The sequence below is a fragment of the Paenibacillus rhizoplanae genome, assembly GCF_042684125.1.
GTDB lineage: Bacteria > Bacillota > Bacilli > Paenibacillales > Paenibacillaceae > Paenibacillus_AQ > Paenibacillus_AQ rhizoplanae.
On record NZ_JBHUKY010000023.1, the window covers coordinates 225,102 to 281,083 of the forward strand.

At 53.7% G+C, this 55,982-nt stretch carries 55 protein-coding genes (2 of these 55 cut by a window edge); 33 read left to right on the forward strand and 22 right to left on the reverse strand.

The window, feature by feature from the left end:
• The 4 genes in view from ACFSX3_RS13995 to fucU are tightly spaced (at most 31 nt apart) and all read left to right on the forward strand, a layout consistent with a single transcriptional unit that may run on beyond the window.
• On the forward strand, positions 1 to 1,146 hold the 3' portion of the coding sequence (locus ACFSX3_RS13995; protein WP_209984623.1) for an L-fucose isomerase. 621 nt of this gene lie to the left of the window's left edge; only the last 1,146 of its 1,767 coding nucleotides appear in the window; its start codon lies off the left edge, out of view; it ends in the stop codon at positions 1,144 to 1,146.
• A 24-nt stretch (positions 1,147 to 1,170) separates the two neighbouring features.
• Positions 1,171 to 2,718: a rhamnulokinase gene (locus ACFSX3_RS14000; RefSeq protein WP_209984621.1), complete on the forward strand. Its 1,548-nt coding sequence runs from the start codon at positions 1,171 to 1,173 to the stop codon at positions 2,716 to 2,718.
• Between the two features lie 31 nt (positions 2,719 to 2,749).
• Positions 2,750 to 3,400, forward strand: coding sequence for a class II aldolase/adducin family protein (locus ACFSX3_RS14005; RefSeq protein WP_036731751.1), 651 nt, complete (start codon positions 2,750 to 2,752; stop codon positions 3,398 to 3,400).
• Between the two features lie 23 nt (positions 3,401 to 3,423).
• The gene (gene fucU, locus ACFSX3_RS14010; protein ID WP_209984619.1) at positions 3,424 to 3,864 is read left to right on the forward strand and encodes an L-fucose mutarotase; all 441 of its coding nucleotides are present in this window, start codon (positions 3,424 to 3,426) and stop codon (positions 3,862 to 3,864) included.
• 987 nt (positions 3,865 to 4,851) lie between these two features.
• Here fucU and ACFSX3_RS14015 read toward each other — a convergent pair.
• The 7 genes from ACFSX3_RS14015 to ACFSX3_RS14045 all read right to left on the reverse strand — a co-directional run bounded on the left by ACFSX3_RS14015 (position 4,852) and on the right by ACFSX3_RS14045 (position 12,725).
• Positions 4,852 to 5,694 carry a sugar phosphate isomerase/epimerase family protein gene (locus ACFSX3_RS14015; protein ID WP_209984617.1) on the reverse strand — a complete coding sequence of 281 codons (843 nt, stop codon included), beginning with the start codon at positions 5,692 to 5,694 and terminating at the stop codon, positions 4,852 to 4,854.
• A gap of 309 nt (positions 5,695 to 6,003) precedes the next feature.
• Positions 6,004 to 6,690 carry a rhamnogalacturonan acetylesterase gene (locus tag ACFSX3_RS14020; RefSeq protein ID WP_209984615.1) on the reverse strand — a complete coding sequence of 229 codons (687 nt, stop codon included), beginning with the start codon at positions 6,688 to 6,690 and terminating at the stop codon, positions 6,004 to 6,006.
• 17 nt (positions 6,691 to 6,707) lie between these two features.
• Complete coding sequence (gene uxaC, locus ACFSX3_RS14025) at positions 6,708 to 8,129, reverse strand: glucuronate isomerase (RefSeq protein ID WP_209984613.1); 1,422 nt, start codon at positions 8,127 to 8,129, stop codon at positions 6,708 to 6,710.
• Between the two features lie 39 nt (positions 8,130 to 8,168).
• Positions 8,169 to 9,656 carry a UxaA family hydrolase gene (locus ACFSX3_RS14030; protein WP_209984610.1) on the reverse strand — a complete coding sequence of 496 codons (1,488 nt, stop codon included), beginning with the start codon at positions 9,654 to 9,656 and terminating at the stop codon, positions 8,169 to 8,171.
• A gap of 63 nt (positions 9,657 to 9,719) precedes the next feature.
• Positions 9,720 to 11,141, reverse strand: a complete 1,422-nt coding sequence (locus ACFSX3_RS14035; protein WP_209984606.1) for a tagaturonate reductase — start codon at positions 11,139 to 11,141, stop codon at positions 9,720 to 9,722.
• Positions 11,142 to 11,277: 136 nt separating this feature from the next.
• Positions 11,278 to 12,273 carry a LacI family DNA-binding transcriptional regulator gene (locus ACFSX3_RS14040; protein ID WP_209984603.1) on the reverse strand — a complete coding sequence of 332 codons (996 nt, stop codon included), beginning with the start codon at positions 12,271 to 12,273 and terminating at the stop codon, positions 11,278 to 11,280.
• Positions 12,274 to 12,488: 215 nt separating this feature from the next.
• Positions 12,489 to 12,725: a hypothetical protein gene (locus ACFSX3_RS14045; RefSeq protein ID WP_076079962.1), complete on the reverse strand. Its 237-nt coding sequence runs from the start codon at positions 12,723 to 12,725 to the stop codon at positions 12,489 to 12,491.
• A gap of 189 nt (positions 12,726 to 12,914) precedes the next feature.
• Here ACFSX3_RS14045 and ACFSX3_RS14050 point away from each other — a divergent pair, with 189 nt between their 5' ends.
• Positions 12,915 to 14,024 (forward strand): hypothetical protein, encoded by a 1,110-nt coding sequence (locus ACFSX3_RS14050; protein WP_209984599.1) that lies wholly within the window; start codon positions 12,915 to 12,917, stop codon positions 14,022 to 14,024.
• Positions 14,025 to 14,145: 121 nt separating this feature from the next.
• Here ACFSX3_RS14050 and ACFSX3_RS14055 read toward each other — a convergent pair whose 3' ends face one another.
• The 3 genes from ACFSX3_RS14055 to ACFSX3_RS14065 all read right to left on the reverse strand — a co-directional run bounded on the left by ACFSX3_RS14055 (position 14,146) and on the right by ACFSX3_RS14065 (position 17,131).
• Positions 14,146 to 15,048 carry a manganese catalase family protein gene (locus ACFSX3_RS14055; protein WP_209984596.1) on the reverse strand — a complete coding sequence of 301 codons (903 nt, stop codon included), beginning with the start codon at positions 15,046 to 15,048 and terminating at the stop codon, positions 14,146 to 14,148.
• A 72-nt stretch (positions 15,049 to 15,120) separates the two neighbouring features.
• Positions 15,121 to 16,482, reverse strand: a complete 1,362-nt coding sequence (locus ACFSX3_RS14060; protein ID WP_209984594.1) for a metallophosphoesterase — start codon at positions 16,480 to 16,482, stop codon at positions 15,121 to 15,123.
• Between the two features lie 94 nt (positions 16,483 to 16,576).
• Positions 16,577 to 17,131 carry a hypothetical protein gene (locus tag ACFSX3_RS14065; protein WP_209984592.1) on the reverse strand — a complete coding sequence of 185 codons (555 nt, stop codon included), beginning with the start codon at positions 17,129 to 17,131 and terminating at the stop codon, positions 16,577 to 16,579.
• A gap of 87 nt (positions 17,132 to 17,218) precedes the next feature.
• Here ACFSX3_RS14065 and ACFSX3_RS14070 point away from each other — a divergent pair, with 87 nt between their 5' ends.
• From ACFSX3_RS14070 to ACFSX3_RS14085, 4 genes are all read left to right on the forward strand, one after another.
• Positions 17,219 to 17,794, forward strand: a complete 576-nt coding sequence (locus ACFSX3_RS14070; RefSeq protein WP_209984589.1) for a TetR/AcrR family transcriptional regulator — start codon at positions 17,219 to 17,221, stop codon at positions 17,792 to 17,794.
• Between the two features lie 157 nt (positions 17,795 to 17,951).
• Complete coding sequence (gene rnhA / locus ACFSX3_RS14075; protein WP_209984586.1) at positions 17,952 to 18,617, forward strand: ribonuclease H; 666 nt, start codon at positions 17,952 to 17,954, stop codon at positions 18,615 to 18,617.
• 71 nt (positions 18,618 to 18,688) lie between these two features.
• Complete coding sequence (gene ung, locus ACFSX3_RS14080; protein WP_209984584.1) at positions 18,689 to 19,357, forward strand: uracil-DNA glycosylase; 669 nt, start codon at positions 18,689 to 18,691, stop codon at positions 19,355 to 19,357.
• 31 nt (positions 19,358 to 19,388) lie between these two features.
• Positions 19,389 to 19,793, forward strand: a complete 405-nt coding sequence (locus ACFSX3_RS14085) for a hypothetical protein (RefSeq protein ID WP_209984581.1) — start codon at positions 19,389 to 19,391, stop codon at positions 19,791 to 19,793.
• Positions 19,794 to 19,957: 164 nt separating this feature from the next.
• Here the strand turns inward: ACFSX3_RS14085 and ACFSX3_RS14090 are convergent, their stop codons facing one another.
• A complete protein-coding gene (locus tag ACFSX3_RS14090) occupies positions 19,958 to 21,094 on the reverse strand; it encodes an AI-2E family transporter (protein ID WP_209984579.1) in 1,137 nt (378 codons plus the stop codon).
• 178 nt (positions 21,095 to 21,272) lie between these two features.
• Between ACFSX3_RS14090 and ACFSX3_RS14095 the strand changes: the two genes are divergently transcribed.
• Positions 21,273 to 21,740, forward strand: a complete 468-nt coding sequence (locus ACFSX3_RS14095; protein WP_209984577.1) for a general stress protein — start codon at positions 21,273 to 21,275, stop codon at positions 21,738 to 21,740.
• A 26-nt stretch (positions 21,741 to 21,766) separates the two neighbouring features.
• On the opposite strand, the gene ACFSX3_RS14100 is transcribed toward ACFSX3_RS14095, so the two are convergent.
• Positions 21,767 to 22,084: a hypothetical protein gene (locus ACFSX3_RS14100; RefSeq protein ID WP_209985220.1), complete on the reverse strand. Its 318-nt coding sequence runs from the start codon at positions 22,082 to 22,084 to the stop codon at positions 21,767 to 21,769.
• 304 nt (positions 22,085 to 22,388) lie between these two features.
• Between ACFSX3_RS14100 and ACFSX3_RS14105 the strand changes: the two genes are divergently transcribed.
• The 5 genes from ACFSX3_RS14105 (at position 22,389) to ACFSX3_RS14125 (ending at position 27,786) form a co-directional block, all read left to right on the forward strand.
• Positions 22,389 to 23,150 carry a DeoR/GlpR family DNA-binding transcription regulator gene (locus ACFSX3_RS14105; protein WP_209984573.1) on the forward strand — a complete coding sequence of 254 codons (762 nt, stop codon included), beginning with the start codon at positions 22,389 to 22,391 and terminating at the stop codon, positions 23,148 to 23,150.
• A 39-nt stretch (positions 23,151 to 23,189) separates the two neighbouring features.
• Complete coding sequence (pfkB, locus tag ACFSX3_RS14110; RefSeq protein WP_209985143.1) at positions 23,190 to 24,101, forward strand: 1-phosphofructokinase; 912 nt, start codon at positions 23,190 to 23,192, stop codon at positions 24,099 to 24,101.
• A 47-nt stretch (positions 24,102 to 24,148) separates the two neighbouring features.
• Positions 24,149 to 26,101 carry a PTS fructose transporter subunit IIABC gene (locus tag ACFSX3_RS14115; protein ID WP_209984571.1) on the forward strand — a complete coding sequence of 651 codons (1,953 nt, stop codon included), beginning with the start codon at positions 24,149 to 24,151 and terminating at the stop codon, positions 26,099 to 26,101.
• Between the two features lie 176 nt (positions 26,102 to 26,277).
• Positions 26,278 to 26,778 carry a Crp/Fnr family transcriptional regulator gene (locus ACFSX3_RS14120; RefSeq protein ID WP_209984568.1) on the forward strand — a complete coding sequence of 167 codons (501 nt, stop codon included), beginning with the start codon at positions 26,278 to 26,280 and terminating at the stop codon, positions 26,776 to 26,778.
• 321 nt (positions 26,779 to 27,099) lie between these two features.
• Entirely contained in the window at positions 27,100 to 27,786 is a 687-nt protein-coding gene (locus ACFSX3_RS14125) for a YitT family protein (protein ID WP_209984565.1), read from the forward strand.
• Between the two features lie 69 nt (positions 27,787 to 27,855).
• Here ACFSX3_RS14125 and ACFSX3_RS14130 read toward each other — a convergent pair whose 3' ends face one another.
• The 4 genes from ACFSX3_RS14130 to ACFSX3_RS14145 form a co-directional block, all read right to left on the reverse strand.
• A complete protein-coding gene (locus ACFSX3_RS14130; protein WP_209984562.1) occupies positions 27,856 to 28,611 on the reverse strand; it encodes a class I SAM-dependent methyltransferase in 756 nt (251 codons plus the stop codon).
• 78 nt (positions 28,612 to 28,689) lie between these two features.
• Positions 28,690 to 28,962, reverse strand: coding sequence for a PQ-loop domain-containing transporter (locus ACFSX3_RS14135; RefSeq protein WP_209984559.1), 273 nt, complete (start codon positions 28,960 to 28,962; stop codon positions 28,690 to 28,692).
• A gap of 129 nt (positions 28,963 to 29,091) precedes the next feature.
• Entirely contained in the window at positions 29,092 to 29,526 is a 435-nt protein-coding gene (locus ACFSX3_RS14140; RefSeq protein WP_209984556.1) for a MarR family winged helix-turn-helix transcriptional regulator, read from the reverse strand.
• 89 nt (positions 29,527 to 29,615) lie between these two features.
• The gene (locus ACFSX3_RS14145) at positions 29,616 to 30,647 is read right to left on the reverse strand and encodes an NADH:flavin oxidoreductase/NADH oxidase (protein ID WP_209984554.1); all 1,032 of its coding nucleotides are present in this window, start codon (positions 30,645 to 30,647) and stop codon (positions 29,616 to 29,618) included.
• A 197-nt stretch (positions 30,648 to 30,844) separates the two neighbouring features.
• Between ACFSX3_RS14145 and ACFSX3_RS14150 the strand changes: the two genes are divergently transcribed.
• Together ACFSX3_RS14150 and metE are read left to right on the forward strand one after the other, a co-directional pair.
• Positions 30,845 to 31,705 (forward strand): undecaprenyl-diphosphate phosphatase, encoded by an 861-nt coding sequence (locus ACFSX3_RS14150; RefSeq protein WP_209984549.1) that lies wholly within the window; start codon positions 30,845 to 30,847, stop codon positions 31,703 to 31,705.
• Positions 31,706 to 31,900: 195 nt separating this feature from the next.
• Positions 31,901 to 34,201 carry a 5-methyltetrahydropteroyltriglutamate--homocysteine S-methyltransferase gene (gene metE, locus ACFSX3_RS14155; RefSeq protein ID WP_209984547.1) on the forward strand — a complete coding sequence of 767 codons (2,301 nt, stop codon included), beginning with the start codon at positions 31,901 to 31,903 and terminating at the stop codon, positions 34,199 to 34,201.
• 290 nt (positions 34,202 to 34,491) lie between these two features.
• Here the strand turns inward: metE and ACFSX3_RS14160 are convergent, their stop codons facing one another.
• A complete protein-coding gene (locus tag ACFSX3_RS14160) occupies positions 34,492 to 34,644 on the reverse strand; it encodes a DUF1540 domain-containing protein (RefSeq protein ID WP_076079942.1) in 153 nt (50 codons plus the stop codon).
• 358 nt (positions 34,645 to 35,002) lie between these two features.
• Here ACFSX3_RS14160 and ACFSX3_RS14165 point away from each other — a divergent pair, with 358 nt between their 5' ends.
• On the forward strand, positions 35,003 to 36,139 hold the full coding sequence (locus ACFSX3_RS14165) for a DUF4349 domain-containing protein (RefSeq protein ID WP_209984543.1): 1,137 nt from the start codon (positions 35,003 to 35,005) through the stop codon (positions 36,137 to 36,139).
• 261 nt (positions 36,140 to 36,400) lie between these two features.
• Here ACFSX3_RS14165 and msrA read toward each other — a convergent pair whose 3' ends face one another.
• Together msrA and ACFSX3_RS14175 are read right to left on the reverse strand one after the other, a co-directional pair.
• The gene (gene msrA / locus ACFSX3_RS14170; RefSeq protein ID WP_209984540.1) at positions 36,401 to 37,387 is read right to left on the reverse strand and encodes a peptide-methionine (S)-S-oxide reductase MsrA; all 987 of its coding nucleotides are present in this window, start codon (positions 37,385 to 37,387) and stop codon (positions 36,401 to 36,403) included.
• Positions 37,388 to 37,495: 108 nt separating this feature from the next.
• On the reverse strand, positions 37,496 to 38,107 hold the full coding sequence (locus ACFSX3_RS14175) for a TVP38/TMEM64 family protein (RefSeq protein ID WP_209984537.1): 612 nt from the start codon (positions 38,105 to 38,107) through the stop codon (positions 37,496 to 37,498).
• Between the two features lie 159 nt (positions 38,108 to 38,266).
• On the opposite strand from ACFSX3_RS14175, the gene ACFSX3_RS14180 reads away from it, so the two are divergent.
• The 4 genes from ACFSX3_RS14180 (at position 38,267) to ACFSX3_RS14195 (ending at position 41,002) form a co-directional block, all read left to right on the forward strand.
• The gene (locus ACFSX3_RS14180) at positions 38,267 to 39,202 is read left to right on the forward strand and encodes a Gfo/Idh/MocA family protein (RefSeq protein ID WP_209984535.1); all 936 of its coding nucleotides are present in this window, start codon (positions 38,267 to 38,269) and stop codon (positions 39,200 to 39,202) included.
• A 34-nt stretch (positions 39,203 to 39,236) separates the two neighbouring features.
• Positions 39,237 to 39,563 (forward strand): hypothetical protein, encoded by a 327-nt coding sequence (locus ACFSX3_RS14185; RefSeq protein ID WP_209984532.1) that lies wholly within the window; start codon positions 39,237 to 39,239, stop codon positions 39,561 to 39,563.
• Between the two features lie 125 nt (positions 39,564 to 39,688).
• Complete coding sequence (locus tag ACFSX3_RS14190; protein ID WP_209984529.1) at positions 39,689 to 40,006, forward strand: winged helix-turn-helix transcriptional regulator; 318 nt, start codon at positions 39,689 to 39,691, stop codon at positions 40,004 to 40,006.
• Positions 40,007 to 40,279: 273 nt separating this feature from the next.
• Positions 40,280 to 41,002: a hypothetical protein gene (locus ACFSX3_RS14195; protein ID WP_209984526.1), complete on the forward strand. Its 723-nt coding sequence runs from the start codon at positions 40,280 to 40,282 to the stop codon at positions 41,000 to 41,002.
• A 240-nt stretch (positions 41,003 to 41,242) separates the two neighbouring features.
• On the opposite strand, the gene ACFSX3_RS14200 is transcribed toward ACFSX3_RS14195, so the two are convergent.
• Together ACFSX3_RS14200 and ACFSX3_RS14205 are read right to left on the reverse strand one after the other, a co-directional pair.
• A complete protein-coding gene (locus ACFSX3_RS14200) occupies positions 41,243 to 41,689 on the reverse strand; it encodes a DUF6773 family protein (RefSeq protein ID WP_209984523.1) in 447 nt (148 codons plus the stop codon).
• Positions 41,667 to 41,891, reverse strand: a complete 225-nt coding sequence (locus tag ACFSX3_RS14205; protein WP_036698494.1) for a helix-turn-helix transcriptional regulator — start codon at positions 41,889 to 41,891, stop codon at positions 41,667 to 41,669. The genes ACFSX3_RS14200 and ACFSX3_RS14205 overlap by 23 nt, the downstream gene beginning before the upstream one ends.
• A gap of 226 nt (positions 41,892 to 42,117) precedes the next feature.
• Here ACFSX3_RS14205 and ric point away from each other — a divergent pair, with 226 nt between their 5' ends.
• The 7 genes from ric to ACFSX3_RS14240 all read left to right on the forward strand — a co-directional run bounded on the left by ric (position 42,118) and on the right by ACFSX3_RS14240 (position 48,767).
• Positions 42,118 to 42,813: an iron-sulfur cluster repair di-iron protein gene (gene ric / locus ACFSX3_RS14210; RefSeq protein ID WP_209985140.1), complete on the forward strand. Its 696-nt coding sequence runs from the start codon at positions 42,118 to 42,120 to the stop codon at positions 42,811 to 42,813.
• Between the two features lie 132 nt (positions 42,814 to 42,945).
• On the forward strand, positions 42,946 to 43,632 hold the full coding sequence (locus tag ACFSX3_RS14215; protein ID WP_209984519.1) for a hypothetical protein: 687 nt from the start codon (positions 42,946 to 42,948) through the stop codon (positions 43,630 to 43,632).
• A gap of 247 nt (positions 43,633 to 43,879) precedes the next feature.
• Positions 43,880 to 46,306, forward strand: a complete 2,427-nt coding sequence (nirB, locus tag ACFSX3_RS14220) for a nitrite reductase large subunit NirB (protein ID WP_209984516.1) — start codon at positions 43,880 to 43,882, stop codon at positions 46,304 to 46,306.
• A gap of 26 nt (positions 46,307 to 46,332) precedes the next feature.
• Entirely contained in the window at positions 46,333 to 46,674 is a 342-nt protein-coding gene (gene nirD, locus ACFSX3_RS14225; RefSeq protein ID WP_209984514.1) for a nitrite reductase small subunit NirD, read from the forward strand.
• 24 nt (positions 46,675 to 46,698) lie between these two features.
• A complete protein-coding gene (locus ACFSX3_RS14230; RefSeq protein ID WP_036731856.1) occupies positions 46,699 to 47,517 on the forward strand; it encodes a formate/nitrite transporter family protein in 819 nt (272 codons plus the stop codon).
• A 103-nt stretch (positions 47,518 to 47,620) separates the two neighbouring features.
• Positions 47,621 to 48,241, forward strand: a complete 621-nt coding sequence (locus ACFSX3_RS14235; protein ID WP_209984510.1) for an NAD(P)-dependent oxidoreductase — start codon at positions 47,621 to 47,623, stop codon at positions 48,239 to 48,241.
• A 43-nt stretch (positions 48,242 to 48,284) separates the two neighbouring features.
• Positions 48,285 to 48,767 (forward strand): NUDIX hydrolase, encoded by a 483-nt coding sequence (locus ACFSX3_RS14240; RefSeq protein ID WP_209984506.1) that lies wholly within the window; start codon positions 48,285 to 48,287, stop codon positions 48,765 to 48,767.
• Between the two features lie 143 nt (positions 48,768 to 48,910).
• On the opposite strand, the gene ACFSX3_RS14245 is transcribed toward ACFSX3_RS14240, so the two are convergent.
• A complete protein-coding gene (locus tag ACFSX3_RS14245) occupies positions 48,911 to 49,630 on the reverse strand; it encodes a Crp/Fnr family transcriptional regulator (RefSeq protein ID WP_379255983.1) in 720 nt (239 codons plus the stop codon).
• A 412-nt stretch (positions 49,631 to 50,042) separates the two neighbouring features.
• On the opposite strand from ACFSX3_RS14245, the gene ACFSX3_RS14250 reads away from it, so the two are divergent.
• The 4 genes from ACFSX3_RS14250 to ACFSX3_RS14265 all read left to right on the forward strand — a co-directional run.
• Positions 50,043 to 52,346, forward strand: a complete 2,304-nt coding sequence (locus ACFSX3_RS14250) for a glycoside hydrolase family 65 protein (RefSeq protein WP_209984503.1) — start codon at positions 50,043 to 50,045, stop codon at positions 52,344 to 52,346.
• The gene (locus ACFSX3_RS14255) at positions 52,346 to 54,655 is read left to right on the forward strand and encodes a glycoside hydrolase family 65 protein (RefSeq protein WP_209984500.1); all 2,310 of its coding nucleotides are present in this window, start codon (positions 52,346 to 52,348) and stop codon (positions 54,653 to 54,655) included. The genes ACFSX3_RS14250 and ACFSX3_RS14255 overlap by 1 nt, the downstream gene beginning before the upstream one ends.
• 48 nt (positions 54,656 to 54,703) lie before the next feature.
• A complete protein-coding gene (gene pgmB, locus ACFSX3_RS14260; RefSeq protein ID WP_209985133.1) occupies positions 54,704 to 55,333 on the forward strand; it encodes a beta-phosphoglucomutase in 630 nt (209 codons plus the stop codon).
• Positions 55,334 to 55,413: 80 nt separating this feature from the next.
• On the forward strand, positions 55,414 to 55,982 hold the 5' portion of the coding sequence (locus ACFSX3_RS14265; protein WP_209985131.1) for an alpha/beta hydrolase. It continues 232 nt past the right edge of the window; only the first 569 of its 801 coding nucleotides appear in the window; it begins with the start codon at positions 55,414 to 55,416; its stop codon lies off the right edge, out of view.

Genomic DNA, 55,982 nt, shown 5'->3' on the forward strand with positions numbered 1-55,982 from the left:
GATATGTCTGAATTTGTACGCAGATTTGAGGAAGGGATCTATGATCCTGAGGAGTTCGCGCGTGCGCTGGCCTGGGTGAAGGACAACTGCCGTGTGGGAGCGGATAATAACCCGCAGCATCTGCAGCTCAGTGAAGAGGTGAAGGAAGAGCAATGGGAGACGGTTGTCAAAATGACGCTGATTGCCCGTGATCTCATGACCGGCAATCCGCAGCTTGCAAAGCTCGGCTTCGAGGAGGAAGCCAGCGGTCACAATGCCCTGCTGGGCGGCTTCCAGGGTCAGCGGCAATGGACCGACCATTTCCCGAACGGTGACTTCATGGAGACGATTCTGAACTCCTCGTTCGACTGGAATGGCAGACGGGCGCCTTATATCGTCGCCACCGAGAATGACAGCCTGAACGGGGTGACGATGCTGTTCAATTATCTGCTGACGAATACGGCGCAGATTTTTGCCGATGTGCGCACCTTCTGGAGTCCGGCTGCTGTGAAGCGCGTGACCGGGTATGAGCTGGAGGGAGCAGCGGCAGGTGGTCTGCTGCATCTGATTAATTCGGGCTCGGCAGCGCTGGACGGCACCGGCGAGCAGAGTATTGACGGCAAGCCGGCGATCAAGCCGTTTTGGGACATTACGGATGAAGAGGCGGCTGCCTGTATCGCGCAGGCCCAGTTCCGCCCGGCTTCCCAGGAATATTTCCGGGGAGGCGGCTTCTCTACGGACTACCTGACCCGAGGCGGGATGCCGGTCACCATGGCCCGGCTCAATCTGGTCAAGGGTCTGGGACCGGTACTGCAGCTGGTGGAAGGCTATACGGTGGAGCTGCCGGGAGAAGTGCATGACACGTTAGATCAGAGAACGGACCCTACTTGGCCGACAACCTGGTTCGCTCCGAAGCTGACCGGATATGGCTCTTTCCAGTCTGTCTACGATGTGATGAACAATTGGGGCGCGAATCACGGGGCAATCAGCTACGGGCATATTGGTGCGGATCTCATTACGCTGGCCTCGATCCTGCGGATTCCGGTCAGTATGCATAACGTGGAAGAAGCGCGGATTTTCCGCCCGCGCGTCTGGTCGCTGTTCGGCACCGAGAATCTGGAGAGTGCCGATTACAGAGCCTGCCGCAACTTTGGCCCGCTCTACTAATCCTCCACGTGAAGAGGTGGGAAGATGACAGAGGCCAAGACAGTTGAAGAGATAACAGATGCAGAATTAACTGCAAACCAAGGAATCCGGCTGCTGGCTATCGACCTGGGAGCCAGCTCCGGCAGAGTAATGCTGGGAAGCTACAGGGACGGGAAGGTGACGGTGGAGGAGATTCACCGCTTCCCTAACGGGCCGGTAGAGGTGAACGGACATTTGCACTGGGATGTGCAGCGGCTGCTTCAGGAGATCAAGCACGGCATTGCGGCGGCTGTGGCAAGCTACGGACCGCTGCACTCGCTGAGCGTTGATACCTGGGGAGTCGACTATGGCCTGCTGGATGAGCAGGGCGGGCTGCTGTATGCTCCGCACCATTACAGGGATCAGCGGATGGCGGACATCGCTTTGGCACTGGAGGCTGCATTGCCTCCAGCCGAGCAATTCAAGCTGACGGGCAACCAGCCCAGCCCGATCAATACGGTCTATCAATTGTTTGCCGATCTTAAGGCGAAGCAGGAGCTGCGGGCAACCGCCAGGCAGCTCCTGCTGATGCCGGATCTGTTCAATTATATGCTCAGCGGTGTGGCCGTGGCCGAGCAGACCATCTGGAGCACCAGCGGCCTGCTGAACCCGCAGTCCACAGCGCCCTCAGCCGAAGTGCTGCGCAGGCTGGAGCTGCCGGTGACGCTGATACCCCGGCTGGTTCCGGCAGGCACGGTGCTGGGGGAACTCCGGCCCGCGCTCCAGGAAGAGCTGTGCAGCGGCCCGCTCCAGATCATCGCCGGAGCTTCGCATGATACGGCCTCGGCCGTGGCGTCCATTCCTTACGGCGAGCCCGGTTCTAGCTCCTCTGGTCCTGATCAGACTGGAGGAGTTGGCCCCGCGCTGCGGGAAGCTGCATTCATCAGCTGCGGGACCTGGTCGCTGGTAGGCCTGGAGACAGCGGAGCCTGTATTAAGCGATGCCGCCCGGGCCAGCGGCTTCACCAATGAGAGCTGCTTCGGCGGCACGAACCGGCTGCTGAAGAATATCACTGGCCTCTGGCTGCTCCAGGAGACCCAGCGGAGCTGGGCCGAAGCGGGGGAACCGCTCAGCCATCAGGAAGCCGCCGAGCTTGCCGGGCAGCTGGACCGGCCAAGTGCGTGCATAGCGGAGCTGGACCCGAATGATCCGCTTTTCAGCACACCGGGCGATATGCCGCTGCGGATCGAATCCTACTGCATCCGTACCGGGCAGCCGGTGCCGCAGACCCGGGCGGAGATCATCCGCTCGATTCTGGAGAGCCTGGCCCGGTCTTACGCGGATACGATCCGCGAGCTGGAGGTGCTCACTGGCTGTCCGGTGCGCTGCATTCACATGGTCGGCGGCGGTATTCAGAACAAGCTGCTATGTCAGCTGACGGCAGATGCCACCGGCAAAGACGTTATTGCCGGACCGGTAGAAGCGAGCGCGATCGGCAACATTTTGGTGCAATTGACGGCGCTTGGTGCTGTCGATCCCGCAGAGGTCCGCAGGGTGGCAGCCCGGTCCTGCTCAACGCTCCGGTACCAGCCGTCTTTAACACATCAGAGCTGACATGCTTCATATAGCAATCAAGGAGGCAATTATGAATAATCATGAAGAAGAATTACGGCGCCTAATCTGCGATATCGGCCGAAATCTGTTCAACAAGGATTTCATCGCGGCCAATGACGGCAATATCTCAGCCCGCCTGTCGGCCACAGAGGTCATTACTTCGCCCACAGGAGTCAGCAAAGGCTATCTGCAGCCGCATATGCTGGTCAAAGTCAATCTGCAGGGAGAGATCCTGGATGCAGCGGAGGGCTACCGGCCGTCCACGGAAGTGAAGATGCACCTGAAGATCTATAACGAGCTGCCGGAGATGGGCGGGGTGGTTCATGCGCATCCGCCATATGCTACCGCTTTTGCCATCAAGGGCGAAGCTCTGGACAAAATGATGATGCCGGAATCCGTCATAGCCATGGGGGACATTCCACTGGCGGTATACGGGACGCCTTCGACCGAAGAGATCCCGGATTCGCTGACTCCCTTCCTGGGCAAGAAGACCGCAGTGCTGCTGGAGAGCCACGGGGCGCTGACCTGGGGCAAGGATGTAATGGCTGCTTATATGAACATGGAGCGGCTTGAGTATACGGCGAAGCTAACCTTCCTGACGCGCATGATCGGGGGAGAGCGTGAGCTGCCGCCGCACCGGATTGAGGAGCTGGTAGCGCTGAGATCATTCTACGGGATGTAATGAAGCCGAGAGGAGACCTAGTTATGCTCAAAAAAATACCCAAATCGCTCTCCCCCGAGCTCGTCCGCACCCTGATGGAGATGGGCCACGGGGATGAGCTGGTGCTGGCGGATGCCAATTATCCGGGACATGCGCTGCATTCCCGGGTGCTGCGGGCTGACGGGATTGGTATCCCCCGGCTGCTTGACGCGATCATGGAGCTGCTTCCGCTGGATCATTATGCTCCGGCTCAGGCGGCCTTCATGGCCGTAGTGAAGGGGGACCCCACCGTTCCGGTGATATGGGACACGTACAAGGAGATTCTCACCCGGCATGATCCTGCAGTGCAGGTGGAGTATGAAGAGCGTTTTGACTTCTATGCCCGCTCCAATCACAGCTATGCCATTCTAATTACAGGGGAAGAAGCGCTCTACGGGAATATTATTCTCAAAAAAGGTGTAATTCCCCCCGAGGCCGGGGAATAGCGGCACCAAGCAACGGACCGCCCGGTTAACTATGGGCGGTCTGTTTACTATGCCTATAACGCGCCATTTACGGGACCACTCGTTTAGAGCAAATGCCCTCAAATAACTCAAATGTTGCAGGTTATGCAACCTGGCTACCCCGAAATCGGGGCCTGCCTAAGGATTGTTGCAGGAAATGCAGGAATATGCAGGTAGTCTGCTTTGTTAGAGAAGGATTCCTGCTTTTTGTACAACAAATTCCAGCTATGAGTGTATAAGTTAGGGGTGAAGCTGCAGTTTGTGCAAGATTATTGGTGTTAGTTTGTAAGGTATAAGTCTAAGGTTATATAGCTATAAGTCTATTGCTCAACAACTCTATCACTCTATTACTCTATTACTCATACGTACAATGTATCTGTCCCCATTTACATTGCAGCACAGAAATGCAGCACAAGAATGCAGTACGAGTTCCGCATACGTCGATACGGGCACTATTTGTACTTTACAGTAATTGTAATATCCGTCTGTTGTGGATAAGGGGAGTATAACGTTGGGATGCAATGGGCGGCCGCGAAGGTGGGTGGAATAATAGTGTGTGAAAAACCGAATACAATGGGCGGCAGTGAGGCAGGTGGACCCAATGTATGTGAAAAACCGGATACAATGGGCGGCAGTGAGGCACGTGGACCCAATGTATGTGAAAAACCGAATACATTGGGCAGTCATAGGTGTGCGTAAATCGGATAAAGCCCAAATGAGCAAATGAAGGGCACAAGTGCCACTGAATTCAGCAGACGCCATCCAAATGAGTAGACGAAGGGCACTAATGCCCCTGAGTTCGCCGAATGCCGCGAATGTCCCAAAAATGGGCGGATGGGTAAGGCATAGTTAGTGACACAAGCTGTGCAGACCCTCTAAGTCCTTACCTCATCCCGCATTCATTATCTCTCATTCATCATTTAACATCTCTCACCCAGCCTCCCGACATCCATCCGCAGAGCACTTTTGTTAAACCTCGTTATACATTTTCCGCAGGAATTGTGCGCTGAGCTGGAGATGCTCCTCAGGAGTGCTCTCCAGCAGGCCCTGGATATGCGGGCGCTTATGCTTCATGTAGCGGAGCAGCGGGGCGAAGTTCAGCATGCCTTGTCCGGCAGGAACGATGTCGATGGCTCCGTCCTTAATGGTGAAATCCTTCAGATGCAGAACCGCGATCCGGTCTCCGAGGAGCTCCAGCGCTTCTGCCACAATCTGCTCCTGCTGAAGGTAATTGTCCGGAGTCATCAGATTCGCAGCATCCAATATAATTTGCAGATTATTGGACGGCACGGTATCCAGCAGACGCCGGGCTAGCTGAGCCGTGTAGAGCGGGTGATTGACGCCTGCCTCGATGCCCACAGTTACCCCGAACCGTTCGGCCTCAGCAACCATGGCGCTAACCGAGGCGACGACCTCCAGAAAGGCCTCCTCCGTGAAATTATCCGGCGTATATCCCTGACCTACACTGCCGGTCTCCGTACCCACCAGACTCGCGCCGAAGTCTCGGGCCAGCCGCAGATGAGTGTTGAAGTCGCTCAGCGCCTGCGCGCGCTTGGCAGGGTCAGCATCAATAATGTTCACATAACAGCCAAGGACAGCAATCTTGATATCCGCTTGTCTGAAGGAATCGCCATAGTACGCAGCAGCACCCGGACTTAGTGCGCCAAGCTCAGCCACACTCTCCGGAAAAGATTTATGTAACGCCAACTGAATCGCCGGGAAACCATGCTCCTTCAGCTTATCTATTAATTGCGGCAGCGGACACCGCTTGAAGTCATGGGCGCGGACGCCCAAATGAAATGGAACGGTCATAGGTTTAGACTCCTTTGTATTCAGATATAAGAGTTCGCATGGAGCGCCGCAGGGCCGGTTCTGCCAAGAAGGCCGCCTGTGTCCGAAAGTGGTCACAGGCGGCCTGATCTTGCTGACTGAGGATTGAAGCAACTTGTAAGGATGGCGAATAATGTGCGCTACATTTGCGATGCCCCACAGGCTGATGCACAACTTAATCCGCACGACACACTTGTCTGCATCCCCCAGCTACACCCGCAAATACGGGTGCAGCAGCTTCAGTTCCGCAGACTGTCCGAGCGCTTCGGCCACCTTGCCTGCTTCCCCCGCCTACACCCGCAGATACGGATGCAGCAGCTTCAGCTCCGCACACTGTGCGAGCGCTTCGGCCACGAGCGATGCGATCTGCTGCGCCCCGGATCTGGAGAAATGTGTGTCATCCGTGATGCCGTCCGGGTAGTTGGGGCGGGCGCCCGGCGGCAGGTGCATGAACAGCCCGGCTGATGCTTCGGTCCCCAGTCTGCGGTAGAGCTGCTGGGAGGCGGCAAAAATATCCAGCAGAGGCGTTCCAGTCTCCCCGGCAACCTCCCGCATAACCTGCGGATAGAGTCCGACGGCTTGGGGGTCCGGTTCCCCGTCCGTAGTGAAGCGGCGGCGGCTCACGGAAGTCAGCAGCACTGGGAAGCTGCCCCGGCTGCGGGCGGAATCGATGAATACCTTCAGATTCTCGCGGTAATCGGTATGCGGCTCCGTGTAACGGAGAGGGTCCTCCAGCTTCTGGTCATTATGGCCAAACTGGATCAGGAGGAAGTCTCCGGGGAGGAAGTCCCGCTCCATGTCAGCCAGTCTGCCCTCAGCCAGGAAGGAGCGTGTGCTCCGTCCATTGATGGCCCGGTTCTCAATCCGCACCTTCCGGCTGACATACTGCTGCAGGTATTCGCCCCATCCGGCCATCGGCCATTCCCCGCCGCCCTTCTGGGCGGCGGTAGAGTCTCCGGCGATATAGATTGTCGGCATCTTCAGTATGCCTCCATCTAGGCGGTGACTCCGGCTTCGCTGCCGGCAGTCTGGAAGCCGAAATACCCGGCTGCGTTATTGTAGGAGATATCCCGGGCCATAGCCCCCAGAACTTCTAGGTCATCCGGCGCTTCCCCGCGTTCGGCAAGTTCACCGAGCAGTCCGCACAGGACCCGGCGGAAATATTCATGCCGGGTATAGGAGAGGAAGCTGCGCGAATCGGTCAGCATGCCGACGAAGTTGCCGAGCAGACTGCCTTCGGCCAGCAGGGTCAATTGCTGGCGCATGCCGCTGCGCGTATCGTTGTACCACCAGCCGGAGCCGAGCTGGAGCTTGCCGGGAGTGTCCTTCTGGTAGCAGCCCAGCAGAGCCAGCAGGGCAGGGTAGTCGCCGGGATTCAGCGAGTAGAGGATCGTCTTCGGCAGGCCGCTGCCGCTCTCGGCCCGGTCAAGCAGCTGCGACAGCGCTGTGGTCAGCGGCAGATCATTGATGCCGTCATAGCCGGTATCCGGTCCAAGCCGCTGGAACATCGGCGTGTTATTGTTACGGTAAGCATGCAGGTGAAGCTGCATAGTCCAGTCCTTGTCATGGTAGAAGCCGATCAGCGCGGTCAGCAGTTCTGTGCGGTAGCGGGTGATTTCCTCCGGTGACAGCGCAGCACCCTGCATTCTTTTGGCAAAAATAGCCTCCACCGCCTCAGCTTCACCCGCTTCATAACGCAGGACATCCAGCGCATGATCCGAGAGGCGGCAGCCCTGCTCGTGGAAGAAGGCAACCCGGTTACGCAGGGCATCCAGCAGCCCGGCATAGCTCTTGACCGGCAGGCCGGAGGCCGACTCCAGCTTAAGGGTCCAGGCGGCGAAGCCTTCTGCATCGATGTTCAGCGCCTTGTCAGGACGGAAGGTCGGGAACACCTGGAAGGCGGTCTCACTCCCGCTCAGCAGCTTGTGATACTCCAGGGAATCTGCCGGATCATCGGTGGTGCAGATCACCTTGACACCGCTGCTGCGGATCAGACCGCGCCGGGTGAAGCCCGGTTCAGCCAGCTTACGGTTGACCTTCTCCCAGATGGCCGGCGCCGTGGCTTCATTCAGCATCTCCTCTACACCGAAGAAACGGCGGAGCTCCAGATGCGTCCAGCTGTACAGCGGGTTGCCTACTGCCTTAGGCAGTGTACGGGCCCAGGCCAGAAATTTATCATAATCAGAGGCGTCACCGGTAATATGCGATTCAGGCACGCCGTTCGCGCGCATCAGCCGCCACTTGTAATGATCGCCATACAGCCAAGCTGCGGTCAGATTCTCAAATGGCTGGTCCTCATAGATTTCGCGCGGGTCCAGATGGCAGTGGTAATCGATAATGGGCATGGTTTTGGCGTGATTATGAAAGAGTAGCCGTGCTGTTTCGCCGGACAACATGAAGTCCTCGTTTAGGAACATGAATAGGATCTCCCTTTGGGTGGATTGGAATAAGTACTACTACAAGGTAACGCCAGTTTTGAAAATAGCCAGCTCACGCACTTCATTCTGCTCGTTCCGTGTTTTTTGGCCGCTGGCGACATCAATGATATACGTGATGAATTCCTCCAGCACATCGGCCATCGGCGTCTCCAGCAGCGGACCCGCGTTGAAGTCCATCCAGTGGCCTTTTTTGGCAAAAAGGTCGTTGTTCGTTGCTACCTTAACCGTAGGCACAAAGCTGCCGAACGGCGTGCCGCGGCCGGTTGTGAACAGCACGAGCTGGCAATCCGAAGCGGCAAGTGCGGAGGCAGCGACCAGATCGTTGCCGGGAGCCTGCAAGAGGCTCAGCCCTTTTTTGCGCAGCTTCACGCCATACTGCAATACATCTACCACTGGCGACGAACCGGCCTTCTGGGTGCAGCCGAGCGATTTGTCCTCCAGCGTGCTGATGCCGCCGGCCTTGTTACCGGGAGAAGGGTTCTCATAGACAGGCTCGCCGTAAGAGAGGAAATACTGCTTGAAGTTATTGATCAGCGAGACGATATCTTCATAGACTTCCTTGCTCTCTGCGCGGGCCATCAGCACCTTCTCCGCACCGAACATTTCCGGCACCTCCGTCAGTACCGAGGTTCCGCCCTGAGAGATAATGAAGTCGGAGAATGCGCCCAACAGCGGGTTGGCCGTGATGCCGGAGAACCCGTCAGAGCCGCCGCATTTCAGCCCGATGTTCAGCTCGCTCAGCGGAACCGGCTCACGAACGTCGTTCGCAGCGGCTTCATACAGCTCCTCCAGCAGCACAAGACCGGCTTCCACCTCATTGCCTACCTCCTGGGCCACCAGGAATTTAACCCGGGATTCGTCATGATCGCCCAGCATGCTGCGGAACTCGGAGACGATATTATTCTCGCAGCCAAGGCCGAAGACGAGTACACCGCCTGCATTAGGATGATTGACGGCATCGAGCAGAATGCTGCGGGTCATGCGGTGGTCATCGCCCAGCTGGGAGCAGCCGTAAGGGTGCTTCAGCACGGTCAGGTTGTCGAATCCGCCAAGATCGGGATGCTCGGCCTTGAATTCCTTCAGCATCTGCTCGGCCACGCCGTTCACACAACCCACGGTCGGAATAATGAACAGATCATTACGGATGCCCACCTTGCCGTTGCTCCGCCGGTACCCCTGGAAGGTCAGATCACGGCGCGGATAGATTACCGGATGGACATCAGGCACATACTCGTATTCTTCCTCGCCGGACAGATTGGTTTTGATGTTATGCGTGTGAATCCAGTCGCCTGCGGCAATCGGAGCCGTGGCATGACCGATTGGGGAACCGTATTTGGTAATGATGTCTTCGCTGCTGAAATCAGTCAGGGCAATCTTATGACCCTGCGGAATATCCTGCGCTGCCTGCACCGTCAGTCCGTCTATCGTCAGTTCTTCTCCGGCCGCAATCGGCCGCAAGGCTACAGCTACCGTATCTCTCGGGTTCATTTTCATTAAGTTCTTCATGTTGGCCCTCCTAAAAGTTTGTAAGCTATACTTCCCTGAGCTTCTTCGTACAAACGCGCGGGTTCAGCTGACGAGTTCCTGTAATGCTGCGCGGGAATCTTCATGCTCCAGCTGCTGCAAGTGGGCGGAAACGGCATCAGCCAATCCCGGAAGCTGGGCCAGATCCTGTCCCCATAGGCTGGTGTCCGCAAGAATAGTGTTCACAAAGCTGGCCGGCTGGCTCCAGGCCTGATCGAACACTGCCAGTACCTCTGCGCCGTCCTGCCGGGGAATACGGTCGCCCCGGTAGCTGAGCAGCAGGGCGGCGAAGGCGAGAGTCATCCGCTCCGGAAGCTTGCCGCGTTCCTGCTGGTAGCGAAGCAGGACCGGGAGCAGGCGGGCCTTGAATTTGGAAATGCTGTTGAGCGAGATGGAGGTCAGCTCATGGCGGATGAACGGATTGCGGAAGCGCTCTTGTACGGCATCGGCGTAGGACAATAGCTGCTCAGCAGGCAGATCCAGCATCGGGATCAGCTCCTCTTCGATCAACTGCTTCACGAAGTGGGAGAAGGTACTGTCATTCATGACGTCTTCAACTGTCTCAAGACCGGCGAGCAGGCCCAGTGGGACCATAGCGGTATGCGGTCCGTTCAGCAGATGAACCTTGCGTTCGCGGTAAGGGGTCATATCCGGTGTCACCACGACATTCAGTCCGGCCTTAGCCAGTGGCAGGCGCTCTGCCAGAGACTCCGGCCCTTCAATAACCCAGAAGAGGAACGGTTCTGCGGTCACCATCACGTTATCGAGATAGCCGAGCTCAGCTTCGAGGACAGCAGCCTGGTCACGCGGATAACCAGGAACAATCCGGTCCACCAGACTGCAGCAGAAAGTGTTCTCGGACTTCAGCCATTGCAGGAATTCCGCACCAAGATTCCAGTCAGCTGCATAACGTTCTACGATCTCCTGTAATTTCTCGCCGTTGCGGTCAATCAGCTCGCAGGGGATAATGACGAAGCCTTTCTTACCAAGCTCGAAGCGGCGGTGGAGCAGTGCAGTCAGCTTGCCCGGGAAGCTCTTAGGGGGAGCATCGTCTGCGCGGTCGCCTGGAAGATAGGCAATGCCGGCTTCGGTAGTATTAGAGGTAATGAACTCCAGATCATCATTCTCGGCGAGCGCGAGATAAGCTTCATAATCCATGTATGGGTTAATCACCCGGCTGACCGAGCTGATAATTTCGCGGGAATTGACAGTCTCGTTGTCCATGATGCCATTAAGAAGCACGGTGTAGAGGTTGTCCTGAGCGGCCATCAGATCAGCTACTCCGCCGGTTCCCTGCGCAATGGGCTGAATGAGGACAGCGCTTCCGTTGAACAGACCCTGATTGTTCATTTGCTGCAGCTGCCAGTCTACGAACGCACGCATGAAGTTGCCTTCGCCGAACTGAATCATCCGTTCCGGATGGAGGGTTAGCCCCGGGTAAGTGCTTCTGGATAAACGGTTTGTCATAGTGGTCATGATCTCCTTTAGAATACAGTGATAAATTGCACACGTTAACATTTTATTTTAAGCAAGATCCGGAATTCCTTCTCTTATCCAGGAAGGCTCCGTATCTGCAGAAAATAGCGGGTGGGTTGAATTAGAGTTATACTCCTGCAACCGTATCCCGCACAACGAGCGAAGTCTTAACGAACAGCTGCTGCGGCGGGGTCTCCGGCTGCTGAAGCAGCTGGATCAGCATGGTGATGCCCAGCTCACTGATCTCGGCAATCGGCTTGCGTACGGTGGTTAGGGCAGGATTCGTATAGCGGGCGAACATTATATCATCGAAGCCGATCAGCGAGATCTGCTCAGGCACCCGGACCTTGTGGGCATAGCAGGCATTCATGGCGCCAATCGCCATATCATCATTGGAGCAGAACACAGCCGTAGGCCGGTCCTCCAGGCTAAGCAGCTTGCTCATCGCCGCATATCCGCTCTCAATGCTGTAATCTCCTGAGGCAAAATAATCAGGATTCAGTGGAAGCCGGCCTGCAATCAGACTGTCCAGAAAGCCCTGCTTACGTTCGCTTGAGGACTTGAAGCCGGGCTTGCCTTCAATAATAGCCAGCTTGCGGTGACCCTGCTGCACAGCATAATCAATCGCTTCCTTCACGCCTTCGCGGTCATTGGCCACCACGTTCATGATGCCGGGGTCCTCCAGCTGGCGGTTCAGCACCACTAGCGGAATGCCCATCTTCTTCACATGATAGATGAAGGCATTATCTTCATCGCTCTGGCTCATGACCAGAATGCCGTCGAAGCGCTGTGGCTGAATATTGCTGAAATGCTGCACACCATCGATCCCGTTCACCGTCAGATTATAGTTCTCATCGAGGCTATGCGTAATGCCTTTGATCGCATCCACCAGGAAGCTTGCGGAAGTCCCCTGCTCAATACTGGAGAAGAACAGGCCGATGATGAACGATCTCTTGGTGACCAGGCTCTTGGCACTGTAATTCGGCACATAATTCATTTCAGCGGCGATCCGTTCAATTTTATCCCGGGTGGCCTTCTTGATCAGCGGGTTGCCGTTCAGCGCCCTGGATACGGTCGTATGAGACACACCGGCAACACGGGCAATATCTTTGATGGTAATCATAGGTTCTCCCCGGGTACATGGAATTGTTAACGATTTCAGTTTAGTTCTCCAGCAGCGTCAAGTCAATAGTTTATTGAAATGCACACGTTAATATTTTGTGAAAAATGAACGCAAAAACAGACCCGGATCAGGGCCCAGGGTCTACGTTTGAAGAGGGGAGGGAGAATAACAGGCGAGCGCTGCTTCTCCTCTGATAAAGAGACCCCGTAGCCTTCTCAGGCATGGTTGTGCTGGAATTTCGTAATGTCGCGGGCGTAGTGCGAGGTGGTGCCATCGAATCTTTTCAGCCGGACATATTCGTCAGAGAATTTCTCAACGACTCCGCTGCCTACCTGGGAGTACATTCCGTCAGGGTCAAGCTGGAGGGCAGATACGAAGGTCTGTGACAGTGCAGCTACGAAAAAATCAATATTTTTAACAAGTGTCTGTGGCAAAAGTCCCAGTCCTTTCATCGAAATATAATTCATCCTCAGCGGGAAAAAACTTAAATCTTATTGTACGACAGGCTGCCGGATTTGAACATAGGCTATACTTGGTGTATATATATCCAGCCAGCCGAAAGTTGACACAGGGATGTCCGGTTCGTATGTTATGCTCTCATTATAAGTGAATCCAATTACATCAGCAGGAGGAATTCAAGAATGGCCGAACCCCTGAAAGCAATGTACAACCAAGAATTCCTGCACAGCCTGGGTATGAAAATTCAAGCCGTCTACGGTTCGTTCGAGCCGGACCGCTTCATTGCTGAGGCGATGAAGGAGCCGTGGGAGGAGCTGGAGCTGAAGGCGCGGATGCGGCGGATTACAGAGACGCTGGGCGGCTGCCTGCCACCGGCCTATGAGGAAGCGCTGAAGATATTGTATGCGATAGATAAGGACTGTGTCGGCTTCCCGTATCTGATTTTTCCCGATTTCGTTGAGGTATATGGCCGAAGTGAGGAGCACTGGGAGCTGTCGATGGAGGCGCTGGAGCGGTTCACCCAGAGGTCCTCGGCGGAATTTGCCGTCAGGCCGTTTCTGCTGCATGATCCGCAAGCGATGATGGACCAGATGCTGGTCTGGGCGGAGCATCCGGGGGAGCATGTGCGGCGGCTCGCCAGCGAGGGCAGCCGTCCCCGCCTGCCGTGGGGCCAGGCGCTGCCGATGTTCAAGCGCGATCCGTCTCCGCTATTGCCGCTGCTGGAGAAGCTGAAGGCTGACCCGTCACTCTATGTGCGCAAAAGTGTAGCCAATAACCTGAACGATATCGCGAAGGATCACCCCGATATCGTGATAGCCACCGCCCGCCGCTGGCTGGGCAGTGACGCGAACACGAACTGGATTGTGCGGCATGGCTGCCGTTCTCTGATCCGCAAAGCTGACCCTGAGATCATGGAGCTGTTCGGATATGCTCCGGAGGAGAGCGGCACCCCGCTGGTCAGCTCGGCTGTCCTTACGGCAGACCCGGCTGTACTGCGGATCGGAGAGCACTGTGAGCTGCAATACGCTCTGACCATCCGGGAAGGTGGACCAGTACGCATCCGTATCGAATACGGGATCAACTTCGTCAAGGCCAGCGGTAAGACCTCACGCAAGCTGTTTCTGTTATCCGACAAAACCGTGCCCGGCAGCACCAGACTCTCCGGTACCCGGACCCACCGCTGGGCCAACCTGACCACACGCAAGCACTATCCCGGAGAGCATACCCTTGTGCTGCTTGTGAATGGACGGGCGGTTGCCGATACCTCACTGCTGCTTGAGCCGGAGCTGTAATTGCGGAGATCCTAGAAGTGTCCATACCCAAATAAAGCGGATGTTCCGGCAGCCTGTTCATGGCTTTCGGGACATCCGCTTTGTTATAGGTGCTATTATTCGCTAGGGTTGGCTCTGGCTGCTAGTCATGAATATTCCCGGCCATTTTGAGCCGTTTGGCAATCTCCTTGAATTCCTCGGCAGAGATGCCCGGTGCGAATTCTTCCTTCGATTCCGGGGCTTCGGGGATAGGGAAGCCTTTCGGTACGCCCTGAATGACCTCAAGCGGAAGCCCGTCCTCGGGGTGAGTACCCTTCCAGATCTGGTCAATGGAGCTGAAATCCTTATCGCTCCAGGTGTACAGCTTCGTATGGACGCCTTTTTCCTCGTACTTCCTGGCTTCATTGAACGCTTTGTTGTCCAGGGAAGGAATCGGCACCAGCTTGGTAACATTAACGCCTGTGGCAATCTCCAGGGCCTTGGCGTAAGCAACCACGTGAACGCCTCCACGGACAAGCAGGAAGCCGACTACCGCCCGGGCCGCAGGGTGGTCGGTCATTTCGTAGACCTTCATTTTGTGGGTTCTGGCTCCGCATTCCAGGAAGAAGTTATGCAGCAGATCCTCCACCAGGTTGCCGCTGTTGAACACATTGGCTCCGGTCCATGGATTGCCCATGGAATCGAACGGCATGGCTCCCTGTGCACCTGCCAGGAAGTGATAAGACAGCCGTGCATCTTTGACATCCGCAAGCGGCGTAGAATCCGGCTTCTTATAGGCCGTGGAACCTCTTAGACATTTATTCACGGCGTGGGAGACCAGCTCAACATGGCCCAGCTCCTCGGCGGTAATACTCATCACCAGGTCGTAGAAGGGCTTCAGCTTGTCCTTGGAGCGGAAGTTGAAGGACTGGTACAAGTAGTTATTGAGTGTTGACATTTCACCGAATTTGCCTCCGAGCAGCTCTTGAACGGCTGCTGCGGCATTAGGATCTGGTTTCTCGACGTCCGGGATTTCAATCATAATCTCATCCATACGTGTGAACATGGTGATCATCCTCCTCAGCAATAGGTGTAAGCATACTTGTCTATCTTACACCTATTTCCAGTTCTTCAAACATCACCGCTGAGGAAGCTGGACATGCAGCTCATGATTGTTCTTGGGCTGCTGCGAGGCCATCTCCAGAACATAGCTTCTCGTTCCGCTTGCCGGGGCATCCTGCCAGAGCCGGTAGCCTTCTGTGGCGGTCACGGCAGCATTGCCCGTACTGGCCGAGCCGGCGAAGTAATTCTCGTTCAGCCTTCCGACAACGTCAGCCATTTGCTTCAGCTCAGCCTCCGTATAACGGGCGTAGGCGGGGTCTTCAGCCAGACGGGAATAACTCCGGGTGGCAGACCGCTTGCGGAAATTGGCCTCACTGTAGGCCCTGAAGCCCAGCAGGTTAGGATCGGTATTACCGGTGGCTGCCGCCCACTGATCCATCCCTAATCTTGCAGTGCTGTAATCCAGAGACTGACGGGCGGAGGAATAGGTTAAGAGTCCATATTGATGGGGAAAAACAGATAAGGCACTGCTGGCGATGTCATAGATGCGCTGCCCGTCATGACTATATTCACTGATATCCTGGATGTGTATATGTCCGCTGAGAACCGTCCGCACGCCGGTCTTCATCAAGGCATTTGTAACCTTGGCATGATCCTCTACAGTGAAGCCCTCCTGAATGAATTCACTGTGATTCAGCAGGCTGTGATGCATGACCGTCACGAGCTGCGCGCCTGCGGCAGCGGCCTTCGCGCCGCAGGCGGCGATCCATTCCAGAGTCCGGTCGCTGACCCGGCCCTCCAGCTGGGGATGGCCCAGCTTTTTATTGTCCCCGTACTGTGCAGTATCCAGCATGAGCAGCCATAGCTCCTCCGACGGGGCAGCCAGATAGCTGAGCGAATCCTCATCTCTGAGCAGGGCTTCATCATAACCGAAGCCGCCATAGATTTTGCGGAATGCTGTGGCGCTCACGGAATCAGTAGTGTATTGGCGCTTATCGCGGAAGCTCCGGGCCCAGGGATTCTGGATATCATGATTGCCCGGAATCACATAGATCCGGGTTCCGGTGTCTTGCTCAATGCGCTTCAGATGTCCGGCCAGCTCCTTATGGCTGGCTTCTTCACCGTTGTTGCTGAGATCCCCGCTGATAATCAAGACATCCGGCTTGCGGATTCCGATATCATAGCCCAGCGCCTCCATCATCTCCTTGCTGTAGCCGAGCTGCTTACCGTCACCGGCAGCCAGAAACTGCTGGAAGGCAGGCCCGAGATCCCTTAGCTCCTGCGCTAAATAATGGGTATCGCTCGTTGTCAGAATACTCAGATCATGGCCGGACTGAATCCGGTATTGCGGCTCCGTCTCCGCTACATCCTGTCCGCCGCACGAGGAGAGCATCAGGAGCAGAAGAGGAAGGATAGCGTACTTGCGGATGAACTTCATTAGGCCAGCACCTCTTTTCGCGGGTAACAACAGGAAAAAAGGGGTGTTCTCCCCGGCCGCTTGCCCGAAGAGGAACACCCCGCACCTTGCCGCATTATTTTTTCACTTCAGTGACGCCGGTTACCTTCCCCTGGTCTGCTGCGGAATAGGTAGCCTGGTATTTGTCATCAGAGAAATAGACATTACCTTCAATGGTGGCATTCACGACGGCGAAGCCGTCAGCCTCTACATAGACATCACCCACAAAGGTCCCTCCCTGAATCCGGGCATTCTCGCTGCGGATCGTCAATTTCGGGGCGGTGAGCTTGAAGGAGTTCGTGATGTTGTGATCAGCATCCTGGGTATAGAGCGCGATTTTGCGGGCAGGCTCTTCCTTATGGATGAATTGTCCGTCGAGCACAAGCTCCTCAGTGAAGCTCAAGTCGTTCAGCGTAGCTGCAATCCAGGTGCCGTCTTTGCTGATTGCTTTCTTGAAGGCTTCCCCGTTATCGACTACTGAAGCTGAAGTGACTGCATCCGGTGCAGCGGTCGCCGCCGTATTGCCCGTGTTCGCTGCTGTGCCAGTGTTGCCTGCATTTTTGTTTGCGTTGCCGCAGCCGATGAGCAGGGTCAGGGTGAATGCCGCAAGTATTACTGCGATCTTTCTCATGTGAATAACCTCCTTGGGGTGTGTAAGGGTGAGATGTTTACCGATCGTTCTATTAATGGTAAAATAGACCACGAAAGGAGCATGATCATGGCGCGAAGCAAAGAGTTTGACATTGATGATGTATTGCTCAAGGCAATGACGATTTTCTGGCAGCAGGGCTATGAGAAGACTTCAATGCAGGATCTTGTAGCCGGCATGGGAATTCACAAGCGCAGCATGTATGACACCTTTGGAGACAAGCATACCTTATATATAAAAGCGCTGGAGCGCTTTGCATCGATCCAAAGCTCCAGGCTGGAGAGCCGCATTGAAGGCATTACCTCGGCCAAGGCAGCTATCCGCCTTTTATTCGAAGCCACCATCCATAGAAGTGAAGCGGAGCCGAAAGGCTGTATGCTGGTGAATACGGCAGTGGAGCTGTCGGTTCATGATCCGGAAGCTGCTGAACGGGCGAATGAGGCTTTTTTGAATACCGAGAGATTAATTGAACAGCTGATTCTGCATGGACAGGAGACCGGAGAACTATCCTCCCGGCATCCGGCCCCGGCGCTTGCTGCTTATCTGCACAATGCCCTGGTGGGACTGCGGGTTATGGTCAAGGCAACGCAGGATACGGGCAAGCTCCAGACCATTGCCGATACTACGCTTGCTGTGCTGGAGTGAGCTGCCGTATTAGTATGAACGCGCCTGCCGGTAATTATCCAATATATATTTGGGCTGGCAGCAGGCGTGCGAGCGTATTCAGGCTTCAATATGAACGCGGTATGAATTACAATATGATTCTGGATTAAGGTTACACCGGCAGGAGGGAGCAAGAGGAATGGCTAAGCAGAAATACTACGTAGTATGGGAAGGAAAGCAGCCCGGAGTCTACAATACATGGGCGGAATGCCAGGCGCAGACGGATCATTACACCGGAGCGAAATATAAGTCCTATGAGAGCAAGGCGGCTGCTGAGACAGCCTTCAAGGCAGGCTGGAAGGGCAACTGGGGAACGGGTACGGCAGCTTCAGGAGCGTCTAGTACAAGCAAGTCAGGCAAATCGTGGGGACGGAGTGCCGGCGTGGAGACGTCTGAGGAGATCGATTATGACAGCATCTCTGTGGATGTGGGCACCCGGGGGAATCCCGGACCGGTAGAATACAAAGGCGTGGATACCCAGACCGGGGATGTGATTTTCTCCTGCGGTCCGATTAGTAAAGGGACTAATAACATCGGAGAGTTCCTGGCGATTGTGCATGCGCTGGCTCTGCTGGGCCATGAAGGCAGCCGCAAGACGGTCTATAGTGATTCTGTCAATGCAATGAAATGGGTCAAGCAGAAAAAGGTAGCTACGACCTTGCCCCGGGATGCCTCCACGGAGGAGATCTGGCAACTGATTGACCGGGCGGAGAGCTGGCTGCGGAGCCATACCTATGACAACAAGGTGCTGAAATGGCAGACGAAGTCATGGGGCGAGATCAAGGCGGACTATGGCCGCAAATAAGTTCCTGTTATTCTGGTTAATAACAGGTAATGAAACAATACTAATAGCAGGGTAATTGGGAGGAGAACAGGATGTTCGGCAACGATTGGGATGAAGTGCTGCAGGAAGAGACGCAGAAGCCTTACTTTGAGGAATTGCGCTATGCCCTGGCACGCGAGTACAAGCAGTATACAGTCTATCCCCCGAAGGACAAGCTGTTCTCGGCGCTGAAGCTGACGCCCTACAGCAAGACCCGGGTAGTCATTCTCGGACAGGACCCGTATCATGGCGCAGGACAGGCCCATGGCCTTAGCTTCTCGGTCGAGCCGGGTGTACGGATTCCGCCGTCACTGCGCAATATCTATGCTGAGCTGCATAATGATCTCGGTGTTGAGGTGCCGGGCCACGGATCGCTTCTGCACTGGGCGGAAGAAGGCGTGCTGATGCTGAATGCCGTGCTGACAGTACGCGAGGGCCAGCCGAATTCGCATAAGGGTCTGGGCTGGGAGACCTTCACGGATGCCATCATGGAGAAACTGAATGAGCGGACAGAACCGATGGTCTTCATCTTGTGGGGCAGCCATGCCCAGCTGAAGGGCGCGGTAGTGGACCGCAGCAGACATAAGGTGATCCAGTCCCCGCACCCGAGCCCGTTCTCTGCACACCGCGGATTTCTCGGCAGCCGCCCGTTCTCGCAGGCCAACCAGTATCTGGAGCAGCATGGGCTTAAGGGCATAGACTGGTCCATACCGAAGGTATAAGTAGTTCAGGCACAGCGGAGGGGGTGGAGCCATGAAGCATTGGGTAGGCAGACCGGTCATTATGTACTGCGGCGAGCAGCCATATACGATCATGAAAGGCGTTCTGCGCAGATGGGATCTTGCAGCTTCGGTAGCCGTCATCGGACATCAGGAGATTGCCGTCCCTTTTCGCGATATTGTGTACATCAAAGCACTGGCTCCCAAAGAGAGAGCATTGCCCCCGATTCTTCATTCGGTCGGCTATATCATGAGAGAACGTCTGCAGTTTGATAATGCCGTCTATTTCAAATCAGCAGTTACCGTCTGGAAAGGGGACCAGCTGGTTGCGTTCAATGCGACGATCATCGCACATACCAAAGGCTCCGTGACGCTGCGCGATGGTCAGAATTTGCCTAAGGGCAACCACACTTTCGTGGTCCGCTCGCTGCGGGGCTGAAGTCTAGATACATCCAACTGTGTACATTGAAAAGCCCTCCGGCGCGGAGATCATCTGCGCCGGAGGGCTTTTTATTAAAAGATAAGAATTTATATGTTTTGGGGCCCCCGCAAAGTACCTGAGTTATCACCTACGCTAAAGCCCCACTTTGTGGGGTTGTTTTACTATACCTTATCGTCCTTGACGATCTCAATCTCAATTCCCGGGGGAGCACTTTGCTCGGGTACGGGTTGATCCACCCGTTCGGCGACAATGATCTCGTAAATGCGCAGGAAGATGATTTTGATAATCATATAGACCGGAAGCGCAATGAGGACGCCGATCAGGCCGTAGAAGTCGCCCCCCACAAGTACAAGCAGCACCGTGGTCAGCGGATGCACATCCAGTGACTTGCCGTAGATGACCGGGGACAGCACGTTATCCTGAATCTGCTGCGCGATCAGAACGACGACCGCTGACCAGATCGCTAGTGAAGGCGATTCGATGAATCCCACTATAACAACGGGAACCGCCGCCAGCAGCGAACCCACGTAGGGAATGAAATTCAGCGGGATGGAGATCACGGCGAGCAGCAGAGAGTAAGGCAGGCCGATCAGCAAAAAACCAATGTATAGCAAGATGCCCAGCACCACATTAAGCAGGACACGTGTAACGATGAAGCCGCTGAGTGCAGAGTCAATATCCTTGAACATCTCCTGGCCTTCCTTGCGGTATTTCTTCGGGATCAGGCCCTGAAGAATCGGGGACAGCTTGTGCCCGTCCTTCAGCATGTAATAGAGAATAATCGGCAGGGTAGCGATAACCACGACAATACTGGAGATCACTGTGATCAGGTTGGACATCGAATTGGTCACCCAGTTAATGGCACTGTTCAAATACTCCGTCAGGCGTGTGGTCACATCCGTGTCCCCCTTGAAGAAGCGGGAGAAGGACGGATCATTCTGGAGCTTGTTGAACTGATTCTGTATACCCTCGACCAGATAAGGCGTATTGTCAATGAAGTTCTGGATTTGCTCGCGCAGTGTAGGCCAGACCAGCACCCAGAATAAGACGAACAGTCCGGTGAACAGAAGATAAATCAGCAGGACGGACAGCCCGGGCTTAACATTTTTGGTCCCCAGATAGTTGACAATCGGCCGCAGAAGATAATACATAAAGCCCGACAGCATCATGGGTACGAGCAGCAGTTGAATGATAGATACCAGCGGCGTGAACAGAAAAATGACCTTCGAGCCCAGGTACAGAATCGTCAAAAAGGCGATAATGGCCAGGCAGGTCCGAAAATACTTGCTTTGAAGCACAGCAGCCCCCCCTATCTCTTAAGTTATGTTTATGTATACATATCTTTATAACCCAAATAGAAGAGATTGATTCAGGCCTGACCGGGAGCCGCCGCCACATGCGGGATTCAAGCCACAGGCAGAGTGGTAATATTGCAGAGTGGTAATATTGCAGTAGGAGTAATAGGAGGGATGCCGCATGCCAACATTGGTATTGGGTATTTTTGGACACCGGAGTGATGCGGTGCTGGCGATCGAAGAATTGAAGAAGAATGGGATCAAGGTGAAGCATATCTCAGCTGTCACGAAGCAGAAGAACACGCTGGAGATCATCAGCAAGGATGCCGCGATTGGAGATGTGGAGACGGGGCAGGGGAATAATGGCTTGTACGGTACAGCCCGCGGGCTTGGGGTAGGCCTGGATATGGTCGCGGATTCTGCGGTCGCAGCAGGTCCGGCAGCCCGCAAGCTCGCTGGGGCGGATCTGGAGACAGACGGCCTTGCGGTCAGCCTGATCGGAATGGGGATTCCGCAAGATGACGCGGAGGCGTATGCGGAGCATGCTGATCTGGAGCATATCATTGTCATTGTTCTTCTGCCCGAAGAGGAGCTGCGGGAGAAGGTACAGGCAATATTTACGAAGCATGAGGTCATACCTTTGAAGTAAGCGATGGGTTCGGAAAATATAAGGGATCAACGCAGCCTGCGGGACTTTCGTCTGGCTGCTTTTTTTTTGCGGTTCTGCACGAACAGCACCGGGTCGATGCCGGCACCTACCTGTCCGCCTGTTTCCTTGGTCACCTGCTTGGCTTTTACCAGAGAGAAAAAAGCAAACAGTTCCCCGAGCACGCCGAAGCCGGCGGCAATAATCGCATAATCCTCTGCACTGAGCTCCTCGGTTTCTACTGGGCCATCACTGCCGCTCCCTCCGTGGCCTTTAATGCCGCCGTTGCTGCCATTGCCGCCGTTACCGCCCGCGCTGCCATATCCGTTGTTATTGTAATAGGCCATCTCCTGTTCACCCGCTTTTCCCCATATGTATTATAAATATGTCGCTCGCCGCCATTGTGAAATAGGCGATCGGGAGGTAATTTTCCACAGCCGGATGAACGAATATCGGGACGAAATGAGCAAAAATAAGCTGGGGAACCCTCTTTACAGTTAATGAAAACGCTGTTACAATCATAAATGAGCACAAATGGTCAATATCAGTCACGAGTGATTTGAAACCAGTCATCTTATTTTCCAATTCAGTAGTTACTGTATATATAGGAATCCGGCAGCGGGTAGCTGCACATCCTAAGGAGTGAGCTGCATGTTTGAAGAAGAACGTAAACGGATGATTCTGCTGTTTGTCGAGAAGCATACAAGAGCGTCGGTTCAGGAGCTGGGTCAGGAGCTATCCGTCTCTGAATCCACCATCCGCCGGGACCTCAAGGAGCTGGAGGAAGCACGGCTGCTGAAGCGTACGCATGGCGGGGCGGTGTCGCTCCAGAGTGTCAACTTTGAAGCGGCGGTTCCGGACAAAGAAGAACGGTTCCTGGAGGAGAAGCTGCGGATTGCCGGGAAGGCTGTGGAGATGATTGAGGAAGGCGATGCGATTCTCCTTGACGGGGGTACCACTACGCTGCAGATTGCCCGGGCGCTGAAATCGTTCCGTAACCTCAAGGTCATTACCAACTCGATCATGGCGCTGAATGAGCTGAAGGATTGCCGCCATATTGAGGTGTCCATTACAGGCGGGATGCTAAGGCCGGACACCATGGCTTTTGTCGGGCCGATGACCGAACGCTCGCTGGATATGGTGCGGGTGGATAAGGCCTTCCTCGGCACCAACGGGCTGGATATCCGCGAAGGGATCACGACGCCGAATATGCTGGAAGCGGCCACCAAGCGCAAAATGATCGCTGTAGCGAAGCAGACGATCCTGCTGGCCGACCATAGCAAGATCGGGCAGATCTCCTTCTGTAAGGTTGCAGATCTGCAGGAGATGGATCATTGCATTCTGGATACGGGGATACCGGATAGCTTCCGGAGGCAGCTTGAGAAGCTGGAGGTAGACTATACACTGGTGTGATGGGCTGGAAAGACAAACATTATAAATGAGGGATGAATGATGATCTATACTGTGACACTTAATCCTTCCGTCGATTATATCGTGGAGGTAGAAGAGTTAACACTAGGCGGACTCAACCGGATGAAGCGGGATATGAAGCTGCCTGGCGGAAAGGGCATTAACGTATCCCGAGTTCTGAAGCAGCTTGGGGTTGAGAATACGGCCACCGGATTTCTTGGCGGCTTCACAGGCGGCTACATTGACACCTGGCTGGGCCAGGAGGGGATATCCGGCGACTTCGTTCCTATTGCAGACGATACCCGGATCAATATCAAGCTTAAGGCCGGGCAGGAGACAGAGATTAACGGAGCCGGACCTGTAATTACAGAGACCGAGACGGCTTCTCTGCTGCACAAGCTGGATGCTCTGAAGCCGGGTGATATTGTGATCCTGTCAGGGAGCACGCCACCTTCGCTCGGCGGAGATTTCTATAGCAGACTGATTACGGTATGCAAGCAGAAAGGCGCGGAGTTTGTTATTGATACAACCGGGCAGGCTTTGCAGGACGCTTTATCCCAGGGACCGCTGCTGGTCAAGCCGAATCACCATGAGCTGGCAGAGCTGTTCGGTGTTCAGATTAGTACCAGAGAAGAGATTATCACTTACGGACGCAAGCTGCTGGAGGGTGGTGCCAAGCACGTGCTGGTCTCGATGGCTGGCGAAGGCGCATTGTTTATTTCGGGTCAAGAAGTCTACCATGCCAGCGCCCCTAAGGGCCAGGTGAGGAATTCAGTAGGTGCGGGAGATTCGATGATTGCCGGATTCGTGGGCACCTTGTCGCTGACAGGGAATGTGCTGGAAGCGTTCCGCGCCGGTGTCGCATCAGGAAGTGCCACAGCGTTCTCCGATGATCTGGCAGACCGGGCATTGATTGAAGAGCTTCGTCCGCTTATTGCCATATCTCAGCTATGAATAACAGAGGTTAGCAGGTTCAAGTACATTCGGGGAGTTGAGAATTGATGAAAATTACAGATTTGATGATACAGGAAACGATGATTATGGAGCTGCAGGCTACCACGAAGGAAGGGGCCATTGACGAGCTGATTGCCAGTCTCGCGGCTAGCGGGCGCATCACGGATGCAAAGCTGTTCAAGGAGAAGATTCTGGAGCGTGAAGCCCAGTCCAGCACCGGCATCGGCGGAGGCATTGCTATGCCTCATGCCAAGACCAAGGCCGTTAGCGAAGCAACGGTAGTATTTGCGAAGAGCAGCGCCGGAATTGATTTTGCCTCCCTGGATGAAGCGCCGGCCCACATATTCTTCATGATCGCCGCGCCGGACGGAGCTGGAAATATGCACCTGCGAACACTCGCTGCACTGTCCAGGCTGCTCATTGAAAGCGAGTTCATCGAACAACTCATGAATGCCAAGACACCTGCCGAGGTGTCCGCCTTATTCGATGCCAAGCAAGCGGAGGCGGAAGCCCAGGCAGAAGCGGAAGCGAAGGCAGCGGCGGTGAAGGATGCTGCACCGAAGGCAGCTGCGCCGCAAGCTGAACCTGCACGGATGATTACCGGGAACCCCGATTCACAGAGCTTCGTTGTTGCTGTAACAGCGTGTCCTACAGGAATCGCCCATACCTATATGGCAGAGGATGCCCTCAAGAAGAAGGCCAAGGAGATGGGCGTCAATATCCGAGTCGAAACCAACGGCTCAGAGGGTGCGCAGAACGTGCTGACTGCAGATGAAATCGCCCGGGCCAGCGGCGTCATTATCGCTGCCGACAAGAACGTGGAGATGGAACGCTTCAGCGGCAAGCCTGTACTCCAGCGTCCGGTTAGCGACGGTATCCGCAAGTCAGAGGAGCTAATCCGGATTGCAGTTGCAGGAGATGCGCCTATCTATCGCGGCTCTGGTCGCAATGAAGAAGGTGCAGCATCGGTGAAGTCAGGTTCTATTGGAAGCAAAATCTACAAAGACCTGATGAACGGCATCTCGCATATGCTGCCGTTCGTAGTCGGCGGAGGTATTCTGCTGGCGATCTCCTTCCTGATTGAACAGGTGGCCAGTCCCGACAATGCGCTGGTCAAGCTGCTGCAGAGCATCGGCGGCGGTGACGGAGCCTTCCACTTCCTGATTCCGATCCTTGCCGGATTTATCGCGATGAGCATCGGTGACCGGCCTGCGCTGATGCCGGGTATGGTCGGCGGTCTGATGGCCCTTAACTCCAATTCGGGCTTCCTCGGCGGTCTGGCTGCCGGGTTCCTGGCTGGTTATGTAGTGGTAATGCTCCGCAAAGCCTTCTCCGGCCTGCCGCGCACACTGGACGGTCTGAAGCCGATTCTGCTCTATCCCGTATTCAGTTTGCTAATTACCGGCGCGGTTATGTTCTTCCTGTTCGATCCGTTATTCAGCTGGATTAACGGAGGACTGACCGATGCGCTTAACAATCTGGGTACCGGCAACAAGATTCTGCTGGGCCTGGTGCTTGGCGGGATGATGGCCATTGATATGGGCGGTCCATTCAACAAGGCAGCCTACACCTTTGCCATCGGCGTGTTTACGTCCAGCGGCAATACGAACGGAATGATGATGGCCGCAGTTATGGCCGGAGGGATGGTGCCTCCGCTGGCGATTGCCCTGGCAACCTCGTTCTTCAAGAATAAATTCACGGAGACCGAACGCAAATCCGGTGTAACCAACTATGTGCTGGGCTTGTCGTTCATCACCGAAGGGGCCATCCCATTCGCTGCGGCCGATCCGCTGCGGGTGCTTACCTCCTGTATCCTGGGCTCTGCCGTAGCTGGCGGGCTTACCCAGCTATGGAACATCAACGTTCCTGCACCGCATGGCGGTGTGTTCGTAGCCTTCCTGTCCAGCAATGCCGCGCTGTTCCTGTTATCTGTGCTGATCGGTTCCGTGATTTCCGGTCTGATCCTGGGGCTCTGGAAGAAGCCGATCACAGTAAAATAACGTATCTTGCCTTTCCCTGAAACCGCTTGGGAGCAGAGACAGTCCTCTGCCCCCAGGCGGTTTCTTTGTCATTTAACTCTTGAAAAATGGCTGTTTTACGCTTGCCCCTCCATTTTAGTGTCTTATTTCGTTATAATTAACAATAGATATACAGAGAAGGCAAAGGAGAATGCGAAATGATTCTGCACAGAGGTGAAGTCTTATTCCGCCAGGGAGACGGCGGCCAGAACCTGTTCAAGGTGAAGAGCGGACTGTTCAAGGTCACGAGACTACATGAGAACGGGAACATGGTACTGTTCAACCTGTTATATCCGGGTGAGACTGTTCCGCATCATTCCCTCATTTCGCCGAAGGAGGCGCATGGAACCGCAGTGGCAATGATGAAGAGTGAGGTTGAGCTTATTCCGGCTGCAGAATGGTACCGGGAGCTGAGGGAGAATCCTGAGAAAGTGATGGAGATCGCCCTCTTGCTCCAGGAGAAGGTGCGGTTCATGCAGACGAGGCTCGATCATCTCACCGTTGGAACGCCGGGGGAACGGATGGCTCTGCTGACCCGCTGGCTGACCGAATACACTCATGGCGCACAGCTTACAGATCTGCTGACACAGGAAGAGATCGGACAATTGATCGGTGTCCGCCGCGAGACGGTCAACCGTCTGCTGCGGAATCAGGGCTGATTGCTTATTTTTAATGGAAACTGTTTAGAGTGGCCCCTCAGCGTGGTATAATCTATTCAGAACATATCAAACTAAAGAAAGGATCAGGATACCATGTGTCCCCGAAGGACGATTCCCCAAAGGACGATTTGGAAACGTTATGATCTGTCTTATACTTAGCTTCCCTGTAGGATGTGCGCGAACCGTTGTTCATTGACGAAGCCGTTTCTGCGAAGGGAAGGGAGTATTGTATGCGAAGGAGCAACACCTCCTCCGGTATAACCCCTCGTAGAGGCTGGCAAGAACGTCTAGCCGCCATATACGATAAGGGGAGACCGAGTAATGAGGAAACAAGACAGTGGCATGAGTTTGCCGCTCCGGTTAGCTATAATTTTGACCGGAACACTATTGCTTGCATTTACGTATTATCACATTAATTATCAGAACCACTTGACCGAAGGCGGATTCGTAGGATTGTCGCTGCTCGGCAAGTATGTACTGGGGATTTCACCATCACTAAGCATCCTGATTTTGGACATTCCGGTACTCATCATCGCAATCATTTTCAAAGGAAAATCATTCGTAGTGAACACCTTCATATCCGTAGTGGCCTTCACGGTGTTCTACGGGCTGATGGAACGCTATTCCGGCTGGGTTATTGACCTGCAGGATAACTTGCCGGTTGCGGCGCTGTTGTCCGGGGTATTGACAGGTCTGGGCGCAGGAATGGTCCTGCTGGGCGGCGGGGCGAGCGGCGGGGACGATATTTTGTCCGTGCTGATCAGTGAATGGAAAGGTATTAAGGTAGGAACCGTATTTATCCTGATGGATGTAATCGTTCTGGCTTTTTCTCTCTTCTATATGCCGTTAAGAGAAACGCTGTATACGGTGATGGCTGTAGTTGTAGCCGGTTATGTAATCACTTTTACAACCTCTCTGGGCAGACGGAAGCAGGTTCAGGCACCTAAGATTCCGTCCGCACTTGCCAAGACTCAGGAAGGCACAGTGAATGTGAATAATGCAATGTGAACTCCGTGAACCACGGGGATGATAAAAGGTCAGCGGACTACCGTCCGGCTGGTCTTTTTTTTGTGGTTTTTATGAAATAAGATCCGGCTGTTCCTGCTTCACCGCCGACAGCAGCAGAAACATCGGACGCCGCGTCTCCTCCTGCCAGGCCGGATTCTTCTCCAGCATCTCAGGGGTCGGCTGCAGCTCCGACATCTGCTTCAGGCCGAAGCCGGAATGGAGCAGCGTGCCCAGGTAGGTGGCGGTGGTCCGGTGGTATTTGGCAACCTTGTGTTCGAGAAAATCAGCCAGTCTTAGCCCTTCCAGATGGTAGTTGTCCACGGGCCAATGCTGCTTCTCCCCGTCCGGGCTGTAATGCCAATCCTGCGCGGCGAGCGCGGTGAAGATCGGATGCTCTACAGAGAAGACGAAGGCTCCCCCGGGCTTCAGGCAATGCCGGACCTGGCGGCAGAGACTGCCGAAATCCTCAATATAGTGAATCGCCAGCGAGCTGATCACGGTATCAAACTGCTCTGCCCCGAATGCGGCATCCTCAATCGCGAGCTGGAGATACTCAATCTTCGGGTCGTCCGTCATTGCACGGGCACGCTCCAGCATATTGGCGGAGAGATCTATGCCTACGACTGAAGCCGCCCCCTGCTCCCGGGCATACCGGCAGTGCCAGCCGAAACCGCACCCCAGATCAAGCACCCGCTGGCCCGCCAGATCAGGCAGCAGGGTACGGAAGACCTCCCATTCTCCGGCAGCCTCCAGTCCGCCCGTAGAGCGGGGCATCTGGCTGTAATTCGCAAAGAAACCCGCGTCGTCATACTTATTTTGCTTCATTCATTGAACCTCCCACATCCTTTTATTACAGAAAGTATAACGCAAATGGGACGGGGGTGCAGCCTTGAGAATTCATTGTTACCCTTGGGGACGGTAGCGGATAATTAGCAAGACTACCGTTGTTACAACCACCAGCGACAAGGAATTGGTGATCAGAAAAGCAAGTCCGACCCCCTGCGCGGCCAGGTTAACCGCATAAGCCTCCATAAGAAGGATACCCAGCAGCATCAGCAGGTAAGCTTTCAGACTGAGATCTGCAACCGAACGGGTCCTGATGATCTGCACAATCTGCGGAATCCAGCCTACAGAGAGAATAAGACCGCCAACCAGCTGCATAGCTGTGAATAACATACGTTGCACCCCGCTATTCTTAATTTCTTGATAGTATGGTGTATGCTCAGGGGGAGAGGGAGGTTCAGACAAAAACCCGCCGCCCCTCGGAAGGGACGGCGGGTTCACCCGGCAGGCATCTGCCCGGGTCTAGGATTGCTTCAGCTGGATAAGCTGCTTCAGCAGCAGCTGCGTGTCGTCTACAGGAAAGGCTTCCTGCAGCACTTCATTAACGGTCTGCTTCGCCCGGTCAACCTTGTCCTGCCCAATGGCAGTCAGGGACGTATAGATGCTTCTGCGGTCTGCCTCGCAAGACTTGCGCTCCAGCGCTCCGCAGCCCTTGGCTTCGAAGCGGCTGACCAGCCGGGATACAGCACTCTGGCTAAGCCCGACCATCGATTCCAGCTGCTGGAGCTTCAGCTTTTGCTCAGGGGCTTCGGACAGAAACAGCAATACATAGAATTCCTTAAGCGATAACTCATAGTTCTCGGTCAGCTTCGCTTCAAGGACTGCGGCCACCTTCATCTGTATCAGAGAGAGCGATAACCAGCTGTTAATCAGATCATTCGAAGGGGGGTTATTCATGTCTTCCATCCTCCTGATGTATACCTGTAATGAATAGTAGTTGTTATACAGTATACCATCACCATAGGCAAGCTGCTGACGAATTGTCCTTAACGCGGGAATCCTAATGCATACTGCTTAGGTATATCTGCGTCTTTGCGCAGCGTCACACCGGCTTCCAGCGTCCAGTAAGGATTACGGAGCATTCCCCGGCCCACCGCCACCAAGTCAGCTTCTTCATTGCCGATGACGGCGTTGGCAAGAACCGCTTCATCCAACCGGCCGACAGCAATCACCGGCACGTTCAGCTCCTGGCGGATGGTTCTTGCCAGCGGTAACTGATAGGCTGCATGGTTGCCCGGTCCATTCTCTGCGTCAACGGCTCCCTCACCGCCTGAGCTGATATGGAAAATATCGGCCCCGGCTTCCTTATAGGCTCTGCTGATCTCCAGACCCTCTTGGAGGCCGTAACCGCCTTTCACATATTCTCTGGCGGAAATCCGCATGATCAGTGGCATATCCTCAGGCATCACGCTCTTGGCGGCAGCGATAACCTCCCGGCCGAACAAAGTCAGATCCTGTCCATACTCATCAGTCCGCTGGTTGGTCAACGGCGAGTGAAACTGGTGAATCAGATACCCGTGGGCACCGTGCAGCTCAATCGTGTCGAACCCGGCCTGAACCGCACGCTCTACGCCGCGCTTGAATTTCTGGACCATGTCTTTAACTTCCTCTGTCGTTAGGGCGTGGGGAGTCTTAGAGTTGCTGTCATAAGGAATAGCGGAAGAGGAGACAGGAACCTTGGCATCCTCCGCCTTGCGCCCGGCATGGGCAACCTGAATTCCGATTTTGGCTCCATGGGCATGACTGGCTTCCACTATCCGCGCCAGCGCAGGAATCTGCTCATCAGACCAGACGCCCAGATCATAATCGGTAATCCGGCCGTCCGGGTCCACATCAGCCATCTCGACAATGATCAATCCGGTGCCGCCGACGGCGCGGCTTACATAGTGGTTGTAATGCCAGTCGTTAGCGATTCCATCCTTATTGGTAACTGAATATTGGCACATGGGCGGCATCACCACCCGGTTCTTCAGTTTTAAGCTTTTATACTCATAGGGGGTGAACAGATCTTTCGTCATGAATTTCGCTCCTTCGTTCTATATGGGATGGATAAATAATAAATGCATGCACATGCATATAAATATAAGCTGTTGGTTTCTGCCTGTCAAGTCAGCGTTATGAATTAAATTTGCAATACTGCAAGCGAGCTGTAAGTTTCAGAAATAGCTGTGCGAGTTTACAATTATTATATTGAAAACAATAAAGGGGGATCGCCATGGAGCTGCTGACCATTGTCAAAGCAATCATCCTGGGCATTGTAGAAGGGCTGACCGAATTTGCTCCGGTATCCTCGACAGGCCATATGATCATCGTTGATGATATGTGGCTTAAATCACAGGAATTCCTGGGGAAGTATACGGCCAACTCTTTCAAGGTAGTGATTCAATTAGGCTCTATTCTTGCAGTCGTCATTATTTTCCGTAACCGGTTCATTGATCTGCTGGGCCTCGGGAAGCTCAGCCGCAAGGACCTGGCCGTAGTGCGGGAAGGGCAGCGGCAGGCTCCGGCAGAAGGACGTCTGAAGCTGACGCATATTCTTGTCGGACTGCTTCCGGCCGGAATCTTCGGATTTGTGCTGGAGGATTACATCGATGAGCATCTGTTCTCTACCTTTACTGTGCTGATTGGACTTGTGGTTGGAGCGTTATTCATGATCTGTGCTGACCGTTTTGCGCCTGGAAATGCCCGGACTGAGAGTGTGGACCAAATTACATATAGGCAGGCGCTATCAGTCGGATTGATCCAATGTATCTCCCTGTGGCCGGGCTTCTCGCGGTCCGGCTCGACGATATCCGGCGGGGTTCTGCTGGGCATGAGCCACCGTGCGGCAGCCGATTTCACCTTCATCATGGCGGTGCCGATTATGGCCGGGGCAAGCCTGATTTCACTGCTGAAGAACTGGCAGTATTTTACGCTGGATGCCTTGCCGTTCTTCATTGCCGGGTTCATTAGCGCCTTCGTATTCGCACTGGTATCGATGCGTTTTTTCCTGAAGCTGATTAACCGGATCAAGCTGTTGCCCTTCGCAATCTACCGGATTGTACTTGCCGGTGTGGTCTATCTGATCTGGTTCTGATTTCGCCGGGCCTCAGAGTCTAAGCTGCTCCTCCTTCAAGGCGGTGCAGCTTTTTTTGGCGTTTTGCTATAGGGAATCTGTATAGCCGGATTGCGTGGAATCTGTTGCGGGGCGCGGGAGGCGTGCAGTAAGATGGCATCAGATTAAGGCTTGCAGGCATAAGCGATAGACCATTATACAGAGGAGTGGACACCTATGAGTAAAGGAATCAAGACAAGCAGCCTCGGTTATCCGAGAATCGGCAAGAACCGTGAATGGAAGAAATTACTGGAGGCTTATTGGGCCGGGAAAATCGATGAGCAGAGCTTCCGCTCGCAGATGGAGGATATTCAGCTTCAGCATTTGCAGACCCAGCAGCAGGCCGGAATTGATCTGATTCCGGTGGGCGATTTCACCTTCTATGACCATGTGCTGGATACCGCCGCCATGTTCGGAATCGTACCAGCGCGTTATGGATATAAGGGCGGAGAGATTCCGCTTGATCTGTATTTTGCGATGGCCCGCGGCAATGCAGAAGCCCCGGCTTGCGAGATGACCAAATGGTTCAATACGAACTACCATTACATTGTGCCTGAGATCGGCAGCCTGACCCCGGTATTGACAGCGAATAAACCGCTGGCCGCCTACCGCTTCGCCAAGGAGCGCGCAGGTATTGAGGGCAAGCCGGTTATAGTCGGACTGTATACCTTCCTGAAGCTGTCCAAGGGCTTCCCGGCAGCAGACATCGCCGCCGTTGCCACACGCTTCCTCCCGCTGTATGTACAGCTGCTGCAGGAGCTGCAGGCGGAAGGAGTGGCCTGGGTTCAGATCGATGAACCGGCGATTGTTACCGGCTTAACGGCTGAGGATACCGCGCTGCTGCAGAATATTTACAGTGAGATTGCAGCTGCCGTACCAGGTCTGAACCTGATGCTGCAGACGTACTTCGAAGCTGCGGAGCCGCTTGAAGCATTGCTGGCGCTGCCTGTGCAGGGTCTGGGTCTTGACTTCGTCCATGACGGCGGCAAGAATCTGGAGTCGGTTGCACGCCTGGGCTGGCCGCAGGATAAGACACTCGGCGCCGGTATCCTTGACGGACGCAACATCTGGCGCGCTGACACCGATGTCAAGCTGGAGCTGGTAGCGAAGCTGCTGACCTATGTGCCTCAGGAGCAGCTGATTCTCCAGCCTGCGTCGAGCCTGTTGCATGTGCCTGTAACGGTTGAGGGCGAGGTCAAGCTGAAGGCTGCGGTCAAGAACGCCTTGGCGTTCGCCAATGAGAAGCTGGCCGAGCTGGTTCTGATTGCGGCAGCCGCGAACGAAGGAAGAGAGCGTTACGCCCCCGAGCTGGAGCGCAGCCGTGAGGTGCTGGCCGTATTCCGTGCCCTGCCGGAGCGCGGACGTGAGGATGTAGCAGAGCAGGTGCGTGCTCTTGCCCAGCTGCCGGACCACCGCAGCCTTCCGTTCGCCGAGCGTGTGAAGGTTCAGCAGGAGAAGTGGCGTCTGCCGCTGCTGCCGACCACGACCATCGGCAGCTTCCCGCAGACGGTTGAAGTCCGTCAGGCCCGTCTGAAATGGCGCAAGGGAGTCTGGAACCAGGAGCGTTATGACCTGTTCATTGAGCGCCAGATCGCTGAAGCGATTACGCTTCAGGAGGAGCTTGGTCTGGATGTCCTGGTACACGGGGAATTCGAGCGTACGGATATGGTGGAGTTCTTCGGGGAGAAGCTGGCCGGCTATCTGTTCACCGCAGGCGGCTGGGTTCAGTCGTACGGCTCACGCTGCGTGAAGCCGCCGGTAATCTATGCCGATGTCGCCTTTATAGAGCCGATGACCGTCAAGGAGAGCGTGTATGCCCAGTCACTCACGAAGCTGCCTGTTAAGGGAATGCTGACCGGCCCGGTCACGATCCTGAACTGGTCCTTTGTCCGCGATGATCTCAGCCGCGAAGCGGTGGCCGGACAAATCGCCCTCGCCCTGCGTCATGAAGTATCCGCACTCGAGGAGGCGGGTATCGAGATGATTCAGGTCGATGAGCCGGCGATCCGCGAAGGCCTGCCGCTGAAGGCAAGAGATCATGAGTATTACCTGAACTGGGCGGTGAAATCCTTCCGGACCGCCACGAATCATGTCAAGGACACCACGCAGGTGCATACGCATATGTGCTACAGTGAATTTAATGACATGATCGGTTCGATCTCGGCGATGGATGCGGATGTAATCTCCATTGAGACCTCACGCAGCCATGGTGAGCTGATCGTCAGCTTCGAGGAGCAGGAATACGACAAGGGGATTGGACTGGGTGTGTATGATATCCACAGTCCGCGCGTACCGGTGGTAGAGGAGATGACTTCGGCCATCGAACGTGCGCTGCGCGTGCTGGATGTCCAGCAGTTCTGGATTAATCCCGACTGCGGACTGAAGACACGAGGCTGGGAAGAGACCACAGGCGCACTGCGCAATATGGTGAAGGCCGCGGTCCTGGTAAGAGAGCAGCACGGCGCAGTGACCCGTTAACAGACGGAACTGTTCCGCTTAAGATGCTTAGATTTGCACAAAAAAACCACTGCAAGCGGGAGAGTACAGTCTCCGGCCCGCAGTGGTTTTGTTTAAATATAAGAAGTTATATGTTGCACACGATAACTTATCCTTCTATTTCTCGCTGAAACGGCACCGCCCTTTAAAAGGACGGCAAAGCCGTTTCCACTTGTTTGCAGGAAACACTTGATAATAGTTCTCATTCTTGATAGAATGAAAAAAGAAAGAAGGAACCTGTGGAGGGCTCCTTCATATTCTGCAAAGATTCATTATTTGCTTTCGAAGGTTTTGCAATCTGTTTCCTCAGATTGTGTAGGCTGCTTGGAGCTGTGGTAAGCAACGAAGATCGACTCAGCGTTGCATTTGTTCTCTTCAGCCCAGTAGGTGCAAGAATTAACTGCGCACAATACGTCTTTTGCCATGAGGGTTCACCTCCTCTTGTAGTAGTAGGCAACATAAATCGGCAAGAAATCAATTACAGCTGCCCGGGCAAGGTGGAGCTTGTCCGAATAGCGCCATAACCTTATTCTATGCGAATAGGGTTTTTGGTGTTTTTTTGCCGTTACATCATCGCAATTGTAACAAATAAAGAGGTATTACGCAAATAGGACCAATGGTGGAAGGGTCTTATTTGTTATTTTCTTCAATTTCTGCAACCTTCCAGCTTTTGGAACGTCAAGAGGGATAGGCGCGGATCGGATCAAGAGAGAGAACGGCCCTCCGCAACGGAAGCTGAAACACCGGAAGCAGTATACAATTACATCTTATGGAGGAATGAGCATGCGAAAATGGGGTCTGCATTACTTATTGTATCTAGTGGTTGTAGCCGTAGTTCTGACGGGCTGCGGCGCGTCAAGTAACAATTCAGATTCGGCAGCGAATTCAGAAAGCGCGTTCAGAAATGAAGCAGGATCAGACGGATCAGCGGAGAGTGCGCCTGCTGCGGTGGAGGCCAAGGAGGATAGTCAAGCTAACACGGCGATGGCTGTCAATGATCAGGCTGCAGTGAAGGGCGGCGGCGGAAATTCGGCAGTCCCTGGGGCGGATGCTGGGCAAGGGAACGATGCTTCTGCCGGATTCACCGGTACCGATGTGGTGGCAGGACTGAACAAAAAGCTGATCTACAAGGCGAACCTCAATATGGAGGTAAGCGACTACGGAGCGGCGCAGACCGAAGTGCGGAATATGGTTACTCTGGCCGGGGGCTACATTATTGAATTCTCAGAGAATATGTCTGAATATGAACAGGGTGGAACCTTTATCCTAAAAGTGCCTGCGGCGGGCTTCTCACCGTTCCTGAACAATCTGGAGAAGATTAAGCATGAGAAGCTCCAGAGAAGCATCCAGGGGCAAGATGTGTCGGAGGAATATGTGGACCTCGAGTCGCGCCTTAAGGCGAAGCAGATGATGGAGACGCAGTATATTGATTTTATGAAAAAAGCGACCAAACCGGCTGATCTCGTCCAGTTCGCCAACCAGCTTGGGGAAATCCAGGAGCAAATCGAACAGATCAAGGGCAGAATGCGGTATATCGATCAGAATGTATCTTTCTCTACAGTGGAGCTTCGCCTTTACCAGACTGAGAAGAATCTTACCCTTACACAGACTAATTCCGAGGGGCCGCTGGGTGAACGGGCTTCGGAAGCGCTCAAGGGCAGCATGAAGGCGTTGTCTGTGATGTTCCAGTGGCTTGTTGTTGTACTCGCGGCTGCTCTCCCCGTACTGCTTGTAGCTGGAGTCGTGGTGGCGCTGGTGCTCTGGTTACGGAAAAGCTTCAAGCGGCGGCAACCTGCGCACACTGAACAGGCACGGCTGGGCGGCAACCGTCTGCCGGACCGGGAATCGCAGCCTCCTGAAGCGGCACCTGTAGTACCGGCCGCACCGGAAGAGGAGAATACGGATAAGCAGAACAAGTAGAATGGGCTGCACAAATAAACATAAGAATCTTTTATGTAAAGAATAAAGCCTCCCTACCCGTAAATCCGGGCTGGAGGCTTTGTTTTTGTTCAGGAAATTGTTCAGGAAATTATGATTTTCTTCTGTTGTGGATAAAGTGTGTGCCCGACTGTAAGCGAAAAACAGCATACATTGTGATGGCACACGGGTAAGTTATGCAATATATGAAGCTATAGCTTGAGGCTATCTATTGGAGGGGCAGACAAGCCGGGACCTCCAGCCTCAAGCATGCTGGAAGAGCACGCGGTACTCGCCGTAGCCTTCTTTCTCCAGATCCTCTTTGGGAACAAAGCGCAGAGCTGCCGAGTTGATGCAGTACCGCAGTCCGTTCGCGCCGGGGCCGTCATTGAACACATGGCCCAAGTGGGAATCCGCTATCTTGCTGCGTACCTCGGTGCGGATCATCAGGTGGCTGAGATCGCTTTTCTCCTTGACCGCGTAGTCCCGCATCGGACGCGTGAAGCTCGGCCAGCCGCAGCCGGAATCGAACTTATCCTCTGAGCTGAACAGCGGCTCCCCGGAGACAATATCCACATAGATTCCGTCCCCGTGATGATCCCAGAATTCGTTGCGGAATGGAGATTCGGTAGCGCTGTTCTGCGTCACTTCATATTGAAGCGGAGTCAGGCGTTCCTTCAGGCTCTGCGGGTCCTCCTTATGCGTCCAGTGAGACTCAATGAACGCTTCCCGGCCCGAGCCCTTGCGGTAACGCTTGTAATGGCCGGGATTCTTATGATGATAGCCCTGATGATATTCTTCAGCGGGATAGAAGGGCTTAGCTGGAAGAATAGGCGTCACAATCGGAGCGGAGAACCTTCCGCTGGCCTGAAGGGCAGCCTTGGAAGCCTCTGCCTGCTGGCGCTGCTCCTCTGAATGGGTGAAGATGGCCGTTCCGTAAGAGGTGCCGCGGTCATGGAATTGCCCTCCGGCATCGGTCGGGTCAATCTGCTGCCAGAACAGCTCAAGCAGCTTGCTATATGGGAAAATATCCGGATTGAACGTAATCTGCACGGCCTCAACATGCCCGGTGGTTTCCGAGCATACTTCCTCGTAGGTCGGATTCACAGTATGTCCGCCTGTATAGCCGGAGATAATCTTGACAATGCCGGGAAGCTCTTCAAAAGGGGATACCATACACCAGAAACATCCACCGGCGAAGGTGGCGTGTTCGGTCTTGAAATTTATAGAATCAGCTTGAAATTCACTCATTGTTATCCCTCCATCTGTAGAATGCAATTAAATAGATCACAATTTAATTATAAATCAAATAGAGGCTTACTGCCAGTATACGGGGGCATACCGAAGATTATTGAGGCATTAGCGGCCCGCAGTAGGACGGCGGCGCATGGATAATCCGGCCACGGCCAGTACGGCAATATACACGATTATAGCTATAGCTGCACTCCGCGGATGCTGGAACATCTGTCCTCCGAGGAAGGCGTAGAGGGCGATGCCGGGAATTTTGCCAAGTGCGGTGGCTCCAAGGTAGCTCCAGAAAGGCAGTCCGGCAGCACCGGCGTAGATATTCACAGCCATCTGCGGGATAATCGGTGCCAGCCGGGCAATCACTACGGATGCAAAAGGACGCTCCTGCACAGCGGATACAAATCTGTCCAGCGCTGAAATGCTGCTCAGATAGGCCAGAGATTTGCTCTGGAACATCGATTTAACCACTCCATAGACAAGGGCTGCCGCTATAGTAGTAGCACTCCAGCAGATTAACGCTCCCGCGAAGCTTCCATAGGCATACCCGAACAGACCGATAATCAGCTTGTAGGGCAGGACCGGAAATAAGGCCAGCACAGTGGCAGCGAGCATGGACAAATACAAAGGATGATCCTCTCTAAGCCAGGCCAGGAGTTCATACCTGTAGATAAACGCGAGGATTATGCACGAAACATACAGAATAACCGTTAACCATTTTCTCATTATACTATGCCCCTTCTTCACTCCATCCATTTCATCATACTGAAAAAAAAGCAATTAAAGCAATTATTGAAGCAAAGATCATTGTTCCCGCAGCATGTCACGGTATAATACACCTATAAGGGAATAGAAATTCCCTCTACATGTAAGGGAGATGCTGCTATGAAACTACCTGTCCGCAAAAGAGTGGCAATGATCGGCATTGGCGATATTGCCCGTAAAGTCTATTTGCCGCTGCTCTCCCGGCATGATCAGGCCGAGGTGGTGGGAGTGCTCAGCCATTCCTCTGGTACGGTCGAGCGGGCAGTCCAGGCTTATCGCCTTCAGCGGGGGACAACCGAGCTTACGGAGCTGCTGTCCTGGGATCTGGATGCTGTGTTCATACATAGTCCTACAACTACGCATTATGAGCTGGTTACCGCTTGCCTGGAGCATGGGGTGTCTGTGTATGTGGACAAGCCGCTCTCCTATGATCTGGAGGAATCCCGCCGGATGGCAGAGCTTGCTGAGAATAAGGGGCTGCTGCTGGGGGTGGGCTTCAACCGCCGCTACGCCCCGATGTATGCTGCCGCCAAATCCTGGCTGCATAAGGCTGGAGGCATCAGCCAATCCACCGCAGTCAAACACCGGACGAAGCTGCAGCAGGGCAGCAGCCATGAGACGATCCATGATGACCTGATTCATATGCTGGATCTGCTGCTCTGGCTGTCTGGCGGGGATTATGAGCTGCTGCACAGCAGCCTGAAGGCGGATGCGGAGGGACGACTTCTGCACGCCTCGGGAATGCTGGGCTGGGAGAATGGGACCACCGGCCATTACAGCATGGTCCGGGATGCCGGGGCCGATCTGGAGAAGCTGGAGCTGCACGGACATGGCAGATCGGTTGAGGTGACCGATATGGAACGGGTTATATTATATGAGCAGGGCTCGTTGCCGCGCACGCAGAACTTCGGCAGCTGGGATACCCTGCTGGAGCGCAGAGGCTTCAGCGGAGCGGTCAGCCATTATCTCAGCAATATAGCGACACCGGAGCAATGCGGTATTTCCGCTTCGGCTGTATTGCCGAGCCATGAATTAGCAGCAAGACTAAGCCGCTGAGCGATCAGATACGCAGCAGAGAGAGGAGAACAACATGGAGGATTATGACAATAAGTCGATGGAAGAGCGGATCATCGAGAGCTATAAGCGGGACGAGGAGATGATGATTCTCGTATTTGCCCAGTGGTGTGTGAATAACAGGCTGGACCCGCATGCCCTGTATCTTCAGGCCTATCCGCAGCAGGAGGGCAATCAGGCACTGGCCAATGCATTGGCCCTGACGGTATCCGAGGAGGAGGCCGGGTTCATCTCCGATGATACGGTGCTGGGCGTACTCTCACTGTACAGCAATGATGATCTTGCCTATGTGGTTACAGAGGCCATTCAGCTAAGACGCAAGGCGGAAGACACCAAGGATTGAGAGCTGAAATATAATAATTGTGGTTAATGAACTTTTTTTTGGCAAACGATGTTCATTCCAGAATAAATGTGGTAAAATTATATATACTAACTAATTGTAAGCTTCATAGGTGAGAGGTGATAACCATGGAAGAACATCAAATGACGATGTGCCCGAGATTTGAGACGGCTTTTTCGTTTCTGGGCAAGCGTTGGAACGGACTCATTATTCAGACCTTGATGAGCGGCCCCAAGCGGTTCAAGGATATTTCTGGACTGATTCCGTCAATGAGCGATAAGATGCTGTCCGAGCGCATGAAGGATCTGGAATGCGAGGGTATTCTGGTACGTCATGTGTACCCGGAGACACCAGTGCGCATTGAATATGAATTAACAGTGAAGGGCCGTGCGCTTGAGCCGGTCATGCAGCAAATCCAGTCCTGGGCCGAGAGCTGGGTGGAGTAGCAGTACCGTAATATAGTTTTGATGACAGCCTCTTGCCGGGTATCCTGGTAAGGGGCTTTTCATTTTATGCGGCTTTTGCCCAAATAAACCTTGCACTTAGGCCCTACCTGTGTAATATAATAGAACATACTAAATATTACGGATGTGTGGAAGCGTTAACAAAAGTAGGAAAAGCCCAGGGTTATGCGGCAGGCGGATGCTTACGGGATGTGTTTTGGACGATGCTGATGGAAGGAAGCGGAGGGCTCACACAACTTTTAGGAGGCGAGGACCATGACCATCACCTTGTTTTCCCGGGAAATAACCTATGGAAAAAAGGATGTCGCCGAACTGGAGACTGCTTCGATTAAAGTACAGCTGATCTATGACAAGGTGCTGTTCATGCTTCATAACCATCTCCCGGATTCTCTGTGGACTGCGTGGATCGGTGTGCCCTATGAGATCATTTCATCTCTATATAAAGGGGACAATGACAGCGGGAGCGTGTTTCAGAAATGGATTCAAGGCCCGTCCGGCTGGAAATGCATCGGCTGTGAACGGCATTGTCTGGAGCCGGTAACGGCAAAGGAAGGGAGTGGCTCAAATGCTCAGCGCCGTTTTACTTTTCATAATGGAATTAGCCAGAGCATGGTACTTCAAGCTGTGATCTGGTCTATGTATGAGAACACGCGGCTGCTCCAGCCTTACTTGGGGGAGGAGGCTTTTCTGAGTGAGGAGGATATGGAGCTAATCTCTGTATACTTCGTGCCAACCTATCTGACCCCGGCACCGCTGAGCGAATTGAACAAACCAGCCAAAGAATATAAGGACAAGAACATCAGAGTGTATCAGGAATGGATCTCTGCCCCCGATCTGGTGCTGCAGTGGAACGGCGGCCTGACCGAAGGCAGATGGATGACGGGTGTATATGTGGACCATTCACGGTTCGCCGGACTTGGCCCCTACCTGAAGGATGCGCAGGGCAAGCGGACTTATATGCAGGCTACGGTTCGATAAAAAAGTTAAACTCGAAAAAAAGAGTTGAACTTGAAGCCAGGTCGTCGCTGCGGTGAACATTTGGACTTCCGGCCGCTGCCCAGTTTGGATTTCTTGATTAGTACCGCTCTTCGCGGTAGAAATCCAAACACAAAGGCGATCGCTCCGCTCCTCCAGTTCCAAATTTCCCCTCCGCTTCTTTTGCTTTTTTGTTAAATTCTTTAATTCTTCTCCTATGCACTCACAGCAGCACTAGCGGCATTACTCCGCCCGGTTATTCCTCCGCCGGATCAAGTACACGGTGCTTAAGATGACCAGTCCTGCTGTAACAGAAATGATCAGGATCACCTTCCCGTTCGCACCGCTGTCAGCTGCTGATTGGGCGGCGGTTGGATTCACGAAGGTAACGATAAGGATACAGGCTGCCACCACTATTGCCAGCAGTGCACCCAGTACGTTTTTACCTTTTGCTCCGCCCTGTGCTCCGCCCGGTCCCACATATGCACCGCTCCAGATCAGCCGTACGAGATAGGAACCCACACCCAGCATGAAAATTGCGTAATTGCTAAGCGGATACTCCAGCCACTTCATTCCGTAGTTTTGCAGCCCCATGTCTGCCAGCAATAAGAATGCCATCAAAAGAAATGCCTGATTCCCCGCCTTGTGCCGCTTCTGCAATTGTCTCTCATCCAGGTTCGTTCTGCTCATCCTTCGTTCCCTCCCAAAATAATTGATCCAGCGTCTTCCCAAGTGTTACACAAATGTCAATGCACAACCTCAGGGTCGGGTTGTAATCACCGTTCTCAATCGCGATAATTGTCTGCCTTGTGACCCCCACAGCATCCGCCAGTTGCTTTTGCGACATGTCTTTTGCCGCTCTCGAGGCTTTGAGCCTCAGATTTTTCCCCATTCCCTCACCTCACGCATATTGTAAAATATATAGAACAAAATGTCTAGTATATTTGACATAAGAAAACTAGAAGTTCGCGTTCATTAAAATTTGTTATATTCAGTGCGTACAATCACAAGTTTGGCCTAAAGCCAGTGATAAGGTGTAGAAGTGAAAAGAAGCACAAACCTACATCTTAAACTGAGGAGGGGCCAACATGGCGTCCAATCAATTAAACGATACAACAATTCAACCGGGTTTTACCTCGGAAGCAATGGTAAGGGATATTGTCCTTCAGTTCCCCAAGGCCGCAGATTATTTCAAGGCACAGCGGATCGATTTCTGCTGCGGAGGCGCAAAGCCGCTGGCTGAAGCCGCTGCCGAGAAGGGTCTTGACCCGGCAGCAATGGTTCAGGAATTGAACAAGCTGCAGGAGCAGCATCCGGTTCTGGAAGAGGATACCGCCTGGAACGAGGCTTCGTCAGAGGAGCTCGTGGATTATATTGTGAACAAGCATCACCGTTACCTGCGTGAAGAGCTTCCGCTAATCAGCCAAAATGTAACCAAGGTGTTCCGCGTTCACGGTGAGGATTCACCGCACCTCGGAGAGATGCACCGTCTGTTCAATATGCTGCGTGAAGAGCTGCTGCAGCATACGGCGAAGGAAGAAGAGAGCGAATTCCCTAAGATGCTGGCCTACACTCAGAACCCAACTGAAGAAGGACTTGCTGAGCTGCGCGGATTGCTGCATAATCTGGAAGCTGAGCATGACGGGGCCGGAGAGATTCTGCGTGAGCTGCGTAGAGTTACTAATGACTACACACCTCCCGCGCATGCCTGCACCACTTATCGCCTGACGTATGCCCGCCTTGAAGAACTGGAAGGCATGACATTTGAGCATGTGCATTTGGAGAACAATATTCTGTTCCTGCGTTATCAATAGGATCTCATGCAACTCATAAGTCCCTTCGGGGACTTTTTACTTTTTCTTCCGGCAGAAATGATTTGAGAACCCTTCCTCTATGCGTTATCCTTAAAGAGTCTGGGAAATTACATATGAAGGCGGTGCCGTGGGATGTCCACGAAATGGATGCGCTTAATGCTGTGCCTTCTGTTGCTGGCAGCGGCAAGCGGTTGCGGCTTGGGATCAGGGAATAGCAGTAGCAGTAACGGAGGCCAGGGGTTAACCTTTTCGGTTAAGGTAGGTGACAGCGAAATGGCCGGAAGCTCGGCCAGACTGCTTAACGAAGCTTACGTGTCCGGGAATTCAATGATAGAGCTGTTTAAGAAGAGCGGCGTTGTTACATTTTCAGGTGATGGAACTAACATTCTTGAGGTGAATAAGGTCTCGCTGGGTCAGGATATGAGCTGGGAGGTTCAGGTGAACGGCAAAAAGGTTCAAGAGCTGAATACGACCCTGGAACCGGGTTCGGCCATTACGATGTCAGCAGGGCCTGCGGCAACCGGAAAGATGTTTCAGCCTGTCATCATCACTGTGAACGGGGGGAGCGAGCAGCCGGAGCTGACACATTCGCATGTGCTTTCTTTTATGCAGGATATGTCCGTCAAGGGATTGCTCCAGAACAGTGGTATGGTTCGGCTTGCCGAAGATAACCGGACGGTGCTTACCGTGATGGATTATACCCCGCTCAGCAGCGAGGAATGGAGACTGAAGGTTAACGATAAAGGTCTGCTCGGTAATGGAGTGGACATGAAGCTCAGTCCGCAGGACAAGCTGGAAATCTCTCTGGTACTGAAATAAGTGAATACCGAATGAACGGATATCTGTGCGAAACTGCATGGGTATCCGTTTTTTTTGAATAAAAGAATTTCTGTGCTTCATGCCATAAGTTGTCCTAAGTAAGGAAGGGAGAAGTCATCTCCACTTGTGTGAAAAAATTCACATACCGTGTGACTGTGGTCACACTTGCCAAGGAATGGGGGACAGTATAATTTCACTATGAGGTAAGTATTAGTAGAAATCAGAGTTTCTGAAGGAGGGTCTACCAGTGGCAGCGGAAAGAGAAAAGTTAGTGCTGATTGGGAATGGCATGGCGGGAGTAGGCACTATTGAGCAGATTCTGAAGCTGGGCGGCGCTTATGATATTACTGTCTTCGGTAGTGAGCCGCATCCCAACTATAACCGGATTATGTTGTCCTATGTACTTGAAGGCAGCAAGACGATTGAAGACATCATTCTCAACGATCTCGGGTGGTATGAGGATAATCATATTACACTGCATACCGGCACAACGGTTACCCGGATCGATGAACAGAACAAACTAATATTGACCGATAATGGACTGGCGGTTTCTTACGATAAAGCAATTATTGCAACAGGCTCGAATTCTTTTATTTTACCCGTACCCGGCAGCACCAAGGATGGGGTAGTCGGCTTCCGTGATATCGCGGATTGTGATGCAATGCTGGCAGCAGCGAAGCAGTACCGCACGGCGGCTGTGATCGGCGGAGGCCTGCTAGGTCTTGAAGCTGCAAAGGGTCTTGTCAATCTGGGCATGGATGTTACTGTTGTGCATCTGCTGGAGGATCTGATGGAGCGTCAGCTGGATCGTACCGCTTCTTCAATGCTACAGGCAGAACTTACGCGTCAAGGTGTGAAGTTTGCCATGGGCAAGCAGACTGTGGAACTGACCGGCGAAGAACGGGTTACTGGTCTACGCTTCAGTGACGGCAGTGAGTTGCCGGCAGAGTTTGTAGTGATGGCTGTTGGAATCAAGCCGAATGTCCAGCTTGCGAAGGACAGCGGAATTACCGTTAACCGCGGGATCGTAGTTGACGATTATATGCAGACTTCTATGACAGATGTGTATTCTGTCGGCGAATGTACAGAACACCGGGGAACCTGCTACGGACTCGTTGCACCGCTATTTGAGCAGGGCATGGTTCTCGCCAAGCATTTGTCCGGGGTACAGACTCCGGGCTATGAAGGCTCAGTTGTAGCAACCAAACTCAAAATTTCCGGGGTAGATGTGTTCTCCGCTGGTGAATTCACCGAAACGCCTGAGCATACCGTCATTTCTGCCAAGGATGAATGGAAGCGAACCTACAAGAAGATTTTGCTTAAGGATAATGTGATTGTCGGTGCCGTTCTGTTCGGTGATGTAACGGAGTCTGCGAACTTGCAGAAGCTTGTGAAAAACAGCACAGAGATGACCAATGAAATCTATGATGAAGTTATGGGCACAAGCTGCTGCGGCGGAGGCGGAGCCAAGAAAGGGATGTCCGTTGAAGCGATGGCCGATGAAGAAATCGTCTGCGGCTGCAACGGGGTTACCAAAAAGGCTATTGTGGATGCAGTTACGGAGAACGGCTTCACTACAGTGGATGAGATTAAGGCTTGTACGGGTGCAACCCGTTCCTGCGGCGGCTGTAAGCCTGTGGTTGAGCAGATTCTGCAGTTTGTTCTCGGTGACAGTTTCCAGCAAAGCGCCAAGCAGGGCATTTGCAGCTGTACCCCGCTTAGCCGGGATGAGATTGTAGCGGAGATTACAGCCAAAGGCCTTAAGACCACCAAGGAAGTCATGCATGTCCTGGACTGGAAGCAGGCAGAAGGCTGTTCCAAATGCCGCCCAGCAGTGAACTATTATCTGGGGATGATCTACCCTGACACTCATGAGGATGAGAAGGAATCCCGGTTCGTCAATGAACGGATGAGCGCCAATATTCAGAAGGACGGAACCTATACAGTTATCCCGCGGATGTATGGCGGGGTGACGACTCCTGAGGATTTGAAGCGGATTGCCGATGTGTCCCTGAAATATGATGTGAAGGTTGTGAAGGTGACGGGCGGACAACGCCTGGATCTGATTGGTGTCAAAAAAGAGGATGTACCGAAGGTGTGGGAGGAGCTGGATATGCCTTCCGGCTATGGCTATGCGAAATCCCTGCGTACGGTGAAGACCTGTGTAGGTTCGCAGTTCTGCCGCTTCGGCACACAGGATTCCATGGGCATGGGCGCTATGCTTGAGCGCAAGTATGAGCGGCTGGATATGCCAGCCAAGTTCAAGATGGCGGTTAACGGCTGTCCGCGTAACTGTGCAGAGTCCTGCACGAAGGATATTGGGATTGTCGGCAATGACGGCGGCTGGGAAGTATTCATCGGCGGCAACGGCGGGATTAAACCACGGATCGCAGATGCCTTCTGCAAGGTGAAAACCGACGAGGAGCTGGTTGAGGTCTGCTCCGCGGTCATCCAGTATTACCGTGAGACCGGTAATTACTTGGAGAGAACCTCCGAATGGGTAGAGCGCATGGGCCTGGAGCATATCCAGACTGTAATCATGGGCAGTGACGACAACCGTAAGGAGCTGGCGGCACGTATTGACTTTGCCCTGGCCCAGGTGAGTGATCCTTGGAAAAAAATGCTGGATGACAAAAACACCCGCACCGCGTTGTTCGAGCAGACACAGGTATAGTCTTAAGGGGAGAGGGAGAGAGCATAATGGAACGGAGTAACCGGGAGTATACAGTAGGAGCTGTTGAAGATTTCATGCCCCAGATTGGCCGGGTAGTGAACGCAGGAGAGGTGGAATTAGCCATATTCCGCACATCGGACGGCGCAGTCTATGCGGTCCGCAACCACAGTCCCCACCCGAAGGGCGGCCCGCTCGCTGAGGGGATAGTATCAGGCTATTATTTGTACGATCCGCTGCATGATTGGAAGATCGACCTTCGCACGGGAGAGGTTCAGGCTCCGGACCAGGGCCAGGCCGAAGTCTATCCGGCAGCCGTGGATGGGGGAGTCGTCAAGGTCACTTTGCCTGCGGCAGTAGCAAGGCTATAAATTTAAAGAGGAGCAGGTGCTGATATGTTTACGCAGAGCGTAGAGAATATCGTTGAGACAGCCGTAGGCAAACGCGACAAGATGAATGAGAGCCTGCCCAAGTATTTCTTGGCGGCACTCCTGGCAGGAGCTTATGTAGGTATTGGTATTATTCTGATCTTCTCGCTGGGGGCGCCGCTAGCCGCGATCAAGTCACCGTTCCAGCCGCTGATTATGGGCGCATCCTTCGGGATTGCCCTGACCCTGGTTGTATTCGCAGGTTCAGAGCTGTTCACGGGAAATAATATGTTCTTCACGGTAAGCACGCTTGCCGGGAGAACTACGGTCTGGGACACCGTGAAGAACTGGGTCCTGGTATTCCTCGGCAATGTAGCCGGTGCAGTAGTTCTTGCCCTGCTGATTCAGGGATCGGGTCTCTTCAAGGCAGCGCCTGCCGAGCATCTGATCTTCGCGGCAGCAGCCAAGAAGATGAGCCTGCCGTTCTCGGAGCTGTTCTTCCGCGGCATTCTCTGTAACTGGCTGGTCTGCCTGGCGCTCTGGATGTCCTCCCGCGCCAAGAGTGAAGCGGCGAAGCTGGTGCTGATCTGGTGGTGTCTGTTCGCCTTCATCGCGAGCGGCTATGAACACAGTGTAGCGAACATGACACTCCTCAGTGTAGCTGTGCTGCTGCCGAATCATCCAGAGACTGTAAGCATCGCCGGCTGGTTCCACAACATGATTCCTGTTACGCTAGGCAATATCATCGGCGGCGGTGTATTCGTCGGCATGGCCTACTGGCTAATCTCACCTGTGCGAACTCCGCGTAACGTATCTGCTACCCCTCAGACTAAGAAAGCAAGCTAACTTCTCCGTATAAAGTCCCGCAGCTGCTACATGGCTGCGGGGCTTTTTTGTCGCTCTATCCCTGCTATAATAGGGATAATTCTTACCAGGAGGTTATTTTCATATGAATATATTGATTCTTGGTGCTACCGGCCGGGTGGGGAGCCACATTGTTACCCATGCTCTTCAGGATGGACATCATGTGACAGTGCTGGTCCGCACGCCGGAGAAGGTTCAGCCGCTCCATGCCAACCTGACGATCATCGAAGGTAACGTTCTTAATCAAGATGATGTCGCCCGGGCAGTGCAGGGAAATGATGTAGTTATTAGTGCATTGAACACCGACGGGACAACCACGCTTACAGACAGTATGCCTTTTATCATCGAAGCCATGTATGGGGAGGGGATAGAGCGCATTATAACCGTAGGAACTGCGGGCATTCTCCAAAGTGAGCTTTCGCCTGAACTCCTGCGTTACCAATCCAGCGAATCTAAACGCAGGTCCACCCGTGCCGCTGAGGAACATGAACAAGCCTATCGCTTGCTGGAGCGATCGACACTGAAATGGACCATTGTGTGTCCAACCGCTTTGCGAGACGGAGAACGCTTGGGAATTTATCGTGTGAGACAAGATATTCTGCCCGAAGGCGGCACTGAAATATCTGTAGCGGATACAGCAGAATTCACCTATAGTCAAGTTGAAGCTAGCGATTTCATAAGAGCTCGTGTGGGTATAGCTTATTAATGAAGGGGAGCAATCCAGAAAATGAACCGAGGAGAGGGCTGCGATGGAAAGCTTTAACCATTTTGGCGTATATGGAATTTGTCAGCGTGACGGCAGGCTGCTGGTGATACAAAAAGGAAGAGGCCCGTATAGCGGAAGATACGATCTGCCGGGTGGAAGGCTTGAAGCGAACGAATCACTGCTTGACGGCTTAGTCAGAGAATTTATGGAAGAGACCGGATTTGCAGTCACGGTGGAGAGAAACCTGGGTACCTTCGATTTCTTTGTACGTTATCAGGAGGACAACTACACGCATATGCATCATCTGGCAGCACTATATGGGGTTGAATTGGCCGGGGAGCAGGCCCCTGCAGCTATTTCGGCTTTTGCGGAACAGGATTCGCGTGGGATTGAATGGGTGGATATGACTAGAATAACCCTAGATTCTGCTTCTCCGCTAGCCGTATATGCTGCGAAGTTCCTGAGGGGTGAGGATCTGCCTTTAGCACCAGAATATTATGATGATTGGGAAGTAAAAGGTACATAGGATGTGCATCTAGAGCGGTGAATTCATCTTCAGACAAGAAAAAAAGACGCCGGACAGGGCGCCTTCGACCACTCTATTAAATTTATGGGGTCAGATATGTTTCAATGAGGTGAATAGAGGGTATTATTGATAGGAAATTAAATTTAAATTCGGCAAATTTCATTGGGACATAATTCGCAGTGGCAGATTTCCTGAAGCATCGTCAGATTCTTGATGACAATCATGCCATTCTCATACTCTACCGCGTCTTTTTTACGCAAATCACTCAGCATGCGGTTGACGCTCTCACGAGTAGCGCCGATCATGTTGGAGAGATCGGTATGGGTGATTTTTTTGTTGATGAGAATGCTGTCGCCAGTCTTCTCGCCATACGTATTCCCCAGACGGATCAGTGTGGAGCAGAGTGCACCCGGTTTGCCGTACATCATCAGATCGCGGAATTTCGTCTGTGTGAGACGGTGATGAATGCCCATCCATTTCATGAAGTCGATCGCGAAGTCGCAGTGCTGGCAGATCAGAATCTCAAGATCCTTCTGCTCGATAACGCCAACTTCACTTTCCTCAATAACTTCGGCGGTGAAGCTATGCTTCGTGCTGAAGAACGGATCTGCCTGGCCTACCATGTCACCTGCCTGATACATATACAGAATCAGTTCTTTGCCTTCGTCTGTTGATTTGGTTAATTTCACTCGTCCACGTTTGATATAAAACAATTTATCCGAAAAGTCGCCTTCCCAAAACAGGTGAGAACCCTCTGGGACCATGCGTTCCTTCATTGTGACCAAAAGCCGGTTAAAGTTCTGTTCGGAGAAACAGTTTGTATTGCCGCGGGCTTCGATAACATTATAATGTTCCTTTATCATAATCGACATCCCCTTTATTCCCTCAGTTTTTCAGTAAATTTTAAATTAATTATACCTTGAAATTCCTCTTTATGGGTAAATATTTTCCCGTAAAAGTGTCGAATTTTTAACATTGTGATAATTTTCACTTCATTTGTGTGAGAGTTGATGTTTTTTTGGACCAGAACGGGTTTATTTGCCCTGCACTACAGAACATTATAGCAGCTGCCTCCTAATCCGGATAGATCCTGGGAGCAAGCGGCTTTTTTGCGTTGGTCACACATTTCCGCATTCCGTAAAAATACACATAACTCTCTTACGCACAGACCTTGGTCCAGAAGGAGCTTAGAGATACTCTGAAACTGAGCGTCCGAACCTCCGTATAGAGCGGCGGAACAGACCGAGTATTCTCTTAGCGAAGGAGAGTTCCAACATGGCAAAAGTAGCAGATCCATATCTGAAGGTCGATCCATGGGCAATTACTGAGGAGGGCTTCGATCCGGAGCGAAACCGGACTTCAGAATCGATTTTTTCACTGGGCAATGAGTATATGGGGGTACGGGGGTATGCGGACGAGGGCTACAGCGGCGATTCATTGCCGGGCAGCTATTTCAATGGACTGAATGAGCAAATGGAGGTCGGCAACCACTATAAGGGTATTATCCGGTCGCTGCGGTATATGGTGAATGCGGTAGATTGGCTGCATACCCGGATTTCGGTGGATGGTGAACCGCTGGATCTGGCTCATTCCCGCATTGAGAAGTATACCCGCAGACTGGATTTCCGGACGGGAACCTATACACGGGAGTTCATCTGGCTGCTGGCGGACGGGAAAAAGCTGAAGCTCCGCTTCACGCGGCTGGTAAGTATGACGACGTCTCATCTGGGGATGCAGGAGATTAGCTTCACCGCGCTTAATTTCACGGGTAAGGTGGATATTTGTACTGGCCTTGACTTCGGCATGGTTCATGAGGAACACGGCCAGAGCATGTGGAAGGAGCAGCGCAGCGGGGAGGAGGGTGCGGTGACTGCCATTATGGCTAGTACACTGACAACCGGGAATCAGCTGTTCTCGGGCTTTGTCCTGAAGTCTTCGCAGGCGCTGCATACGGAGCTTGTGGAAGATGACCGGTATATCGGGCGGCAATTCTCCCTTATGCTGGCTGAAGGGGAGCCAGCTTCCTTCACGAAGCTGGTGGTCAATGTGACGGACAGTGATGCTTCACGAGCAGCAGACCGTCTCTGGACAAAAGGCATGGAGCTGGCAGCAGCGGCTGACCGGCTGGAGGAGGAAGAGGTGCTTGCTGACCAGGCCGCCTACTGGAGCGGCATCTGGGCAACCAGCGATATCCGGATTGAGGGCGACCCGGAGAATCAGCAGGGCATCCGTTTTTGTATTTTCCAGTTGTATCAGACTTATCACGGGGACCATCCCGGGTACAACATCGGTGCCAAAGGGTTAACCGGCGAAGCTTACCGGGGGCTTGCCTTCTGGGATACTGAGTCCTACTGTCTGCCGTTCTATCTGTTCAATAACCCTAAGGCGGCCCGCAGTCTGCTGGAATTCCGCTACAAGACGCTGCCTCAGGCGCTCCAGCGCGGGAAGGATGTGGATTGCGCGGGCGCGTTCTATCCGATTGCTACGATTGACGGGACAGAGAGTTGTGACCTGTGGCAGCACTCCAACCTGCAGCTTCATGTCGGGACGGCCGTCTCCTATGGAATCTGGCATTATGTGAATAATACAGGCGACCGGGAATTCCTCTACAGTAAAGGGGCCGAGATGCTGATTCAGATCAGCCGTTTCTATGCATCCCGTGGTCAATGGGGGCAGCGCAGCGGGGAATACGGGTATTTCGGTGTTATGGGACCCGATGAATTCCAGCTAATGGTCAACAATAACTGCTACATTAATCTGATGGCTCAGAAGTTATTCGAATACACGCTCGAAACGGTAGCCCTAATGAAGGCGGAGGCACCGGAGGAATATGCAGCGGTTATAGCGGATACTGCGCTCCGCGAGGAGGAATTGGCCGACTGGGACCACAAGCGTACCCATATGAAAATCCCGTTCGATCCCGGTAGCGGCATCTACGAGGAGCATGACGGATTCTTCGACATGCCGCATCTGGATATTCATTCGATTCCGGTGTCCGAGTTCCCGCTCTATGCCAACTGGTCTTATGACCGTCTGTACCGTTACGATATGATCAAGCAGCCGGATGTGCTGATGTTCCTGTTCTTGTATAACGGGCAATTCTCCCGCGAGGCCAAGCTGGCGAATTATGAATATTATGAACCGAGATGTATTCATGAATCCTCGCTCTCGCCGTCCATTCACTCGATTCTGGCCAGTGAACTCGGCAAGCCGGAGGAAGCATACCGGTTCTTCGAGTTCGCCACGCGTCTGGATCTGGACAACTATAACCGGAATACAAGAGAAGGGCTTCACACCACATCGATCGCCGCAGCGTGGATGAACATCGTCTACGGCTTCGGCGGGATGCGCTCGGATGGAGATTGTCTATCCTTCCGGCCGGTGCTGCCGAAGCAGTGGACCGCCTACAGCTTCCAGGTGATGTGCAGGGGCGTATTGCTGGGGATTACGGTAAATGCAGAGTCGGTCTGCTTCAGAGCAGTCAATGGCGGAAGCGTGGAGGTGCTGATCTATGATCAGCGAGTGACCGTAGATGAAGCAGGTATAGAGCTTCCGCTGGCTGAAGGGATGCTGGCGTAATGGACTGGAAGGTAAGCGAGTGCGGGTTCGACGCTGGCAGAATGACGACGAATGGCAACAAATATATGATCGGTAACGGATACATGGGCTATCGGGGAGTGCTGGAGGAGTACGGCAAGGACCAGCTTGCGGCGGTTACATTGGCCGGAGTATATGACCGGGCGGGCGACAAATGGCGCGAGCCGGTGAACGCTCCGAATGGACTGTACACGGTCATCAGCTGTGACGGAGAAGTGCTTAGCGTACTGGAGACAGAACCGCTGGCTCATACACAGAGTCTGGATCTCCGCACAGCAGTCCACCGGAGGGAGACGATGTTTGATATCCGGGGAGGTGGAAGGGTGACCCTGACCGCAGAGCGGTTCGTTAGCATGAATCAGCTCCACTTGCTGGCAGCCAGATGGACCCTTCACTGCACCGTCGATTGCCGGATCGGGATAATGACGGGAATCGATGGCGCGATATGGGATATCAACGGCCCCCATCTGTTCGAACAACAGAGCAGCTCTGCCGGCGGGGTGCTGCTGTCAACAGCAGTTACCGGGGAGCTGGGGCAGCAGGTGGCGGTGGCTGAGCTTATAGCGTTCGGTACGGCTGAACAGGCGAAGCGGGTTGACGCTGTTATCGAGCTGGATGGAGGAACCGCACTGCGCCATATTTCTATAGAAGCCAAGGCAGGTGAGACTTATACATGGTGCAAATATGCAGCCGTGTTCACCGGTCTGGATGGCGAAGGCGATCCTGAGGAAGACGGGCCTGATGAGCGGGCGGTGCAGACTGTCCAGGAGGCCGCCGCTACAGGATATGGCGGACTGCTGGAGGCTCACCGGCGTAAGTGGGCGGAGCGGTGGTCACGAAGCGATTGTGTCATTGAAGGCGATGATGAGGCGCAGTTCGCTCTGCGGTTCAGTATGTATCAGCTGCTGATCATTGCACCTACGCTGTCGGAGAAGGTCTCGATTCCGGCACGCGGCTTGTCCGGGCAGGTCTATAAGGGGGCCGTATTCTGGGATACGGAGATGTTCATGCTGCCCTTTTTCCTGCACAGTGATCCTGAGATTGCCCGCAATCTGATGATGTATCGCATCCACACGCTGGATGGTGCGCGGCGGAAGGCGGAGGAATACGGATATTTAGGCGCCTTCTACGCATGGGAGAGCCAGGACTCCGGGGACGATGCCTGCACCCTGTTCAACGTGAACGATGTATTTACAGGACGGCCGATGCGGACCTATTTCCGCGATAAACAGATTCATATCAGTGCAGATGTTGTGCATGGACTCTGGCAATACGTGACCTTCACTGGAGATGACAGCATCCTGGCGGACGGCGGGGCAGAGGTGATCTGGGAATGTGCGCGTTTCTTCTATTCCTATGCTTATTATAATCCCGTGAAGCAGCGGTATGAGCTGCTGGATGTTACCGGACCGGATGAATACCATGAGCGGGTGAATAATAATGCGTTTACGAGTGCCATGGTTCAGGAGACACTGAAGATTGCCTTGCAGACAGCAGAGCGGTTGCAGGACAAATATCCGGCCGTGTATAACGGTCTTGCTGAATCTTATGCGGACGGGCCGTTCCTGGATGAATTCACAGATATGCTGGCACAGCTCTATGTTCCGCAGCCCGACCCGAATACGCTGGTGATTGAACAATTCGGCCGTTATCTGCAACTGGAGGATGTGTCTCTGGCTGAGTTGAAGGCACGGGTCATTCACCCGAATGAGTACTTCGGCGGAGGCAACGGGCTGGCTACCACAACAGGAATCCTCAAGCAGGCGGATGTGGTGCTGATGCTGTATCTGTTCAAGGGACAATTCAGCAAGGACGTGAAACGGGTCAACTGGGAATTCTATGAGCCGCGCACGGAGCATGGCTCAAGCCTAAGCGCGTGCATCTACGCCCTGGTCGCTGCGGATATCGGCTTGCCGGACTGGGGATATCCCTATTTCATGCGCACGGCCACGGTCGATCTTACCGGCGAGTCGAAGCAATACGTCGGTGACCTGTATATTGGCGGTACCCATCCGGCTGCGAATGGAGGCGCATGGATGGCTGTGGTTCTTGGCTTCGCGGGATTACAGTATGACGGCGAGAGCGCCATACTGAATCCGTCGCTGCCTCAGGCATGGGAGTCTGTAGAGCTGCCGGTTGTGCTGCGCGGCGGCAGCTTCCGGCTGCGGATCAGCCGGGAAGAGATTACCGTCACGGCTGCGGAAGGCAACAGCGAGGCTGTCACGTTCGCCGGATTCGGCGGCGAAGCTGAGCTGTGTCCTCCGGGGATGCAGCTGCGGCTGCGGGCCTAATTCCGCAACCGTATGTTTCAGATTTATTTCAGAGAGGAAATGTTAACGATGCTGGAGCATATGAAGGGCGCTATCTTCGATCTGGATGGCGTGATTGTAGACACGGCGAAATATCACTATCTGGCCTGGCGCTCGCTCGCCGGGGAGCTGGGCTTCCCGTTCACCGAGGAGGACAATGAGCGGCTGAAGGGCGTCAGCCGGATGCGGTCGCTCGATATTCTGCTTCAGATCGGCAGTCTGAGCTTCGGCGAAGCAGAGAAGCTGGCGATGGCGGAGAAGAAGAACCGCCTCTATGTGGAATATATCTCCGGATTGGACGAATCTGAGCTGCTGCCCGGTGTCAGAGCCTATCTGAATGCGCTCAGAGCACGCGGCGTGGCTATTGCCCTTGGCTCTGCGAGTAAGAATGCGGAATTCATATTGGATAAGCTGAATATTGCGGGGTTGTTCGACGTTGTTATTGACGGCAATAAGGTAGCCCGGGCGAAGCCGGACCCTGAGGTGTTCCAGACCGCCTGCCGGGAGCTGGGGCTGCAGCCTCAGGACTGTGTGGTATTCGAGGATGCCGAGGCCGGAGTAGCTGCCGGCAAGGCTGCAGGAATGCAGGTGGTCGGCATCGGGAAGCCTGAAGTGCTGAAGGCAGCGGATCTGGTGATATCCGGATTGCATGAATTGTAAGAGCTTGATAGAATGGCCCTTGAGGAACTTTTTTCCTCTATTATCTATTCTATTATAGAAGGAAAGCTTGAGGGATGATGATGGAAACGTTGTTGCTATGGTCTGAAGGTGTGCCTGGAGCGCTGGGTGCCAGTGAAGAGGATCAGCCTGCGATTACACCGTATTTAGTCGAAGGTAAGGGGAATGCAGCTGTTCTGGTCTGTCCGGGAGGCGGGTATGCAATGCGTGCCGACCATGAAGGCGGTCCGGTAGCGGAGTGGCTGAATACACTGGGCATCTCCGCGTTCGTGTTGCGCTACCGTGTTGCGCCTTACCAATACCCGAGTGCACTGCTGGATGCTCAGAGAGCGCTTCGCACGATCCGCTTCCGGGCGGACGAATATGGAATTGACCCGGACCGTCTCGGCATTCTGGGCTTCTCAGCGGGTGGACATCTCGCTTCTACCGCCGGGGTATCTTATGATCTGGGCAATCCTGATCACCCGGAGCCATTGGAGCGGCTGTCCAGCCGTCCGGATCGCCTCATTCTATGCTATCCGGTCATCTCAATGACCGAAGGGGTGACACATCAAGGCTCGAAGGAGAATCTGCTGGGAGCCGTTCCCGATGCAGAGCTGTCGCTTAAGCTCAGCAGCGAGTTCCAGGTGAC

Excerpts from the sequence above, each read along its gene's own strand:
- ACFSX3_RS14000 (WP_209984621.1), top strand. The coding sequence starts at position 1,171 with ATGACAGAGGCCAAGACAGTTGAAGAGATAACAGATGCAGAATTAACT.
- ACFSX3_RS14005 (WP_036731751.1), top strand. The coding sequence starts at position 2,750 with ATGAATAATCATGAAGAAGAATTACGGCGCCTAATCTGCGATATCGGC.
- fucU (WP_209984619.1), top strand. The coding sequence starts at position 3,424 with ATGCTCAAAAAAATACCCAAATCGCTCTCCCCCGAGCTCGTCCGCACC.
- ACFSX3_RS14015 (WP_209984617.1), bottom strand. The coding sequence starts at position 5,694 with ATGACCGTTCCATTTCATTTGGGCGTCCGCGCCCATGACTTCAAGCGG.
- ACFSX3_RS14020 (WP_209984615.1), bottom strand. The coding sequence starts at position 6,690 with ATGCCGACAATCTATATCGCCGGAGACTCTACCGCCGCCCAGAAGGGC.
- uxaC (WP_209984613.1), bottom strand. The coding sequence starts at position 8,129 with ATGTTCCTAAACGAGGACTTCATGTTGTCCGGCGAAACAGCACGGCTA.
- ACFSX3_RS14030 (WP_209984610.1), bottom strand. The coding sequence starts at position 9,656 with ATGAAGAACTTAATGAAAATGAACCCGAGAGATACGGTAGCTGTAGCC.
- ACFSX3_RS14035 (WP_209984606.1), bottom strand. The coding sequence starts at position 11,141 with ATGACAAACCGTTTATCCAGAAGCACTTACCCGGGGCTAACCCTCCAT.
- ACFSX3_RS14040 (WP_209984603.1), bottom strand. The coding sequence starts at position 12,273 with ATGATTACCATCAAAGATATTGCCCGTGTTGCCGGTGTGTCTCATACG.
- ACFSX3_RS14045 (WP_076079962.1), bottom strand. The coding sequence starts at position 12,725 with ATGAAAGGACTGGGACTTTTGCCACAGACACTTGTTAAAAATATTGAT.
- ACFSX3_RS14050 (WP_209984599.1), top strand. The coding sequence starts at position 12,915 with ATGGCCGAACCCCTGAAAGCAATGTACAACCAAGAATTCCTGCACAGC.
- ACFSX3_RS14055 (WP_209984596.1), bottom strand. The coding sequence starts at position 15,048 with ATGTTCACACGTATGGATGAGATTATGATTGAAATCCCGGACGTCGAG.
- ACFSX3_RS14060 (WP_209984594.1), bottom strand. The coding sequence starts at position 16,482 with ATGAAGTTCATCCGCAAGTACGCTATCCTTCCTCTTCTGCTCCTGATG.
- ACFSX3_RS14065 (WP_209984592.1), bottom strand. The coding sequence starts at position 17,131 with ATGAGAAAGATCGCAGTAATACTTGCGGCATTCACCCTGACCCTGCTC.
- ACFSX3_RS14070 (WP_209984589.1), top strand. The coding sequence starts at position 17,219 with ATGGCGCGAAGCAAAGAGTTTGACATTGATGATGTATTGCTCAAGGCA.
- rnhA (WP_209984586.1), top strand. The coding sequence starts at position 17,952 with ATGGCTAAGCAGAAATACTACGTAGTATGGGAAGGAAAGCAGCCCGGA.
- ung (WP_209984584.1), top strand. The coding sequence starts at position 18,689 with ATGTTCGGCAACGATTGGGATGAAGTGCTGCAGGAAGAGACGCAGAAG.
- ACFSX3_RS14085 (WP_209984581.1), top strand. The coding sequence starts at position 19,389 with ATGAAGCATTGGGTAGGCAGACCGGTCATTATGTACTGCGGCGAGCAG.
- ACFSX3_RS14095 (WP_209984577.1), top strand. The coding sequence starts at position 21,273 with ATGCCAACATTGGTATTGGGTATTTTTGGACACCGGAGTGATGCGGTG.
- ACFSX3_RS14100 (WP_209985220.1), bottom strand. The coding sequence starts at position 22,084 with ATGGCCTATTACAATAACAACGGATATGGCAGCGCGGGCGGTAACGGC.
- ACFSX3_RS14105 (WP_209984573.1), top strand. The coding sequence starts at position 22,389 with ATGTTTGAAGAAGAACGTAAACGGATGATTCTGCTGTTTGTCGAGAAG.
- pfkB (WP_209985143.1), top strand. The coding sequence starts at position 23,190 with ATGATCTATACTGTGACACTTAATCCTTCCGTCGATTATATCGTGGAG.
- ACFSX3_RS14115 (WP_209984571.1), top strand. The coding sequence starts at position 24,149 with ATGAAAATTACAGATTTGATGATACAGGAAACGATGATTATGGAGCTG.
- ACFSX3_RS14120 (WP_209984568.1), top strand. The coding sequence starts at position 26,278 with ATGATTCTGCACAGAGGTGAAGTCTTATTCCGCCAGGGAGACGGCGGC.
- ACFSX3_RS14125 (WP_209984565.1), top strand. The coding sequence starts at position 27,100 with ATGAGGAAACAAGACAGTGGCATGAGTTTGCCGCTCCGGTTAGCTATA.
- ACFSX3_RS14130 (WP_209984562.1), bottom strand. The coding sequence starts at position 28,611 with ATGAAGCAAAATAAGTATGACGACGCGGGTTTCTTTGCGAATTACAGC.
- ACFSX3_RS14135 (WP_209984559.1), bottom strand. The coding sequence starts at position 28,962 with ATGTTATTCACAGCTATGCAGCTGGTTGGCGGTCTTATTCTCTCTGTA.
- ACFSX3_RS14140 (WP_209984556.1), bottom strand. The coding sequence starts at position 29,526 with ATGAATAACCCCCCTTCGAATGATCTGATTAACAGCTGGTTATCGCTC.
- ACFSX3_RS14145 (WP_209984554.1), bottom strand. The coding sequence starts at position 30,647 with ATGACGAAAGATCTGTTCACCCCCTATGAGTATAAAAGCTTAAAACTG.
- ACFSX3_RS14150 (WP_209984549.1), top strand. The coding sequence starts at position 30,845 with ATGGAGCTGCTGACCATTGTCAAAGCAATCATCCTGGGCATTGTAGAA.
- metE (WP_209984547.1), top strand. The coding sequence starts at position 31,901 with ATGAGTAAAGGAATCAAGACAAGCAGCCTCGGTTATCCGAGAATCGGC.
- ACFSX3_RS14160 (WP_076079942.1), bottom strand. The coding sequence starts at position 34,644 with ATGGCAAAAGACGTATTGTGCGCAGTTAATTCTTGCACCTACTGGGCT.
- ACFSX3_RS14165 (WP_209984543.1), top strand. The coding sequence starts at position 35,003 with ATGCGAAAATGGGGTCTGCATTACTTATTGTATCTAGTGGTTGTAGCC.
- msrA (WP_209984540.1), bottom strand. The coding sequence starts at position 37,387 with ATGAGTGAATTTCAAGCTGATTCTATAAATTTCAAGACCGAACACGCC.
- ACFSX3_RS14175 (WP_209984537.1), bottom strand. The coding sequence starts at position 38,107 with ATGAGAAAATGGTTAACGGTTATTCTGTATGTTTCGTGCATAATCCTC.
- ACFSX3_RS14180 (WP_209984535.1), top strand. The coding sequence starts at position 38,267 with ATGAAACTACCTGTCCGCAAAAGAGTGGCAATGATCGGCATTGGCGAT.
- ACFSX3_RS14185 (WP_209984532.1), top strand. The coding sequence starts at position 39,237 with ATGGAGGATTATGACAATAAGTCGATGGAAGAGCGGATCATCGAGAGC.
- ACFSX3_RS14190 (WP_209984529.1), top strand. The coding sequence starts at position 39,689 with ATGGAAGAACATCAAATGACGATGTGCCCGAGATTTGAGACGGCTTTT.
- ACFSX3_RS14195 (WP_209984526.1), top strand. The coding sequence starts at position 40,280 with ATGACCATCACCTTGTTTTCCCGGGAAATAACCTATGGAAAAAAGGAT.
- ACFSX3_RS14200 (WP_209984523.1), bottom strand. The coding sequence starts at position 41,689 with ATGAGCAGAACGAACCTGGATGAGAGACAATTGCAGAAGCGGCACAAG.
- ACFSX3_RS14205 (WP_036698494.1), bottom strand. The coding sequence starts at position 41,891 with ATGGGGAAAAATCTGAGGCTCAAAGCCTCGAGAGCGGCAAAAGACATG.
- ACFSX3_RS14215 (WP_209984519.1), top strand. The coding sequence starts at position 42,946 with ATGTCCACGAAATGGATGCGCTTAATGCTGTGCCTTCTGTTGCTGGCA.
- nirD (WP_209984514.1), top strand. The coding sequence starts at position 46,333 with ATGGAACGGAGTAACCGGGAGTATACAGTAGGAGCTGTTGAAGATTTC.
- ACFSX3_RS14230 (WP_036731856.1), top strand. The coding sequence starts at position 46,699 with ATGTTTACGCAGAGCGTAGAGAATATCGTTGAGACAGCCGTAGGCAAA.
- ACFSX3_RS14235 (WP_209984510.1), top strand. The coding sequence starts at position 47,621 with ATGAATATATTGATTCTTGGTGCTACCGGCCGGGTGGGGAGCCACATT.
- ACFSX3_RS14240 (WP_209984506.1), top strand. The coding sequence starts at position 48,285 with ATGGAAAGCTTTAACCATTTTGGCGTATATGGAATTTGTCAGCGTGAC.
- ACFSX3_RS14245 (WP_379255983.1), bottom strand. The coding sequence starts at position 49,630 with ATGATAAAGGAACATTATAATGTTATCGAAGCCCGCGGCAATACAAAC.
- ACFSX3_RS14250 (WP_209984503.1), top strand. The coding sequence starts at position 50,043 with ATGGCAAAAGTAGCAGATCCATATCTGAAGGTCGATCCATGGGCAATT.
- ACFSX3_RS14255 (WP_209984500.1), top strand. The coding sequence starts at position 52,346 with ATGGACTGGAAGGTAAGCGAGTGCGGGTTCGACGCTGGCAGAATGACG.
- pgmB (WP_209985133.1), top strand. The coding sequence starts at position 54,704 with ATGCTGGAGCATATGAAGGGCGCTATCTTCGATCTGGATGGCGTGATT.